63 protein-coding genes and 1 other annotated feature (1 of these 64 running past the window's edge) are annotated in these 56,819 nt (G+C 42.1%); of the genes, 13 read left to right on the plus strand and 50 right to left on the minus strand.

Annotated elements, in window-relative coordinates; genetic code table 11:
- Positions 1–12: 12 nt before the first annotated feature.
- From ccsB to CHI10_RS13290, 12 genes are all read right to left on the minus strand, one after another.
- Positions 13–1,194, minus strand: coding sequence for a c-type cytochrome biogenesis protein CcsB (ccsB, locus tag CHI10_RS13230; protein ID WP_095244728.1), 1,182 nt, complete (start codon positions 1,192–1,194; stop codon positions 13–15).
- Positions 1,195–1,206: 12 nt separating this feature from the next.
- A complete protein-coding gene (resB, locus tag CHI10_RS13235; RefSeq protein ID WP_095244729.1) occupies positions 1,207–2,838 on the minus strand; it encodes a cytochrome c biogenesis protein ResB in 1,632 nt (543 codons plus the stop codon).
- 19 nt (positions 2,839–2,857) lie between these two features.
- Positions 2,858–3,382: a thiol-disulfide oxidoreductase ResA gene (gene resA / locus CHI10_RS13240; RefSeq protein ID WP_048008125.1), complete on the minus strand. Its 525-nt coding sequence runs from the start codon at positions 3,380–3,382 to the stop codon at positions 2,858–2,860.
- A gap of 185 nt (positions 3,383–3,567) precedes the next feature.
- The gene (gene rluB, locus CHI10_RS13245; protein WP_095244730.1) at positions 3,568–4,293 is read right to left on the minus strand and encodes a 23S rRNA pseudouridine(2605) synthase RluB; all 726 of its coding nucleotides are present in this window, start codon (positions 4,291–4,293) and stop codon (positions 3,568–3,570) included.
- 211 nt (positions 4,294–4,504) lie between these two features.
- A complete protein-coding gene (locus tag CHI10_RS13250) occupies positions 4,505–5,041 on the minus strand; it encodes a spore maturation protein (protein ID WP_048008123.1) in 537 nt (178 codons plus the stop codon).
- 7 nt (positions 5,042–5,048) lie between these two features.
- Positions 5,049–5,636, minus strand: a complete 588-nt coding sequence (locus CHI10_RS13255; RefSeq protein ID WP_035330092.1) for a nucleoside recognition domain-containing protein — start codon at positions 5,634–5,636, stop codon at positions 5,049–5,051.
- Positions 5,629–6,780 (minus strand): D-alanyl-D-alanine carboxypeptidase family protein, encoded by a 1,152-nt coding sequence (locus tag CHI10_RS13260; RefSeq protein WP_095244731.1) that lies wholly within the window; start codon positions 6,778–6,780, stop codon positions 5,629–5,631. Before CHI10_RS13260 ends, CHI10_RS13255 begins: the two co-directional genes overlap by 8 nt.
- A gap of 222 nt (positions 6,781–7,002) precedes the next feature.
- Complete coding sequence (locus CHI10_RS13270) at positions 7,003–7,893, minus strand: superoxide dismutase (protein WP_095244733.1); 891 nt, start codon at positions 7,891–7,893, stop codon at positions 7,003–7,005.
- A gap of 131 nt (positions 7,894–8,024) precedes the next feature.
- Positions 8,025–8,513: a YpuI family protein gene (locus CHI10_RS13275; protein WP_095244734.1), complete on the minus strand. Its 489-nt coding sequence runs from the start codon at positions 8,511–8,513 to the stop codon at positions 8,025–8,027.
- A 28-nt stretch (positions 8,514–8,541) separates the two neighbouring features.
- Entirely contained in the window at positions 8,542–8,964 is a 423-nt protein-coding gene (locus tag CHI10_RS13280; RefSeq protein WP_095244735.1) for a hypothetical protein, read from the minus strand.
- 107 nt (positions 8,965–9,071) lie between these two features.
- Complete coding sequence (scpB, locus tag CHI10_RS13285; RefSeq protein WP_095244736.1) at positions 9,072–9,659, minus strand: SMC-Scp complex subunit ScpB; 588 nt, start codon at positions 9,657–9,659, stop codon at positions 9,072–9,074.
- A gap of 1 nt (position 9,660) precedes the next feature.
- Complete coding sequence (locus CHI10_RS13290; protein WP_095244737.1) at positions 9,661–10,422, minus strand: segregation/condensation protein A; 762 nt, start codon at positions 10,420–10,422, stop codon at positions 9,661–9,663.
- A gap of 211 nt (positions 10,423–10,633) precedes the next feature.
- Here CHI10_RS13290 and CHI10_RS13295 point away from each other — a divergent pair, with 211 nt between their 5' ends.
- Together CHI10_RS13295 and CHI10_RS13300 are read left to right on the plus strand one after the other, a co-directional pair.
- Positions 10,634–10,732, plus strand: a complete 99-nt coding sequence (locus tag CHI10_RS13295; protein WP_076258148.1) for a YjcZ family sporulation protein — start codon at positions 10,634–10,636, stop codon at positions 10,730–10,732.
- Positions 10,733–10,909: 177 nt separating this feature from the next.
- Positions 10,910–11,431, plus strand: a complete 522-nt coding sequence (locus CHI10_RS13300; RefSeq protein ID WP_095244738.1) for a DUF309 domain-containing protein — start codon at positions 10,910–10,912, stop codon at positions 11,429–11,431.
- 98 nt (positions 11,432–11,529) lie between these two features.
- Here CHI10_RS13300 and CHI10_RS13305 read toward each other — a convergent pair whose 3' ends face one another.
- The gene (locus CHI10_RS13305) at positions 11,530–11,877 is read right to left on the minus strand and encodes a GNAT family N-acetyltransferase (protein ID WP_035330083.1); all 348 of its coding nucleotides are present in this window, start codon (positions 11,875–11,877) and stop codon (positions 11,530–11,532) included.
- 482 nt (positions 11,878–12,359) lie between these two features.
- On the opposite strand from CHI10_RS13305, the gene CHI10_RS13310 reads away from it, so the two are divergent.
- A complete protein-coding gene (locus CHI10_RS13310; RefSeq protein ID WP_095244739.1) occupies positions 12,360–13,229 on the plus strand; it encodes a DUF1002 domain-containing protein in 870 nt (289 codons plus the stop codon).
- Between the two features lie 28 nt (positions 13,230–13,257).
- On the opposite strand, the gene lysA is transcribed toward CHI10_RS13310, so the two are convergent.
- The 16 genes from lysA to spoIIM form a co-directional block, all read right to left on the minus strand.
- A complete protein-coding gene (gene lysA, locus CHI10_RS13315) occupies positions 13,258–14,577 on the minus strand; it encodes a diaminopimelate decarboxylase (protein WP_095244740.1) in 1,320 nt (439 codons plus the stop codon).
- 172 nt (positions 14,578–14,749) lie between these two features.
- On the minus strand, positions 14,750–16,234 hold the full coding sequence (locus CHI10_RS13320; protein WP_095244741.1) for a spore germination protein: 1,485 nt from the start codon (positions 16,232–16,234) through the stop codon (positions 14,750–14,752).
- Positions 16,209–16,796: a stage V sporulation protein SpoVABEA gene (gene spoVAEA, locus CHI10_RS13325; protein WP_095244742.1), complete on the minus strand. Its 588-nt coding sequence runs from the start codon at positions 16,794–16,796 to the stop codon at positions 16,209–16,211. Before spoVAEA ends, CHI10_RS13320 begins: the two co-directional genes overlap by 26 nt.
- A gap of 54 nt (positions 16,797–16,850) precedes the next feature.
- Positions 16,851–17,273, minus strand: a complete 423-nt coding sequence (locus CHI10_RS13330) for a stage V sporulation protein AB (RefSeq protein WP_095244809.1) — start codon at positions 17,271–17,273, stop codon at positions 16,851–16,853.
- Positions 17,263–17,883 (minus strand): stage V sporulation protein AA, encoded by a 621-nt coding sequence (locus CHI10_RS13335; RefSeq protein WP_095244810.1) that lies wholly within the window; start codon positions 17,881–17,883, stop codon positions 17,263–17,265. Before CHI10_RS13335 ends, CHI10_RS13330 begins: the two co-directional genes overlap by 11 nt.
- Before the next feature lie 155 nt (positions 17,884–18,038).
- Positions 18,039–18,797: an RNA polymerase sporulation sigma factor SigF gene (sigF, locus tag CHI10_RS13340; RefSeq protein WP_076258142.1), complete on the minus strand. Its 759-nt coding sequence runs from the start codon at positions 18,795–18,797 to the stop codon at positions 18,039–18,041.
- 12 nt (positions 18,798–18,809) lie between these two features.
- Complete coding sequence (spoIIAB, locus tag CHI10_RS13345; RefSeq protein ID WP_095244743.1) at positions 18,810–19,250, minus strand: anti-sigma F factor; 441 nt, start codon at positions 19,248–19,250, stop codon at positions 18,810–18,812.
- A 3-nt stretch (positions 19,251–19,253) separates the two neighbouring features.
- Positions 19,254–19,604 (minus strand): anti-sigma F factor antagonist, encoded by a 351-nt coding sequence (gene spoIIAA, locus CHI10_RS13350; RefSeq protein WP_095244744.1) that lies wholly within the window; start codon positions 19,602–19,604, stop codon positions 19,254–19,256.
- A gap of 217 nt (positions 19,605–19,821) precedes the next feature.
- Positions 19,822–20,985, minus strand: coding sequence for a D-alanyl-D-alanine carboxypeptidase family protein (locus tag CHI10_RS13355; protein WP_095244745.1), 1,164 nt, complete (start codon positions 20,983–20,985; stop codon positions 19,822–19,824).
- A gap of 148 nt (positions 20,986–21,133) precedes the next feature.
- Positions 21,134–22,438 carry a pyrimidine-nucleoside phosphorylase gene (locus CHI10_RS13360; protein ID WP_095244746.1) on the minus strand — a complete coding sequence of 435 codons (1,305 nt, stop codon included), beginning with the start codon at positions 22,436–22,438 and terminating at the stop codon, positions 21,134–21,136.
- A gap of 68 nt (positions 22,439–22,506) precedes the next feature.
- The gene (locus CHI10_RS13365) at positions 22,507–23,328 is read right to left on the minus strand and encodes a purine-nucleoside phosphorylase (RefSeq protein WP_095244747.1); all 822 of its coding nucleotides are present in this window, start codon (positions 23,326–23,328) and stop codon (positions 22,507–22,509) included.
- A 33-nt stretch (positions 23,329–23,361) separates the two neighbouring features.
- The gene (gene deoB / locus CHI10_RS13370) at positions 23,362–24,546 is read right to left on the minus strand and encodes a phosphopentomutase (RefSeq protein WP_095244748.1); all 1,185 of its coding nucleotides are present in this window, start codon (positions 24,544–24,546) and stop codon (positions 23,362–23,364) included.
- Positions 24,547–24,802: 256 nt separating this feature from the next.
- Positions 24,803–25,696, minus strand: coding sequence for a site-specific tyrosine recombinase XerD (gene xerD, locus CHI10_RS13375; RefSeq protein ID WP_095244749.1), 894 nt, complete (start codon positions 25,694–25,696; stop codon positions 24,803–24,805).
- A gap of 9 nt (positions 25,697–25,705) precedes the next feature.
- A complete protein-coding gene (locus CHI10_RS13380; protein ID WP_035330067.1) occupies positions 25,706–25,933 on the minus strand; it encodes a YqzK family protein in 228 nt (75 codons plus the stop codon).
- Between the two features lie 189 nt (positions 25,934–26,122).
- The gene (gene fur / locus CHI10_RS13385; RefSeq protein WP_095244750.1) at positions 26,123–26,596 is read right to left on the minus strand and encodes a ferric iron uptake transcriptional regulator; all 474 of its coding nucleotides are present in this window, start codon (positions 26,594–26,596) and stop codon (positions 26,123–26,125) included.
- 231 nt (positions 26,597–26,827) lie between these two features.
- Positions 26,828–27,472, minus strand: coding sequence for a stage II sporulation protein M (gene spoIIM, locus CHI10_RS13390; RefSeq protein ID WP_095244751.1), 645 nt, complete (start codon positions 27,470–27,472; stop codon positions 26,828–26,830).
- Positions 27,473–27,644: 172 nt separating this feature from the next.
- Here spoIIM and CHI10_RS13395 point away from each other — a divergent pair, with 172 nt between their 5' ends.
- Complete coding sequence (locus CHI10_RS13395) at positions 27,645–28,208, plus strand: GNAT family N-acetyltransferase (RefSeq protein WP_095244752.1); 564 nt, start codon at positions 27,645–27,647, stop codon at positions 28,206–28,208.
- A gap of 28 nt (positions 28,209–28,236) precedes the next feature.
- Here the strand turns inward: CHI10_RS13395 and CHI10_RS13400 are convergent, their stop codons facing one another.
- The gene (locus tag CHI10_RS13400) at positions 28,237–29,403 is read right to left on the minus strand and encodes an endonuclease Q family protein (RefSeq protein WP_095244753.1); all 1,167 of its coding nucleotides are present in this window, start codon (positions 29,401–29,403) and stop codon (positions 28,237–28,239) included.
- 1 nt (position 29,404) lies between these two features.
- Positions 29,405–29,956 (minus strand): NUDIX hydrolase, encoded by a 552-nt coding sequence (locus CHI10_RS13405; RefSeq protein WP_095244754.1) that lies wholly within the window; start codon positions 29,954–29,956, stop codon positions 29,405–29,407.
- Between the two features lie 77 nt (positions 29,957–30,033).
- Between CHI10_RS13405 and mciZ the strand changes: the two genes are divergently transcribed.
- Both mciZ and CHI10_RS13415 read left to right on the plus strand, forming a co-directional pair.
- Entirely contained in the window at positions 30,034–30,168 is a 135-nt protein-coding gene (gene mciZ / locus CHI10_RS13410; protein WP_095244755.1) for a Z-ring formation inhibitor MciZ, read from the plus strand.
- Between the two features lie 72 nt (positions 30,169–30,240).
- A complete protein-coding gene (locus CHI10_RS13415; protein WP_095244756.1) occupies positions 30,241–31,164 on the plus strand; it encodes an aldo/keto reductase in 924 nt (307 codons plus the stop codon).
- Between the two features lie 63 nt (positions 31,165–31,227).
- Here the strand turns inward: CHI10_RS13415 and CHI10_RS13420 are convergent, their stop codons facing one another.
- The 5 genes from CHI10_RS13420 to CHI10_RS13440 all read right to left on the minus strand — a co-directional run bounded on the left by CHI10_RS13420 (position 31,228) and on the right by CHI10_RS13440 (position 34,622).
- Positions 31,228–31,473 carry a YqkE family protein gene (locus CHI10_RS13420; protein ID WP_095244757.1) on the minus strand — a complete coding sequence of 82 codons (246 nt, stop codon included), beginning with the start codon at positions 31,471–31,473 and terminating at the stop codon, positions 31,228–31,230.
- Between the two features lie 71 nt (positions 31,474–31,544).
- Positions 31,545–31,922, minus strand: coding sequence for a VOC family protein (locus CHI10_RS13425; protein ID WP_095244758.1), 378 nt, complete (start codon positions 31,920–31,922; stop codon positions 31,545–31,547).
- Between the two features lie 69 nt (positions 31,923–31,991).
- Positions 31,992–32,660 carry a CoA transferase subunit B gene (locus CHI10_RS13430; protein WP_095244759.1) on the minus strand — a complete coding sequence of 223 codons (669 nt, stop codon included), beginning with the start codon at positions 32,658–32,660 and terminating at the stop codon, positions 31,992–31,994.
- Positions 32,661–32,687: 27 nt separating this feature from the next.
- Positions 32,688–33,377, minus strand: a complete 690-nt coding sequence (locus CHI10_RS13435) for a CoA transferase subunit A (protein WP_095244760.1) — start codon at positions 33,375–33,377, stop codon at positions 32,688–32,690.
- A gap of 57 nt (positions 33,378–33,434) precedes the next feature.
- Complete coding sequence (locus CHI10_RS13440) at positions 33,435–34,622, minus strand: acetyl-CoA C-acetyltransferase (RefSeq protein WP_095244761.1); 1,188 nt, start codon at positions 34,620–34,622, stop codon at positions 33,435–33,437.
- Positions 34,623–34,801: 179 nt separating this feature from the next.
- Here CHI10_RS13440 and CHI10_RS13445 point away from each other — a divergent pair, with 179 nt between their 5' ends.
- Entirely contained in the window at positions 34,802–35,719 is a 918-nt protein-coding gene (locus CHI10_RS13445; protein WP_095244762.1) for a hydroxymethylglutaryl-CoA lyase, read from the plus strand.
- 147 nt (positions 35,720–35,866) lie between these two features.
- Positions 35,867–36,793, plus strand: a complete 927-nt coding sequence (locus tag CHI10_RS13450; RefSeq protein WP_095244763.1) for an alpha/beta hydrolase — start codon at positions 35,867–35,869, stop codon at positions 36,791–36,793.
- A gap of 48 nt (positions 36,794–36,841) precedes the next feature.
- Here CHI10_RS13450 and CHI10_RS13455 read toward each other — a convergent pair whose 3' ends face one another.
- Both CHI10_RS13455 and CHI10_RS13460 read right to left on the minus strand, forming a co-directional pair.
- Positions 36,842–37,378, minus strand: coding sequence for a hypothetical protein (locus CHI10_RS13455; protein WP_095244764.1), 537 nt, complete (start codon positions 37,376–37,378; stop codon positions 36,842–36,844).
- 167 nt (positions 37,379–37,545) lie between these two features.
- Positions 37,546–37,872: an iron-sulfur cluster biosynthesis family protein gene (locus tag CHI10_RS13460; RefSeq protein WP_095244765.1), complete on the minus strand. Its 327-nt coding sequence runs from the start codon at positions 37,870–37,872 to the stop codon at positions 37,546–37,548.
- Between the two features lie 122 nt (positions 37,873–37,994).
- On the opposite strand from CHI10_RS13460, the gene CHI10_RS13465 reads away from it, so the two are divergent.
- Positions 37,995–38,213 carry a CDGSH iron-sulfur domain-containing protein gene (locus tag CHI10_RS13465; RefSeq protein ID WP_095244766.1) on the plus strand — a complete coding sequence of 73 codons (219 nt, stop codon included), beginning with the start codon at positions 37,995–37,997 and terminating at the stop codon, positions 38,211–38,213.
- 74 nt (positions 38,214–38,287) lie between these two features.
- Here the strand turns inward: CHI10_RS13465 and CHI10_RS13470 are convergent, their stop codons facing one another.
- From CHI10_RS13470 to CHI10_RS13485, 4 genes are all read right to left on the minus strand, one after another.
- A complete protein-coding gene (locus CHI10_RS13470) occupies positions 38,288–38,623 on the minus strand; it encodes a YolD-like family protein (protein ID WP_095244767.1) in 336 nt (111 codons plus the stop codon).
- A 15-nt stretch (positions 38,624–38,638) separates the two neighbouring features.
- Positions 38,639–39,898, minus strand: coding sequence for a Y-family DNA polymerase (locus CHI10_RS13475; protein WP_095244768.1), 1,260 nt, complete (start codon positions 39,896–39,898; stop codon positions 38,639–38,641).
- A gap of 257 nt (positions 39,899–40,155) precedes the next feature.
- On the minus strand, positions 40,156–40,950 hold the full coding sequence (locus CHI10_RS13480; RefSeq protein WP_095244769.1) for an SDR family NAD(P)-dependent oxidoreductase: 795 nt from the start codon (positions 40,948–40,950) through the stop codon (positions 40,156–40,158).
- A complete protein-coding gene (locus CHI10_RS13485; RefSeq protein ID WP_095244770.1) occupies positions 40,951–41,925 on the minus strand; it encodes an MBL fold metallo-hydrolase in 975 nt (324 codons plus the stop codon).
- A 663-nt stretch (positions 41,926–42,588) separates the two neighbouring features.
- Between CHI10_RS13485 and proC the strand changes: the two genes are divergently transcribed.
- The 3 genes from proC to namA all read left to right on the plus strand — a co-directional run bounded on the left by proC (position 42,589) and on the right by namA (position 45,739).
- The gene (gene proC, locus CHI10_RS13490) at positions 42,589–43,419 is read left to right on the plus strand and encodes a pyrroline-5-carboxylate reductase (protein ID WP_095244771.1); all 831 of its coding nucleotides are present in this window, start codon (positions 42,589–42,591) and stop codon (positions 43,417–43,419) included.
- Positions 43,420–43,470: 51 nt separating this feature from the next.
- Positions 43,471–44,625 (plus strand): glycosyltransferase family 2 protein, encoded by a 1,155-nt coding sequence (locus CHI10_RS13495; RefSeq protein ID WP_286137358.1) that lies wholly within the window; start codon positions 43,471–43,473, stop codon positions 44,623–44,625.
- A gap of 94 nt (positions 44,626–44,719) precedes the next feature.
- Positions 44,720–45,739 (plus strand): NADPH dehydrogenase NamA, encoded by a 1,020-nt coding sequence (gene namA / locus CHI10_RS13500; protein ID WP_095244772.1) that lies wholly within the window; start codon positions 44,720–44,722, stop codon positions 45,737–45,739.
- A 46-nt stretch (positions 45,740–45,785) separates the two neighbouring features.
- Here the strand turns inward: namA and CHI10_RS13505 are convergent, their stop codons facing one another.
- The 3 genes from CHI10_RS13505 to rnz all read right to left on the minus strand — a co-directional run bounded on the left by CHI10_RS13505 (position 45,786) and on the right by rnz (position 48,959).
- Complete coding sequence (locus CHI10_RS13505) at positions 45,786–47,123, minus strand: sodium-dependent transporter (protein WP_095244812.1); 1,338 nt, start codon at positions 47,121–47,123, stop codon at positions 45,786–45,788.
- 46 nt (positions 47,124–47,169) lie between these two features.
- Positions 47,170–47,386, minus strand: a binding site (T-box leader).
- 88 nt (positions 47,387–47,474) lie between these two features.
- A complete protein-coding gene (locus tag CHI10_RS13510) occupies positions 47,475–48,020 on the minus strand; it encodes a histidine phosphatase family protein (protein ID WP_095244773.1) in 546 nt (181 codons plus the stop codon).
- Positions 48,021–48,959 (minus strand): ribonuclease Z, encoded by a 939-nt coding sequence (gene rnz, locus CHI10_RS13515; RefSeq protein WP_095244774.1) that lies wholly within the window; start codon positions 48,957–48,959, stop codon positions 48,021–48,023.
- Positions 48,960–49,292: 333 nt separating this feature from the next.
- Here rnz and zwf point away from each other — a divergent pair, with 333 nt between their 5' ends.
- Positions 49,293–50,795: a glucose-6-phosphate dehydrogenase gene (gene zwf / locus CHI10_RS13520; protein WP_142301776.1), complete on the plus strand. Its 1,503-nt coding sequence runs from the start codon at positions 49,293–49,295 to the stop codon at positions 50,793–50,795.
- Between the two features lie 82 nt (positions 50,796–50,877).
- Here the strand turns inward: zwf and gndA are convergent, their stop codons facing one another.
- The 5 genes from gndA to CHI10_RS13545 all read right to left on the minus strand — a co-directional run.
- A complete protein-coding gene (gene gndA, locus CHI10_RS13525) occupies positions 50,878–52,287 on the minus strand; it encodes an NADP-dependent phosphogluconate dehydrogenase (protein ID WP_095244775.1) in 1,410 nt (469 codons plus the stop codon).
- Between the two features lie 134 nt (positions 52,288–52,421).
- Positions 52,422–53,720 (minus strand): DNA polymerase IV, encoded by a 1,299-nt coding sequence (locus tag CHI10_RS13530; RefSeq protein WP_095244776.1) that lies wholly within the window; start codon positions 53,718–53,720, stop codon positions 52,422–52,424.
- A 126-nt stretch (positions 53,721–53,846) separates the two neighbouring features.
- Positions 53,847–54,323 (minus strand): chemotaxis protein CheW, encoded by a 477-nt coding sequence (locus CHI10_RS13535; protein ID WP_095244777.1) that lies wholly within the window; start codon positions 54,321–54,323, stop codon positions 53,847–53,849.
- 128 nt (positions 54,324–54,451) lie between these two features.
- A complete protein-coding gene (locus tag CHI10_RS13540; protein ID WP_095244778.1) occupies positions 54,452–55,570 on the minus strand; it encodes a tripeptidase T in 1,119 nt (372 codons plus the stop codon).
- A gap of 77 nt (positions 55,571–55,647) precedes the next feature.
- Positions 55,648–56,819, minus strand: partial view of an acyl-CoA carboxylase subunit beta gene (locus tag CHI10_RS13545; RefSeq protein ID WP_095244779.1) — the 3' portion only. Its footprint extends 379 nt past the window's final position; only the last 1,172 of its 1,551 coding nucleotides appear in the window; its start codon lies beyond the right edge, outside the window; it ends in the stop codon at positions 55,648–55,650.

The following is a 56,819-nucleotide window of genomic DNA, read 5'->3' on the forward strand; positions in this document are numbered from 1 at the left end:
CCGCTTTTCTTGTTATGATCCAGCGTAGGAGTGCAATCCGGCAATGACCAGGTTTACCGCAACCAGATTAAACATAATAATGATAAATCCGATTACTGCTAGCCATGCAGATTTTTCACCATGCCAGCCCTTTGAAAGTCGAAGGTGCAGGTATGCAGCATAAAATAGGAAGGTGATGAGAGCCCATACTTCCTTTGGATCCCATCCCCAGAAACGGGTCCAGGCAATTTGTGCCCATATCATGGCAAAAATCAAAGCTCCTAGTGTAAAGACCGGAAATCCTATTAATACTGAACGGTAAGCGATCTCGTCAACCAAATCAAGATTAATATTTTTGGCAAGCGGCTGAAGTGCAGCTCCAACCCTTTTGCGGAGAACCAATCTTAAAGCAAGATATAGAAGAACACCTGAAGCCAAAGACCATAAAACGGTATTTAATTTTTTTGCATTAATAATTGCAGGCATTTCCGCCAGCGGTTCAAATTTACCTTTAGTAATCAGCTGTCCCTCGTGAGGACCTGTTAAAGCAGGCATATGATATTCGAGGACATCTTCCTGACCGTTCTTATCAATCCAGTTAAATTCAGCCTTGTAGCCTGAGGCTGAGAAGCTTGAGCTAATAATAATAAACCCAAGTGTGCAAACCAGGCCAAACATAACGGCTTCCAGCCAGAATCTCTGTTTGCTTTGTTTAGTTTGATCCACTGATTTTACCAGATAAATTAATCCGGCAGCGAAGCTTACAGCCAAAATAGCCTGCCCAACTGCAGCTGTTGTAACGTGAATATGAAGCCAATCACTCTGCAGGGCGGGGATCAGCGGTGAAACCTCCCGTGGAAACATGCTTGCATAAGCAATCATCAGTACCGCAACCGGGAGCGTAAAGACTCCTAAAATAGGTGTTTTATAAATTAAGTAAATCACTATAAAAGCACCAACAAGTGACATTCCAAAGAATGTTGTAAATTCGAAAAGGTTGCTGACAGGCGCATGCCCGGCGGCAATCCACCTTGTAATAAAGTAGCCAAGCTGTGCAGCAAACCCGATAATCGAGATCCATAATCCAATTGCTGCCCATCTGTTTGTCCCTTGTTTCGTTCTATTCTTATCCTTTATAGAGCCGGCAAAAAAGACAGTAGCAATTAAATAGAGGATAAAAGCTGCGTAAAGTAAATTGCTGCTTATTGTAACCACTCAGATTCCTCCTTAGCCTTTCTTTTCACTTTGATTTTGCAGCTGATCTTCCGGCATCATAATTCCGGTTCCATCCAATGCTGCTTCAATTTCCCTTTTAAGTCCATGCCAGTTTTTGTTAGTGTGTCCAGCTACCCACACTTCTCCATTAACACGGCGCAGCCAGACCCTCCGATGGTTCCAATAAGCCCCCTGTGCAACACCTATCATGAAAATAACGCCACCCAATGCGATAATCCATAACGTCAAATCTTTACGGACTGTCAGAGCCGATACATTTTTAGTATCTATACCTTTAAAGGCCAGCTTGTATTCATTATCGCCAAAAGGTTCAATAGTCTGTCTGATCGCAACAAAACTTATTTCGCCATCAGGCTTATCCGGGGTAAACATTTTAAAAACAAAGGCAGGATTATTAGGAATTCTGGACTTTGTAACAGGTTCTCCATTTTCATCAAATTCAAAATCGGGAAAATAGCTGACAACTTCTGCTTTATAGCCATTTCCAAGATCATATTCATCCTGTGGATGATTCAGGTCGACTGTTAAGTCCCCGTATTCCTCACCCGTTTTTTTATTTGTAAGAGCAAATGACATTTTGTTAAGTTCATTCAGTTTATAATCTACTTGATATAATGCAAAGTTCTCAAACTTAAGAGGTTTATTAACCTTGACTTCATAGTCCTTAACTTTCTTGAGGTCAGCCTCTTCACCTGCAACAGTATCGCCCTGTTTTTTATAAAGAGTGACATTGGACTGATAATTTTTAGCTACCATTCCTGCTTTATCAATCGCTTCTCCAAACACTTCGTTATCTTTTTCTTTATCATACATTTCAAGGATGAAGCCATCATTTTTAAGGTAATATTCACCATTGGTTTCCGGAATGACCTTTGTTTCGCCTTCCCGGATCCAAAGAATTTTGTCAACATACATGCCCGGTACAAAACGGAGCATTCCGCCAATTAAAAATATGATAAGCCCCACATGGTTAACGTATGGGCCCCATCTTGAAAAACGCCCTTTTTCAGCAAGGATATTTCCATTCTCTTCCCTGATGCTGTATTTCTTGGATTTTAATTTTTCTTTTGCCATTGTGAAGGCCTTATCAGTATCTTCTGGCTGTGACGCACCAAATACCCTCTGGCGCTGCAGATAGCTTTCATGACGGCTTACCTTCTGCTTTTTTAAAGCTCTATACAAAGGGACAACCCTATCCAGGCTGCAGATGACAAGAGATATACCGATTGAGGCAACCAAAATCAAATACCACCATGAGCTGTAGAGATTATGAAATCCAAGATCGTAGTATAATTTACCAATCCATCCATATTGGTCTTCATAATATTCTTCAGCAGGCATGATTGGCGGAATATACATTTCCTGAGGCAGTATTGTTCCAACAGCTGATGCTATCAGCGTTATTACGATCAGCCAGACCCCCACCTTAACAGATGAGAAGAAATTCCATATCTTATCAATTATCGTTTTATTATAGGTTTGTGAGCGGCGTGCACTGCCTTCATACCGCATATCGAGAAGTTTATTGTCTTTTTCTTTTTCTTCCAATACCTTCCCGCATGACTCACATAGTATCGTACCTATGGGATTAACATGGCCGCAGTCGCATTTTACTTCTTTCATATATAAAACTCCCCGTAACTTATGGTTTAATCTGTTCCATATAGTTCTTGATCGTTTCTTCCGTCATCTCGCCTGTAATATACTTGACAACCTTTCCATCTTTATCAATGAGAAAAGTGGCAGGAAGAGGATTAATTCCGTAAGCTGATTGGACTTGGCCATCCTTATCAATTACAATCGGGAATGCCAGATCGTAACGCTCAGAAAATTTATTTACTGCTAAATCTGTCTCGCCGACATTAACAGCCAAAACCTGAACACCCTCATCTTTAAATTGCTCATATTGATTGTTCATATATGGCATTTCTTTCTCACAGGGTTTGCACCATGTACCCCAGAAATTCAGGAAAACACCCTGTCCTTCATAATCGGATAACCTGTGTTTATTGCCATCCATATCTGTCAGTACAAAATCAGGTGCCTTTTCCCCAACAGCAACCTTTTGAATTTTATCTTTCGTAAAATTTGCGTATAGCGTATATGCCACGGCAGCACCAAGGACAAGCAATATGACTGTTCTCATTACCAGACGCTGCTTCTTCATAAAAAACTTCCCCTCCTAAGGCATCCTAATCAGGCCCAAAGACCGTACCTTAACAAATTTATATGTAACATATGGAAAAGATTTTTGCCTCATAGCTGTATACTATTATAGCATTTTTCATCATACCTATATTGTTTACAAATTAGCGTATCTGTGACACTTCTATGAATTTTTCTAAAAGCTGATTATTTCTTCTTCATCGCAAGTGTCCGGAGCTGCTTAACTTCATGGGCAGTAAGTTCTCTTGCATCCCCCGCTGATAATCCCTGCAGAGTGAGGAACCCATATCTCTCCCTCTTCAGTTTCAGAACAGGATGTCCAATGGCTTCAAACATCCTCCTAACCTGGCGGTTGCGTCCTTCATGAATGCTGATTTCCACAATAGCTGTCTGTTTTTTCTTATCCATTGATAACAGCTTGGTTCTGGCAGGTGCTGTTTTTCCATCTTCAAGCACGATGCCTCTTTGAAGGCTCTTCATTTTTTCTTTTGAAGGGATGCCTTTCAACTTGGCAACATAGACTTTTTCAATTTCATTGCTTGGGTGCATTAAAAGATTTGCAAACTCCCCGTCATTGGTAAGAATAAGGATTCCGGATGTATCGTAATCCAGTCTTCCAACAGGGTATATTCTTTGTTTGATTCCCTCAAAGAAATCCGTGACGACTTTTCTGCCCTTGTCATCTGAAACGGCTGAAATGACGCCTCTTGGTTTATAGAGAAGAAAATAAACAGGCTCCTCTCTCTCCAGCGGTATTCCATCCACTTCAATGCGGTCAGAAGGAGAGACCTTAACACCCAGTTCCTTTACTGTTTTTCCGTTAACCCTTACACGGCCTTCAGCCATTAGCTCTTCAGCTTTTCTTCGCGAAGCAACCCCCGCATGGGCAATAACTTTCTGCAATCTTTCCATTTATGTCACCTCAAAGTTTTATTAACAATACTTCATACTTTTTCACTCCTAATGAATTATGACATAATTCGTCAAGTTTTCAAAGCAAACCATTGCCAAAACAGCTTAGGTAAGTAATAAACTGTAATTAATGAAGATTGTGATTTGAAAGTGAAATAAAAAAGATACCCACACTCAGGCATCTTTTGTACTGGATATTTTCTTTTTATGGCTACATACTGCCAAAAACAAGTGTTACGATCACAATGGATGCTATGATGCCTGCCAAATCGGCCAGCAGCCCGACTTTAAGGGCATCACCCATTTTTTTGATTCCCACTGCTCCAAAGTAGACCGTCAGGACATAAAAAGTTGTATCTGTGCTGCCCTGCAAAACTGAGGCAAGCCTGCCTATGAAGGAGTCGGGACCATGGACAGCAATTAAGTCACTGGTCATTCCCAGTGCTGCAGTTCCTGAGATCGGACGAATGATTGCCAAGGGTACAATATCAGGAGGCACTCCAATTGCCTCCAGTCCTGGCCTGATCAGATTCATAAAATACTCCAGGGCACCGGAAGCCCTGAAAACCGATATGGCTACAAGCATCCCGACAAGAAAAGGAATAATGGATACAGCAATTTTTATACCTTCTTTTCCGCCTTCAGTAAAGCTTTCATAGGTAGGAACTTTCTTAAATGTTCCATATATTAATATAAAGCCTATTAAAATAGGAATTAACCAAAGGGAAACAGCTGAAACAATCTCCATCCTAACCTCATCCTTTTCGCGTTCTTCGGTAATAGAAATAACGGTCAATCATTATTGCGGCCAATGTAGAGCAGAATGTAGCCACTAAGGTAGGACCTACGATATCGGTGGGTGAGGCAGAATTATAATTCATCCGTATGGCAATCACGGTTGTAGGAATTAAGGTCAGACTTGAAGTGTTGATGGCCAAAAAGGTTATCATAGAACGGCTCGCTTCATTCTTTCCCCCATTCAATCTTTTCAGCTCTTCCATTGCTTTTATGCCGAGAGGGGTAGCTGCGTTTCCCAAACCGAACATATTGGCCATCATGTTCGATAGCATATATCCCATTGCCGGATGATCACCGGGCACTTCTGGAAAAAGCTTCTTCACAATTGGCCTGAATAAGGAAGCCAGCTTATTCAGCAGGCCGGCGTCCTCAGCAATTTTCATCATTCCTAGCCAAAAAACTAGAATACTAATAAGACCAATGCATAACGTGACCGCTTCTTTTGCACCATTGAAAATGGCTTCGTTCACTTCATTTATGGTGCCGTTTATCATAGCAAAAACTAAGCCTATAGCTGTAAGCATCACCCAAATGATATTAACCATTTGTCTTCACTCCTGCAATTGAGGTGAAAAGACCCTTAAAGTAGTCTAATAGCGACTTATCCTCTTTTATCTCATCATGCTTATAAAAGATTGGGAGCTTTTTAATTTTCTGGTCTTCAAAATACACAGTTGCCTGACCGACCACATCAGGTGTTGTCCTGCCGTCATCCCATTCTGATTCAGGCTTTAGCAGCTTTATTTCAATTTTAAAGTTGTTTTTCTCTTCTTTCGTAACAGGATAATTGTATGAGTTCTTTATATAAACCCTGCCTTTATAAAATTCATCATCAATATCCGATAAAATTCCCTCAGGCAGGACTTCTACAGAATCATAGGTTCTAAAAGCTGTCTCATACATATTAATATGGTCATTCCAGTCATCCGGCCCATTTAGAGTGACTGCAATCAAATTAAGACTGCCCTTCGATGCTGTTGTTACAAGAGTTCTCTTCGCCCTTTTTGTATAACCTGTTTTCCCTCCTGTGCAATACTCATATAATTCAGTCAGGAGTCTATTTTTATTTTTCCACACCCTGTCCCAGCTTTCATTCGGGTTTGGTGCACGGTGCACCTTTGTTCCTGCAATCTTTTGGTAAGTCTCATTATTCATTGCATACCTGGTCAGCAGAGCCATATCATACGCAGTTGAATAATGGTCTTCATGATCATCCAGACCATGGGGGTTTGCAAAATGGGTATTCTTCATGCCGATTTCTTCAGCTTTCTTATTCATTAAAAAGCCAAATCCTTCAAGGCTTCCGCCAACATGTTCTGCGATTGCGACTGCAGAGTCATTGCCTGAACGAAGCATTAGCCCGAAAACCAGATCCTCAAGCTTTATTTTTTCTCCTGCCTTTAGATATATCGATGATCCTTCCGCTCTGACAGCACGATCACTTATTTTAACCATATCGTCCATTTTTCCAGATTCTATGGCCAGAATTGCTGTCATGATTTTTGTAATGCTTGCTATTCTCCTCATTTCATTTGCTTCTTTCTGGTAAAGGATACGGCCGGAATCCTGTTCCATTAATATTGCGCTCCGGGCACTTACTGAAACTGAAGCCTCTGTCTTCTGAGGAAAATTCATCATCATCAACGCGGTGACCAAAGCTATGGCCATCAGCCTGCTAAACATTTTCATTGCACAAAACCCCGTCTCCTTTGTGGATGTCAGATTGAGCGAAATACACGGTCTCCCATAAAAGAAGGAGCCGCATGTTTTCATTTATTTGTACAAGTTTATGCAGGACAAGTAGTGATATGACTATTATGTTTGACTTGTATTGTGGATTTAAAAATGGCTTGTACATCAAAAAACAGGGGAATACGCTTTGTACTCCCCTGTTGCTTATTTCTGCTCTATTTAGAAAGGCCTCCATTTTAATTCAGATGCTTTTAAATACCTGTTTTCTACATCCTTCCAGTTGACAACATTCCACCAGCTTTTAATATAATCACCACGGTTATTTTTATATTGCAGATAATAAGCATGTTCCCATACATCCAAAGCCAGCAGAGGGATTGTATCCCACTGGGTTAAAAGCATATGCCTTTCCGATTGAAGTATTTCGAGCCTGCGGGCTCTTGGAGACCATACTAGTATTGCCCAGCCCACTCCTTCTACCTGCTTGGCTGCTTCAGTGAAGTGGCTTTTGAAATTCTCAAAGCTCCCGAAGTATTTGTTCATTTCCTTCAGGAGTGCACCTGAAGGTTTCCCACCGCCTTCCGGACTCATATTATTCCAGAAAATCGTATGCAAATAATGACCGGAACCATGAAAGGCAAGCTCCCGGGACCAGTGTTTTACTAGGCTGTAATCATTATTATTTCTCGCATTTTGAAGCATTACCTCTGCTTTGTTCAAGCCATCTACATATGATTGATGATGCTTATCATGATGCAGCCTCATAATTTCCCCTGAGATATGCGGTTCAAGTGCGCTGTAATCGTAAGGGAGCGGGGGTAAAATATGCTTTCCCGCAGAAATATACGTTTCATTCATATAGATATTTCCAAGCTGCTGTCTATTGGAAAAGTAATTCTCCATATCCGAATGAATAGAGTCCACTTGTTTCTGCAGCTTTTCCAAAGCTTCTATATCCAGTGGGCCGTTTATTCCATCCATTATTTCGGTAAAATGATCCAGCCTCTGCCACAATTCATTGTTCTGCTCAACATCCTCGGAGTCTAAAAAATCTCTTAGCTCTTTGTTCCATTTCGTAACGTCCTTAATGTAATCTTCCATTTTACTCATACAACCCCTCACTCGCTTCCATAAATAGCTCACTTTCTATTTGTATGAGTGAAAGTTTGTACGTTTTCCAATGAAAAAGGAAATCTCCCTGTAAAAAAAGAACAGCTGCCTGCTGTTCTCCACTTCCCATGCTATTTTGATTGAATCATTTTTGTCCGGTAATCGGTTTCGTAATATTCAAGTTCCTCACGAACCCTTTGGAACTCTCCTTCCAGCTGCCTGAACATTGTTTTGAGGCTGTCTGGAACTTCATCATGAAACTGGATTGAGTTTTTTCCTGTATATGCTGAACGGCTATTCTCAAACCATGCATCATTTTTCGGAGAAAAAAACTCTTCAATGCATTGATGGTAAATCCGGTATAACGTCTTTTCGGCAGCCCCTTTTTGGAAAGGGTCACTTTTTAATATGATCGTGCTGGTATCAAGTCCTTCTTCACAATATACAAGGAGTTTTCTAACATGTGAGAGGATACTTTTATAATAATTCGCATTCCCTTGTTGTTCTGCTTCAAGATCTTTTATTGTTGTATTATTTAAGAAATCTTCAAATGCGGCAACGCTATTACCGAGGAAATTTTTCACATCTTCCATCTGTGATTTAACAATTGAATTCCCCATCCATTACACCCCCATAATTATACACTGGCTATTGTTGCGGTTGAACAATGAAGTCTAAAGGTGATCGCAGGTCATAGGATTTTTTACTCTCCAGCGCTTCAAAAATGGAGGGAAGCCTGGAAAAGTCCAGATCCTGAAAATAGGATGCAAAATCAGCCTTTGAATTAAGATAAATTCGTTTGCGATGTCTAAAACCCGGGTTCTTTAATAAACATGAAAGAGCCACAATATCCCTGAACTGAACTTCTCTGGAACCAGCCTTAAAGACTGGATCCTGGTCATATGGTGTGAACTCATTCATGGCTTCATCAAAGAAACGGACATATAAAACATGAAAAGTCTTCTCCTGTCCATCTTCTTCGAACACAATCTCACTTCTGTTAAAAAAATCTTCCGAGGTGTTTGGCTTTTCTTTTTCAAGCTCATATCCCCTGCAATGTTTAATCAGCAAGCAAAACCCTCCTATTTCCCGATGGTTTACAAGATTAATATGTATTAAAGGAAAGGGAAAAATTTAAATCTATTTTACCACACTTCCTATGTAATGTGTCAGAAAACTCAAGAATCGAGCTCCTGGAACTTTTCAAAGAATAAATCAGCCTCTTCCTGTAATGAATCCTCTTCTTCACTTATCTTATCCGGGAGTGGCGGAAGCTCTTCTATGCTTTTAAGGCCAAAATAATCAAGGAATTCTTTAGTTGTTCCGTACAGATAGGCACGCCCTGTTCCGTCTGCCCGTCCAACTTCTTTAATCAGGGCTTTTGCGGATAATGTATGAAGAGGCCTCTCTGTCTTGACTCCCCTAATCTCCTCAATCTCTGTCCTTGTAATGGGCTGTCTGTAAGCAATAATTGCGAGTGTCTCGAGTGCCGCCTGAGAAAGGGAAGCGGCAGAAGGAGACTCTACCAGCTTCTTCAGGTATGGGGAAAACTCTTTTTTCGTAACCAGCTGAAAAGTCCCTGCCAATTCAACAGCCATTATTCCGCGGCTGCCAGTATTGTAGTCTTCCATAAGACTGTCCATTATTTCACGGGCCTGATTCTCTTCCACCTCCAGCACATGGGCAATCTGCTTAAGAGACAAACCTTCATCACCAGCTGCAAACAGGAGGCTTTCGGCTATCCCCTTCCAATTAACGATCTCCACACTAATTTCCTCCTTCCATGGAAGCTACAAAAATATCAGAGAAATTTTTGTTCTGCTCAATCTGAATTTCATTTCGCTTGATTAACTCCAGTACCGCCAGGAAAGTTACTACTATATGCTCTCTGTCCGATACCGGAAAAAGATCGGTGAATTTTTTCCTGCCCTTTACATTTCTTAACTGTTCTACAATTTCAGACATCCGCTTCTCAATGGGAATCTCCTGGCGGGCAACTTTTGCAGAAAGCGGCCTTTGCAGTTTCTTCCTTCTTAATAACTTTTGCAAAGCGCCAAGCATATCATAAAGACTTACATTCAAATCAGCTTTTTCCTGCTGTGTTTCATTCACATATTCCGAAAGGTCTGCAGGCGGCTTTGTATACATTAAACTTCTATCCTGTTCCCGCTCCTTGAGCTCCTCTGCAGCTTCCTTATATTTACGGTATTCAATCAGCCGTTCCACAAGTTCATCTCTGGGGTCTTCTTCCATTTCCAATCCAAATTCATCCTCGAGCTCTTCCTCATCATGCTTTGGCAGCAGCATTTTGCTTTTAATTGCCAGAAGTGTTGCAGCCATTACGAGATATTCGCTAGCTACGTCAAGCTGAAGCTCCTTCATTGTATGTATATAAATGAGGTACTGCTCGGTAATTTCTGATACAGGAATGTCATAGATATCAATTTCCAGCCTGTTAATAAGATGAAGAAGAAGATCCAGAGGCCCCTCAAAAGCATCTATTTTGACGTTATAATGATCATATTGCATAAAATACCCACCAAATTTTCCTAATATAAATTCCCTTAAATGCCAAAAGGCTATATCTAGTATAGATTATTCATGGATGTTATCCAATAGAAAAATAACCCTGATGTCAGCAATGCCCCTGCATCATTCGTAAAATTTTTTGATCCGCCCAATCAATAAGGCAATTGCCTACATACGATGTAGGGAAATAAAGATACAGGAGGTATTTTATATGTCTAATACTGGATTTGGAGATTGCGGAACCGGGTTTGCTTTAATTGTCGTTTTGTTCATCCTATTAATTATTGTCGGAGCTTCCTGGTTCTTCTAAAAAGCTGATTCTGCAAATTTGCCGATAGACATGGCAGTCCTGTCAGAAACCCAAAATTACCAATATATATACTGATTTATCAGCTGTTAAAGCCCGGTTAAAGAGCCGGGTTTTTATTTTTCTGATAATCGATTGTGCTGTGGTAAAATGAAGTATGAATTGTCAAGGAGTGAAAGTATGTATCCTGATAAATATATTGAGTTCCTGGTCCACTTTCATGGTGACCGAGATTATTTTGAATGTCACGAAATACTGGAGGAATATTGGAAGAGTACGGATCCAAACAATAAAAAGTCTGTATGGGTCGGGTTAATTCTTATGGCAGTTTCTTTTTATCATCATCGAAGAGAGAATTTAAATGGGGCTGAACGAACCCTCCGCAAAGGAATCGTCATTTTGGAGAGCAGAGCTGAAGAAATACAGGCACTGGGTCTGGATACACATCAATTAATAAAGGATCTTAAGAACAGGCTCGTACTGATTCAAAACCGCGGACATTACTCCAGCGTTAACTTGCCAATTATAGATCCATTACTTAAGGAAGAATGTATGAAGTCCTCCGCATCCGAGGGATTTTCCTGGTGCTTTGACAGCAACTTATCAGATAAAGATATTGTGCACCGCCATAAAAGAAGGGATAGAACCATGGTTATTAAAGAAAGACTTGATGCCCTGAACCGGAAAAAAAGGCAGGAATAATTTATTCACTGCCTTTTCCATGTAGCAAAGCATATTGCTGAACCCCGATAGCGGTTAAGCTGACCGGATGCGGGTTTGTGCAGACACTTCCACTTTTGTTAATTAACATCACATTTGCTTAGAAAAGATTCGGTTTCATCGGTTGCAGTTAAAGTTTTTCCAGGATATAGTTCATCCAATGCTTTGATCATTGTTTTGCCAATGCCTTGATGCCGGTGTGACGGGTTAACAGAGATATGCTGAATCTCCATTGTCTGATCACTTGAAGTAACGCCGACCAGCCCAATGATATCTTCGCCTTCCTTCCACAAAAACAGCTGCCGATTTTCTTCTGATTCATATTGCTTCATCGTCTGCTGCAGCCTTTTCAAGTCTTTTTCATTAGGCATGAAAGATAAAAGACCCATTGCAATTTTTTCAAATGACTTTTTATATCGAATTAGCATATTAATCCCTCATTATTTGAATAAAAACATCATAAACTATTTTTCCCATATTTTAAAGTTTGTAAACTTTTCATAACAGTATATGTATTCATGCTGAATGTTGCTATTTTCGAATAAAACCGGCTAATTCATTGCCTTGACGCCTTCGGCAAAGCCTATACTATAAAGAACCAGTAAACAAGTCCCCATCCGATGCTTAACACAAGCAATATTATAAAAAGAAGCCAATTGCTTTTTTTCATATTTCTTTACTGCCCCCATTTATATATAAATCCTATGACTTACAAACTATCATTCATTTTACACTATTCTTTCTCATAATTCCATTCTGCTTGCTGAAATAGGCATTTTGAGCTAAGGTTTCTGTTAGGGGAGAGTTGAAACTTTTTCGCTGAAAGAATCGTCTATTTACAGGAAGCCATTAAGCGAGCCGCAGAACTGGCATAAATGGCTTCCCTATTTTTGCTCCGGGAGGTAACCGCATGAAATGGAATAAAATGCTACTACTATTCATAATGTCGCTATTATTTATTTTGCCGATACAGGCATTTGCTGATATGGCGGAAGGTGATGTAATTGTCACATTAGGTGAGAATCTATCAGAAGAACAAAAAAACATGCTTCTGGCTGAAATGAAAGCTCCGAAAGATGCGACCATCATTACTGTTTCAAATGAGGAAGAACATCAATATCTTGGAAATTATATCTCTAAAGCTCTTATAGGAACAAGAGCGATATCTTCTTCGGCAGTCACAGTAGCAAAACAAGGCTCCGGTCTTGAAGTCGAGACTAAAAATATTAATTGGGTCACTGATGAAATGTACATTAATGCTTTGATTACTGCTGGTGTAAAAGATGCAAAAATTTATATTACAGCACCTGCAAATGTTTCTGGAACAGCTGCTTTAACAGGCATTATTAAGGCATATGAGATTTCAGCCGAAAAAACGATCCCTGAAGATGTAAAACAGGCGGCAAATGAGGAAATGGTGGAAACAGCCAAGCTTGGCGATTCGGTTGGAAACGAGAATGCAGCTGCTTTAATTGCCAAAATCAAAGAGGAAATGGCCAAAAATTCACCTGAAACCGATGCAGAACTCAGAACAATTATCGAAAATGCAGCAAAGGACCTTGGCATCACTCTGACCGAACAGGAGATTCAAAGCTTAATAGATTTATTTAACAAGCTAAAAGAGCTTGATATCGATTGGAACCAGGTAGGTGAACAGCTTAACCAGGCAAAAGACAAAATTTCCAAATACCTTGAAAGTGAAGAAGGCCAGGGATTTTTAGAAAGCCTAAAACGTTTTTTCACTAGTGTAATAGATGCGATTAAAGCCTTCTTTTCTTAAAAAAAATTAAGCTGCCTTAGCGGGCAGCTTAATTCTTTATTTTTTCATTAATCGGCAGATCCAATCGTAATATATCCTCGTATGTTTCCCTTTTAACAACCAGCTTTGCCTCACCATTTTCAATAAAAACTACAGGAGGTCTTGGGATTCGATTATAATTATTTGCCATGGAATAACCGTATGCTCCTGTACAGAAAACAGCCAGGAGGTCTTGATCCACTGCTTTTGGAAGAGGCAAATCCCAAATAAGCATATCGCCTGATTCACAGCACTTTCCGGCAATTGATACTGTTTCTTCCGGCTTATCCAGCACACGGTTTGCCAATACCGCTTCATACTTAGCCTGATAAAGGGCCGGCCTGATATTGTCACTCATGCCGCCATCCACAGCGAGATAATTTCTTACATTTGGAACCTCTTTGCGTGACCCAGTCTGGTATAAAGTTGTTCCGGCATCTCCCACTAGGGAACGCCCCGGCTCAATCCAAATTTCCGGCATCTTCATGGAAAAATGTTCAGCCTGTTTTTTAACTTCCCCGATAATTTCTTCAACATATTGAGATGCATGAATCGGATCATCATCTTCTGTATAGCGGATTCCAAAACCTCCGCCTAAGTTAAGCACTTTAGGTTCATATGCATGCTTTTCTTTCCACTCTGCCATCTTCTCAAAGATTTTCTTAGCAGCCAGTATGAAGCCTGTTGTATCGAAAATCTGAGACCCGATATGACAGTGCAGTCCGAGCATTTCAATCCAGCTTGAATTCAGTGCTATTTGCAGAGCCTTTTCAGCCTGGCCATTCTGCAGGTCAAATCCAAATTTTGAATCCTCCTGGCCCGTTAAGATATAGTCATGGGTATGAGCTTCGATTCCAGGCGTGACCCTCAGTAAAATTTTTGTTTTAACTGCAAGTGATTCACAAATCTGCTCTAATAATTCCAGTTCATAAAAATTATCGACAACAATGCAGCCGACATGATTCTTTAGAGCCATCTCAAGTTCTTCTCTGCTTTTATTGTTCCCGTGAAAGTGGATTCTTTCAGATGGAAAATCTGCAGCAAGAGCAGTGTATAACTCTCCTCCTGATACTACATCCAATGAAAGACCTTCTTCATCTACAAGCTGAACCATTGCCACTGTCGAAAAAGCTTTGCTCGCATATGCAACTTGTGCTTCTATTCCAAGCTTCTCGAAAGTTTGCTTAAAGCCCCTGGCTCTTTCTCTTATTAATGCCACATCATATACATATAAAGGTGTTCCAAATTGACTGGCGAGTTCGACGGTATCCATACCGCCAATTTCAAGATGCCCTTTGTCATTTGCCTTCATGGTGCCGTGAAAAAACATGGTTCCCCCTCTTCCTTTTCCTCAGGTGTCCTGCCCCCGAGACTGAACAATTTATGAAAGAAATAGACAGCTTCCCAAGAGACTGTCTATTCTGTTTCCTTTAATCCTTTATTTAATTAAAAAAACTTTACCATATTTCGTGTATCTTAGCAATCGGCAATACGCATATTTCTTATTTTACAGGCTGCTTGTAACGATTTTTGGTTTGGACAATGCTTGGCCTGATCTTTGAACCGGGCATAGAACGGCGAATCAGGATTTGGGTTAAAGCCACCGGGCTGAATGGAATAAACGGCCAAAGATATGGTGTGTTCAATGATTTGATGCTTGCAAGCAGAAGAATCGTCAAAGTAAGCCCTACCACCAAGCCTGGTGTATGGAAAATTGCAACAGCTATAAGGAGGCCAAGCCTTACAATTTTATTGGCAATACTCAATTCATAGCTTGGCGTTGCAAATGTTCCAATTGCTGCGAGTGCTACATACAAGATGACCTCCGGTACAAACAAACCGACATCAATGGCAATTTGCCCAATAAGTACTGCTGCTATCAAACCCATTGCGGTTGAAAGCGGAGTTGGCGTATGAATGGCGGCGATCCTTAGGAATTCAACCCCGACATCTGCGAGGAACAGCTGGACAATGACAGGAACATTCGTTTCTTCATTAGGACCGACAAACGCAATTCTTTCAGGCAGGAGTGAAGGCTCCAAAACGAACAAAAACCAAAGCGGCAGCAATACAATTGATGACAATAAGCCTAAGAAACGAATCCAGCGGACAAATGTGCCGACTGCCGGCGATTGCCTGTATTCTTCTGCATGCTGCAAATGGTGAAAATATGTTGTAGGTGTAATAATAACACTTGGTGAAGTATCAACAAATATAATGACATGCCCTTCAAGCAAATGTGCTGCTGCCACATCTGCTCTTTCCGTATACCGAACCAGCGGGAAGGGATTGTATCCCTGCTTTAAAAGAAATTCCTCGACAGTTTTATCAGCCATTGTAATGCCATCAATTTCAATCGCTTTTAACTCTTTTCTAATTAAATCAACTAAATCCTTATTAGCTACATCTTTAATGAACCCAATGGCGACATCTGTTTTAGATCGTTCACCAACACGCATGATTTCAAAGCGCAGCCGTTCATCTCTAATCCTTCTGCGGGTCAAAGCTGTGTTTACTATAATATTTTCTACATAGCCATCTCTTGAGCCACGGACAACTTTTTCAGTATCCGGCTCCTGCGGGGTTCTTCCGGGATAGCTTCTGACATCGATGACAAGCCCCTCACCCTCACCCTCGCCCACAACGACAATCAGGCCTGATAGCACCTGATCAACCAGTTCATCCATTGTTTTAATGTGTTCAATGGATTGGTGCCTCAGCCTGTTTTCGATGATTTTAAATAGGTTAGAGGAAAGTTTTTCACTGTCATTGATCCCAACCAGACTCTCAATGATGGCAATGATATAACTCGTATCCGTCAGTCCATTAATATAATAGAAATGAACATCCTTCCTTAAGATCGTTAGCTTTCTGACACCCAGATCGAAGCTTTCGCCCAGGCCAACTCTATTTTTCATATATTTTTCAATTTCATGCACGGACTCAAATATAGGTGTCTTATCATCCTTCGTCTTGTTTCGTGTCATAATAGCCGCTCCTTTCCAATATAAGCTCTACTGCCTTTTTAGTAATTGGCGAACCTAATTCATAATGATCTTTTTTAGACATCTTTCCGATATCGCCAATTCCCACGATTATCGGCACATCAAGGTGATCAAGACAATAAACGGTATCACCATTAATTCTGCCAATTTCCATCTCGGGTACTCCGAACTTATCAACTCCGTATGGAGTCAACTCCCCGTTGTTATCAATACATACATCTACTTTTGTCCACTCGGCCTGTCTTGTTTTTGAGGCAACTGCTATGACTCCCAGAACATCGATATCTTTATGGCACGCAACATATTTCAGCGCATTCTCTCCGGCTCCCTCCCCGATAAACCCGCTGTCATCAAACATGACCAATACGGGATCATGGGAGACTTTTTTTATCAGCTTGACGATTTGCTGACCGTTCAAGACAGAAGGGTTTCCATGCGACAAAGATAGGCATCTTCCTCCGATTTCCTTCGCAACATGCTCCACTGTCTTTCTTGCAAAATCATCGCCATCAGTTATAAGAATGACGTGCCTCCGTTCATCCATAGCAGTTTTTCCTTTCCGAATCCTCATTTTTCTTAAATATGCCCAGCCGATTGCTTATTTATTTACAAAATAAATCCATTGAAACAGTGATCCGAACACCTTTCCAAATACAAATGCCATCAATAAAATGACAATCTTCCCATCTACACCGATTCTTTTCGCAAGGATTGGAAAAACATTCAGCACTTCAGTTAAAGCCGCTGCCAGCATGCCAATAAATATGCCTGAAGCAAGCCCAATGGGTATTAGTAAAATGGCTGTCAGGTGAAAAACCGGATTCCATAAAGTTGCCAGTGCACCAGCCAAAGCCCCCATCACAACTGCAGCTTCATAATAATGAATCATCTTCATTGTTTTGCTCAGTTGGGTAAGCCTTGGGATAATGCCCAAAACAGCCAGGAAAGCAACAAAACCTGAGCCAACAGCGAGCCCGCCTGCAAATCCTATGATCATTACCAGGACAACATTAATGGTCATCAAGATACTTCATACTCTCCTTGTTTTCTTTCAATGCAACATAGTTATCAAGATCAAGCTGATAATTGAACATTTCTACTTCCAGTGGGCTTGGCTCTTCGTTCAGCCGCTTCTTAAAAACATGGTTAAAGAAAATGATCATGCCAAGCCCGAGGCCAATCGAATAGGGAATTTGAAAAATGAGAGGCCTGCTGTCCACTTCCCCGGTTATGAGAGTGTAAATTCTAAGCTGTACAGCCTGCATGCTTACATCTTCATGAAAATTCATAATAGCGAGGGCAGCACCAATGAACAGAAGCAGCCAAACCAGCAGAAATAGAGGAAATGATACTTTACGCTTCTTTGTAACAACCTCGACTACCGCCTGAGCCGGCCCGATTGACTGGACTTCAATGTTTGTTAATAACTGGGTGATGATCCTAATTACCTTCATAACATCAATTACGACAATATTCCGGTCCTGCTCGCTTACTTGATAAAGCGGAAGTGCACAAAGCTTTTCGTAAATGTTATCATCGGCAATGACCTGTGCAATATCTTTCAGCAGTATTCTCTGATTGGGCCGTATTTGCAGCCGATGCCGCAAGCGGATATAAACTGTTTTTTCCAATATGCTCACTTCCCACAAAGTGATATCCTCTTCGAATTCTGTTCGCCTATTTAGAGCTTTTCGCTTTTGTGTCTATATTTAGTATGGATTACATATATTAGCTTCATGAACTCCAATAATTGGCTGTTAAATAAAAAATGAAAGACCGGATGGATTTAAATATCCATCCGGTCTTTCATTTGCTGTAGTATCTTTTTTTCCAGACGCGACACCTGCACCTGGGAAATGCCAAGCCTCGCTGCCACTTCGGATTGAGTCTGATCTTTATAGTAGCGCAAGTAAACAATCAGTCTTTCCCTCTCATCCAATTCTCGGATCGCTTCTTTTAATGCTATTTTATCAAACCATTTTCCTTCATTGCCATCATCAATCTGATCGAGCAGTGTAATGGGATCTCCGTCATTTTCATACACTGTTTCATGTATTGAAGAAGGGATCCTGCTTGCTTCCTGTGCAAGGATGATATCTTCAGGAGAAATTTCCAGGAACTCGGAAAGCTCTGTAACGGTTGGGATGCGGCCAAGCGTTTTTGATAACTCGTCCTTGGCTTTCCTGATTTTATTGCCCATTTCCTTTAAAGAACGGCTTACTTTTACCGTTCCATCATCCCGTATGAACCTTTGGATTTCTCCAATAATCATTGGAACCGCGTAGGTCGAAAACTTTACATCATAACTGAGATCAAACTTATCAACCGATTTTAATAAGCCGATACAGCCAATCTGGAAGAGGTCATCAGGTTCATATCCTCTATTCAAGAATCTCTGAACGACAGACCAGACAAGACGCATATTTTTTTGAACAATTCTGTCCCTTGCACCCTGATCTCCGCTTTGGCTTTGCTTTATTAGCTCCTTGACTTCATTGTCCTTTAAATAGGTTTGGCCCTTCTCTGCTTTAACCTCCACATCCATAGCAAGACTCCCTTAATTGCATAGCATTTTACTATTTGATAAATGCTTCCTTAATCGGATCTCTGTGCCCATTCCCGGCTGCGATTTGATTTCGATTTCGTCCATGAAATTTTCCATGATGGTAAAGCCCATACCCGATCTTTCCAATTCAGGTTTTGTTGTAAATAAAGGCTGCCGCGCCTCTTCCACATCCATAATCCCAATTCCTTTATCCTTAATGGTCAGATCAATGAATCCATCTTCAATCAGGACAGTAATATAGACAACCCCATTAGAATCATTTTCATAGCCGTGAATAATGGAGTTGGTTACAGCTTCAGAAACGACCGTTTTAATTTCTGTCAGTTCGTCCATTGTCGGATCAAGCTGGGCAATAAAAGCAGCAACAGTGACACGGGCGAATGATTCATTTTGGCTAAGCGCACTAAATTCGAGGTTCATCACATTTTTCATCGTTCAGGCAACCCCCAATCTGTGCAGTGCGTTTTCTTCTGTCGGTTCTAAACGGATTATCTTAAATAAACCCGACATATCAAATAGTCTCTGCACTGCTGGAGAAATCGCACAAACAACCATTTCACCATGCTTCTGTTTTATTTGTTTGTAGCGGCCCAAAATCACTCCCAGCCCTGAACTATCCATAAAGGAAAGCTGCTCAAGGTTTAATATAATATGATGGATGTCATGATCTTCAATCGCCTTTGTCGCCTGTTCACGAAGTTCATCTGCCGAATGATGGTCCAGTTCCCCGCTTAAACGAATACATAAGACATCATGTTTTACTTCCAAATTAATGTTAAGACTCACTATCTTAGCCTCCTTATCTGGTATCCGCAACTGAAAAAGCAGCTTATGCTTTTGCTTTTCCTCCGGATAGGATAATCCGGAATCCTATAAAATTCCGGTATCCGCCTTTATAGTGAGTCAATTTCGATGCCTGGAGCTTCATTTCCTTCCTGGAGACAAAACTAGTGTATTTTCGCTAAAAATAATTATCATAGGGATGTTTTTCGACAAAAGTATATTATTCGGTCTTAGAAAACAATCCCATGGATCGTTTAAACAATGTCCACCATGATGCTTCACTGCTGTTTTCTTTAGCAACTAAAGGACTTTCAACTAAGACTTTTCCATCCTTTTTCAAGGTTAATGTTCCGATCTGATCACCCTTTTGGACAGGAGCTTTAATTTTTTTATTTAAAGTTATCTTCTGTTCAATTTCCTTAATGCTTTCACCTTTTTTAGTTAAAAGTGAAATCGGTTCACTGGTCAGGGCTTCAACCATCTTCTTTTCGCCTTTGCTGACTTCTACTTTTCCAAGAACGTGATTTCTTTCGTACATTGGGTGTGTCTTATATTGGCTGAATGCAAAGTCGAGCATTTTAGTCACTTGGGCATTGCGTTCTTTTGAAGTCGGTGCGCCAAAAACCACGGCTATAACCCGCATACCGTCTTTCTCGGCTGTTGCCGTCAGACAGTATTTTGCTTCAGAGGTAAAACCGGTTTTGAGGCCATCAACACCAGGATAAAAACGCACAAGGCGATTTGTATTGACCAGCCAGAATTTTTTATCTGTGTCTTCACGAAGATAGGCTTCATATGTGCCTGTAAAATCAGTTATTTTCTCATATTTAAGAAGCTCTTTGGCCATTATGGCCATATCATGTGCAGTACTGTAATGTTCCTTAGCTGACAAGCCTGTAGGGTTTTGGAATTGGGTATTTTTCAGCCCTAATTCCTTTGCCTTTTTATTCATCATTTCAACAAAAGCTTCTTCTGAACCGGCAATTCTCTCAGCCATTGCAACGGATGCATCATTGCCGGAACCAATTGCAATCCCCTGAAGCATTTGTTTGGTGGTCATTTCTTCACCTGGCTCCAGGAAGATTTGCGAACCGCCCATTGATGCCGCATATTCGCTTGTCCGGATTTTCTCATCCCATGACAGCTTTCCTTCATCTAACGCTTCCATAATTAAGAGCATGGTCATGACTTTTGTCATGCTGGCAGGAGGAAGCTGCTCACCGCTGTTTTTTTCATACAATACCGAACCGGTATCACGTTCGATAAGAATTGCGGATTTCACATTATCCGCCAGATCTGCACTGCTTTCTCTTGCAAATCCGGAAGGAACAAACATTGTTGCCATTAATAATGCTATTAACATTAATGAGACGAGTCGTTTCATCACACAATACCTCCATTCTTTATAGCCTCCATTTTTTCCAGTTAAAGAAAATTTATACAGTTATCGAAGACTAAAAAGAAATTATACAGTTCAGCTCCACGCCAAAAAGCCGCCGGACATGATCCCCCGGCGGCTTTTTGCTTCCCTATTATTCAGTTATTTCTTCATGAATTAATACTGGTGCCTCTACTTTTTCTGTGGATAGCTTAATGTTTTCATAAAGCATAGTTCTTACTTCTTCTACATTTTCGAAGTTGCTGCAGATGGTGACGAGAGAATCGCCCTTCTGTACACGTTCGCCGATTTTCTTTCTTAAAATCAGGCCGACTGCCAGATCAATTTCTGATTCCTTTGTTGCTCTTCCTGCTCCCAACAGCATGGCTGCAGTTCCAATTTCATCGGCAACAATTTCAGAAACATAGCCATCCTGCTTAGCTTCTAATTCAAATGTATATTTTGCCTGAGGCAGTTTCTCCGGATCATCGACAACTGACGCATCTCCGCCTTGTGAGCTTAAGAATACTTTAAATGTTTCTAAAGCTGAACCGTCCTTCATAGCATTCTCTAATTTTTCGCGTGCTTCCTTCAATGAATCCGCTTTTTTCGCAAGGAAAACCATATGGCTTCCAAGGGTCAGGCAAAGCTCAGTCAGATCTTCAGGTCCTTCGCCTCTTAATGTATCGATAGCTTCCTTTACTTCGAGGGCATTGCCAATGGCATAACCAAGCGGCTGGCTCATATCTGAGATAACAGCCATTGTGTTTCTGCCAACATTATTCCCAATACGGACCATTGCTTTTGCTAATTCACGTGAATCGTCAAGTGTCTTCATAAATGCGCCGGCGCCTGTCTTAACATCAAGAACGATGGCGTCAGCACCTGCAGCGATTTTTTTGCTCATAATCGAGCTTGCAATCAGTGGGATACTGTCAACTGTGGCTGTTACATCGCGCAGCGCATATAACTTTTTGTCAGCAGGCGTTAAGTTCCCGCTCTGGCCAATGACTGCAATTTTATTTTGATTAACAAGCTTAATAAATTCTTCATTCTCTATTTCAACATGGAATCCTTCAACAGCCTCAAGCTTGTCGATTGTTCCGCCTGTATGTCCAAGCCCGCGCCCTGACATTTTCGCAACCGGAACACCTAATGCAGCTACAAGCGGGCCCAGTACTAGTGTAGTTGTATCACCTACACCGCCAGTTGAGTGTTTATCTACTTTGATTCCTTCAATTTTGGATAAGTCGATTTGATCACCGGATTCAACCATTGCCATAGTTAAATTGGCTCTTTCGTTCTCTGTCATTCCCTGAAAGAAGATTGCCATTGTTAATGCACTTACCTGATAATCCGGGATTGAGCCGTCTGTGTATCCTTTAATGACGAATTGAATTTCTTCTGCCGTTAGCTCCAGTCCGTCTCTTTTCTTTTCAATAAGATCTACCATTCTCATCAACAAACACCACTTTCATTATTCGTTATTAAACCAAGTTAGAAGCATACACGCCAAAGTTAATAAGCTTATGCACCAAATTCCTTAACGATTGCTTTCACATAACGAAGGAAGTCAGCTTTGACTTTTTCTGTTGTTTCGATTACTTCTTCATGGTTAAGCGGCTGGTCAAGGATGCCCGCAGCCATGTTTGAGATACAGGAAATTCCAAGGACCTTCATGCCTGAATGCTGTGCCACGATAACTTCAGGGACAGTTGACATGCCGACCGCATCTCCGCCCATTGTTCTCAGCATGCGAACTTCTGCAGGGGTTTCATATGTTGGGCCTGTATTGCCGACATATACTCCTTCCTGAATCTTCAGGTTCAGCTTTTCGGCTAGCCCTCTGGCAAGTTTTCTCAATTCTTTGGAATATGCTTCTGACATATCCGGAAAACGCGGACCCATGCGGGAATCATTAGGACCGATTAAAGGATTGCTGCCCATATTGTTGATATGATCAGAAATTAGCATTAAATCTCCTGGAGAGTAGGTTTCATTCACTCCGCCTGCCGCATTCGTAACAATGAGCTTCTCAACACCCATCTCATTCATAACTCTTACAGGAAAAGTTACCTTATCAAATGAATATCCTTCGTAATAATGGAATCGGCCTTGCATAGCAACCACTTCAATCCCGTTCAAACGCCCAAATACTAGCTGTCCTGCATGACCTTCTACTGTTGATACAGGGAAATCAGGGATTTCATTGTAAGGAATCTTAACCGGTTCTTCGATTTCGTCTGCCAATACACCAAGTCCTGAGCCTAAAATCAGCCCAATCTTTGCCTGGCCTGTATATTTATTTTTAAGAAATTCAGCTGCATTTTGAATTTTGCTGTAATCCATTTTCAATCTCCTCATCTGCTTTTTTTAATGTAATTATTTCAGTTGGTTCAAAAAGCTTTTGCCATAGGCCGGCATTTTCACATTAAAGTTATCTGCTATAGTCGCCCCAATATCTGCAAAGGTTTCACTGACCGGAAGCTCTTTCCCTTCTTTCATATCTTTTGAATAAACAAGAAGCGGAACGTATTCTCTCGTATGATCTGTGCCATGATGGACAGGGTCATTGCCGTGGTCTGCGGTAATCATTAATAAGTCGCCATCCTGCATTTTTTCAAATACTTCAGGCAGTCGTTCATCAAACTCTTCAAGAGCTTTTCCATACCCTTCCGGATCACGTCTATGGCCAAATAATGCATCAAAGTCCACCAGATTTACAAAGCTCAGGCCTGTAAATTCTTTATCAAACGTTTCGATCAGCTTATCCATTCCATCCATATTTGATGTTGTGCGAATGGCCTCAGTTACTCCCTCTCCATCATAAATATCGGAGATTTTCCCAATTGCCACTACATCAAGTCCGCCATCAGCCATTTCATTCATTACTGTGCGGTCAAATGGCTTTAACGCATAATCATGTCTGTTTGATGTTCTTTGGAAATTTCCGGGTTCGCCAACGAATGGTCTGGCAATCACACGGCCTACCATATATTTTTCATCAAGAGTCAGCTCGCGTGCGATTTTACAGATTTTATACTGTTCTTCAATTGGGATGATATCTTCATGTGCCGCAATCTGCAGAACTGAATCGGCGGATGTATAAACAATCAGAGCTCCGGTTCTCATATGTTCTTCTCCAAGTTCGACCAGGATTTCTGTTCCGCTTGCAGGCTTATTCCCAATAATCTTCCTGCCGGTGCGTGATTCAAGTTCTGAAATTAATTCCTCCGGAAATCCATCAGGAAAGACTCTGAATGGAGTTTGAATATTCAACCCCATAATTTCCCAATGGCCAGTCATTGTGTCTTTTCCGTTTGATGCTTCCTGCATCTTCGTGTAAAACGCCATAGGGTTATCCGCTTTCTCGATTCCTTTGATTTCGCGGATCTTACTAAGCCCAAGCTTGCCCATGTTCGGCATCTTCAGGCCATTCATTTTTTCTGCGATGTGACCGATCGTATCGGCACCTTTATCACCGAATTTATCGGCATCAGGCGCTTCTCCGATTCCCACTGAATCCATGACAATTAAAAAAACGCGCTTATATGTATATGCAGACATTTGAAAACCTCCTAATTATTTGAATACGGTTACAAAAATCATATTCGTATAGTACCCTTTTTAGGTTTATTTAACACTGATTCTCTTGCTGGAGCCGGGGTGTATACCGCCACTCCCGCGCTTGAAACATAATTAAGGATAGCCCTTTCATTCGTCAGAAGTCTGACATCTATATTTTACCTAATAAACAGGTAAAATGACAAGAAAAAGCTGCCTATTTTTATGGCAGCTTTATGACATTTGATTTTTTTCTATATTAAGCACGCGGATGGTATTGACTATACACATCTTTAAGCCGTGTTTTGGTTACATGCGTATAGATTTGCGTAGTGGAAATATCGGCATGTCCAAGCATTTCCTGGACAGCCCGCAAATCTGCCCCATTTTCCAGCAGATGAGTGGCGAATGAGTGCCTCAGCGTATGTGGAGTCAGCTCCTTCTCGATCCCTGCCTCCTGGGCCAGCCGCTTCAGTATTTTCCAGAATCCCTGTCTCGAAAGACGTCTGCCGTGATGATTTAAAAATAATGCTTCATCCCTATGCTTTTTAGAAACGAACTTGCCTCTTCCTTCAGTTAAATACCTTTCAAGCGCTTCAGAAGCTGTTTTGCCAATAGGCACAATCCGTTCCTTGTTCCCTTTGCCAATACATCTTACAAAGCCCATCGTTAAATGAACATCACCTGAGTTCAGGCCTATCAGTTCACTTACGCGAATGCCTGTAGCATATAACAGTTCAAGCATGGCTTTATCCCGCAGACCAAAGTGATCCTTAATTTCCGGAAGATCCAATAAAGTTTCCACTTCCTGCATGTTTAATACTTTTGGAAGCGAACGTTCCATTTGCGGTGTTTCTATATGGACAGAAGGATCATGGCCAACTGCTTTTTCGCGGAGCAGAAATTGGTGAAAGGCCCTTATGGAGGCTATATGCCGGGCTAGAGTTTTTGAGGATTTGCCCTGTTTTTTTAATAAGCCGAGAAATTGGACAATTTGCATGCGCTGCACATTCTCCAGGCTTGCAAGCTTCTCTTCCGACTTTAGATATTTCAGATAACTTTTCAAATCTCTTTCATAAGAGATAATTGTATTTTTGGCGAGGCCTTTTTCTACAAGTAAATAATGAATAAAGTCTTTTAACTGATCATCCATATGATAGCATTACTCCCCGTTTAAGTAGAAAAGAATTAACCGGTCCAGCAAGCTCCTATCTTCATCAGTTCCGCTCGCTGACACCTTAACAGCCGCTCCCCTTGGTTCGTCATAGCGGTGATAATCCTGGTATTCTTCATTTAACCACATAATACCATAATAAAAAAGGATTGTGCATCCGGTAAAAATCACAAATACTTTTATGGTCTGAAAAGCCATGCCCAGCCAGGATTTCATGTGTGGTCCTCCATAACTTTTAATTAAAAGAAAGATATTCAGCTTTCTATTATTAAAAGGTATGCCATTTTGGACAAGAATTATACCTGAATTTGCATAAATGGTGTTTCTTCAGGGCACTTGCCCTTTAGAAAACAGCTCAAAATAAAAAGCCTATCCTAATGTAGAATAAGCTTTGTCAAGAAACTATTAATTTTCATCTGCTTCGGTTTCGGTTTCTGTTTGTTTATCCTGGCAGCGGTAACAAATGCCATGGAACGTTAGGCGGTGATCTTTTATTTTAAAGTTCCAGCGGCGTTCAACCACTTCCTCTACGTCTTCAAGCAAATCTTCCTGTATTTCATCAACAGCTCCGCACTCAATACAGACTAAATGGTGGTGAAAATGGGCTGCCCCTTCCTGACGCAGGTCATAGCGGGAAACTCCATCACCGAAGTTGATTTTATCGACAATTTTTAATTCAGTCAGCAATTCAAGTGTTCTATATACAGTTGCCAAGCCTATCTCAGGCGATTTCTCTTTTACTAGGAGGTAGACATCTTCCGCACTTAAATGATCCTCTTCGTGTTCTAACAGGACGCGAACTGTTGCCTCTCGCTGTGGTGTTAGTTTATAGCTGGATGAATGCAACTGTTTTTTGATTCTTTCAATTCTGCTTTCCATACCGAAAGTCCCTCCCTCGCCACTAACATTCTCATTATAACAGAAATAAGTTCACATTCAAAATAAAATAATTATAAATAACAAACGATAATTAATTTAATATAATAATAATTATAATAATCTTTAAAACTGTTTTAAACCTCTTTATATGTACCCTATATTATAATTTTTATCCTTTTCCCGTATAGCAAAAAGGCAGAGCCAGCCGCTCTGCCTTTAGCATGATTTTTATCAGGATTGGATTGAACTAACAACAGACTTCATTAAAACAGGCGAGATAAATGCCTCTACCCCAGCTGCAGCGATTAGAAAGAGAATGGCCACCGCAAAAGCAATCATATATCTTCCGAAAAGGGGCATCATGGGCTGTCCGGCTTTCTTCATAAATTGTCTTCTAATCATTTTTAAAGAGAAAGACACAGCCAGTGTTGCAGCGATGATAAAGATAGGTATGATGATCAGGTTCTGGGGGAGGACCGATACGAAGGAAAGCAAAAATCCTTCCCATCCCATTCGGTTAACGAGAAAGCCAACTGTAAAGCCAACCACCATGCCTTTCATAAATAACAGAATCAGAATGACTGGCAGTCCAATTATGGAAATTCCCAAAATCCACATTAATCCTATAAATTTTGTATTATGGAAAAAGCTTTGTTTGAATAATTCATCCGCTGCTGCAATATGTCCATCTGATACTTGTCCAAAAAACTGAGAAAGATAATAAAATAAATCTTCTTTTTGTGTAAAACTCAAGCTATTTACAACTATAGCTCCAAAAATGACACCCATCAGAAATAAGACAATAACAAATAAATAAATTGAGGAATGTTCGCGAAAGTGGGCTGCGGCGGCGTTCTGGTACATTTTTTTCTTCATTGCTCTTCCTCCTAAGACAAAACAAATTGGATATTAAATTGTATGCCTGTCCCGGAATTGTATGACAAAGAATTGCGCTGCTCACAAGAGTGAAAAAAGTTCTTGAATACTCCCTATGTTTTTGCTATAATTTTCAAAATTATTTAAATTATCATTGGGGGCACTGGAGAAAATGGATCCGATTTTAATAGGTTTTCCAGAAAGAATTGAAACAGAAAGACTTTATATGAGGCCCGCCTTGCCCGGAGACGGAAAAACTGTTCATGAAGCTGTGTCAGCTTCAGCTGCCGAGCTTAAAAAATGGCTTCCTTTTGCACAGAATGAACAATCAGCTGATGAAGTTGAGTCAGGTATCCGCAATTCCTATGCCAAGTTTATTCAAAGAGAAGATTTTCGTATCCATATTTATAGGAAAGAAGACGATGTATTTGTCGGCTCTACTGGCCTGCATCGCATAGATTGGAATGTCCGCAAATTTGAGATTGGCTATTGGGGAGATGTGAGGTTTCGGAGGAACGGCTATATTTCTGAAGCAGCCGCAGGCTTGACAAAGTTTGCCTTTGAGCATTTTCAAGCAAACAGAGTGGAAATCAGATGTGATCCGAAAAACATTAACAGCCGGAGAATTCCCGAAAAGCTGGGGTACACCCTTGAAGGAGTCCTGATTAATGACAGTCTAAGCGCAGACGGAAAAGAGCTTAGAGATACTTGTGTTTATGCTAAAGTAAGCAGCTAAAAAAATAGAGCCTCAATGGCTCTATTTTTTATGAATCAACAATTCTGCCGTACTTGCCTCCGCCCCCTGCCTGGAGGTTTAGCTTTCCTTCACGGGCTTTTCCAATAAGCATGGCTGTTTTCTCAGGAATTACTTTACTGATTTCTGAGAAAGGTACATCATGAAGAATGGCCATTTCAGTTCCGAAATGATTCAGGAGCTTCTCGAGCATTTTCGGGCCTAACCCTGGTATGAACTCAAGAGGGACCTGATGAATATAAGGCGGCCGTGCAACGGGCAATCCTCCGGAAGATTTTAGTTCAGAGATCCGGTCAGCCACGCCTCTGATAAATTTGTGGTGACTGCAATTCCGGCATTTACCCTTCTCTTCATCAAAGGGGCCGAAACATTCAGAACAAACAGTCTGATGGTATTTTCCGAGCAGAGGATCCAGGCCGTAATTGGCTTTAACCCTGCATTTTTCTTTTTCGGCCAAAGCCTTGTGCAGTTCAGCAAATGTAGGTGCTTCCATTTCCAGAACCTGATATTCTCTGGCGATCTTTTTTAGTGAATGGGCATCTGAATTTGTTAAGAATGTATATCTGTGGAGTTCAGCTATTTGATCAGCCATCATCGTATCTGCACTAAGCCCCAGCTCAATTGCATCAATTAAATCAGGATCAAAAACCTCTGACAGCGACCGCTCTACGCCTTTTCCGAATAGGCTTTTAAATGGGGTAAAAACATGGGCAGGAATAAAAAGCCCATCCAGTTCCTTTACTTTTTCCTGCAGCATTCTGCCTGAGGCATAAATTCTTTGAGAGCTTAATGTTATGTTCTTCAAATACCCTGTCAGCCAGGCAGAGAAATCCTTAATGGCAGATAGGGTTGGAAAGTAGCAAAGGACATGAATAGGGCCTTTACAGGAATCATCATAAATTTCAAGCTCCGACCCGGGAATAATCGTCAAATCTCCGTATTGAAGTCCCCCGTCCTTATGCTCGGTTATAAGGCCTTTTTGGGCCAAGTCCTCGATTTCAAGTATGACTTCAGGAGAATGACAGTCAATAATGCCAATGATATCAAGCCCCTTTTCATTGCGGGCATGCCTGATGATATTAGTGAAGGTAAGGGATTTAGCGCCTGTTATTTTAACTGGCTTTCCCGTAAACGTGCGTCCAATATGGATATGAAGATCAGCAAAAAAGCGCTTCATGCTATTTTTTCAGCGCCTCTTGAAGCTGCAGATATTGGATTGCATAAGCTGTTTTCGCATCATAAACCTTTTGCTCCCCAAGCAGGGATATTGCTTCCTCCAGGGTTACCTCCAAAAGGTTCACAAATTCATCTTCATCAGGCGATGCGGCATTTTCTTTTTTCTTAAGGCCCTTTGCTATATATAAATGTACGAGCTCATCGGCAAATCCGGGAGAAGTGTAGAATGAGATCAGCCATTCCATTTCCGTGCAGCCATACCCCGTTTCTTCTTCCAGTTCCCTTTCTGCACACACGCTGGGTTCTTCTCCTGCTTCAAGCTTTCCGGCAGGAATTTCAGCAATAATCTTATCCAGCGCTTTTCGATATTGTTCAACCATCACTATTTTATTATCTTCTGTTACTGCCAATACAGCTACTGCTCCGGGATGTTTGATAATTTCCCGCTTCGATGTTTTGCCATTCGGCAGTTCAACATCTTCCACCTGCAGACTAATGACTTTACCTGTGAAAATTTCTTCCGTCTTAATTGTTTTTTCTTCTAGGCGGCTCATTGTTTTCAGTCACTCCTGTTCTATTCCGGTAATGATTGCTCATACATTTTATCATACTTGATGAGGGGGAGTATGGCATGAAGGTGTATGTCCATGATAGGGGAGTTATTCTGGCCGGTAAAGCCTGGGAAGTCCGTGAGAAACTAAAACAATACAGCAGGCAGTATGTTCTTGTAAAAGACTGGGTTGAATCTCATAACATCAAAAAATGATAAGCCTCTAAATTTGAGTATGCCTCATTTGTTTATGTACAATTAAAGAAAATATTCAAATGAGGTGAGTACTTGAAGAAGAGAAGACTTGGAAACTCAGACTTGTACGTAAGTGAGCTTGGCCTGGGCTGCATGTCAATTGGCACCAGTCCGTCCCAGGCTCAGGAAATTATAGAAGCGGCCCTTGAAGAAGGAATCAATTTTTTTGATACAGCTGATTTATACGACTTTGGCGAAAATGAAAAGCTTGTCGGGCAATCCTTAAAGAATGTCCGCGAACAGGTGATCATTGCAACCAAAGCCGGTAACCGCTGGAATAAAAATAAAGACGGCTGGAGCTGGGATCCCTCTAAACGCCATATCAAAGAAGCTGTAAAAGACAGCTTAAAAAGACTGGCTACGGACTATATCGATTTATATCAGCTTCACGGCGGCACGATCGAAGATCCGATTGATGAAACCATTGAAGCATTTGAGGAACTAAAGGAAGAAGGATACATCCGCCAATATGGCATTTCCTCCATTCGTCCAAATGTAATCCGAGAATTTACATCAAAATCATCCATTGTTTCTGTCATGATGCAATATAGCATTTTAGATCGGCGTCCTGAAGAGGAAGCGCTGCCTCTTCTAAATCAAAAAGGCATCAGTGCTGTTACTAGAGGACCGCTGGCCAAAGGGCTGCTCAGCGACAAAATGCTGGACAAAGCATCAGAATCGATAAAAGAGAAAGGCTATTTGGATTACAGCTATGCTGAATTGGAAAAAACGCTCACCAGTATACGGGAAAAAATTTCAGATGAGCGTACTATGAATGAGATAGCATTTCAGTATAATCTCGCGGACCCGGCAGTCGCTTCTATTACAGCAGGTGCCAGCCGGGCTGATCAAGTAAGAGCCAATGCAGAAGCAGCAAGAGCCATTCCTCTCAACGAAGATGAATTGGCTATCATTAAATCTATTGCAAAGCTAAATAAATATGAGCAGCATAGATGATAGAAAGTCTATAATTTAAGACAAGGAAGGGGCTGACGGAAAAGTCGGCCCCTTCTTTTAATGTTATTTGTATTCTTTCCAGTTAAGATCGCTTTCTCCAAGCAGTTCTTCAAAACTTTTATTTTTTTCGCGCAGTCTACTTTCCTCTCTTTTTCTGCGCTCTTCTTCTTCCTTCTGTTTATCTTCAGCAGCCTTTAATTCCTGCTTTTTCCCTTTCAGCTGCTCCACCAGGTCCTGGTTCAGCATGTCGCCTAGCGTGACTGGTTTGTCGTCTTTCTTAGGCTGGGAATGGTGTTTTTTCTTTTTCATATAATCCCCTCATCAACTGATTTTGCCATTTATTATAGCATATTTTATTATTCATGAAGGAAAAGGCTTAATCACTCTTTATGGTAAAACTCCAGAAACTCAATTCTGTTTCCGAATGGATCATCTACAAAGAATCTCTCTCTTCCTTCTATCGGAGGTTCTTCCTTTATTGTTATTTTCTGCTCTTGAAGACTGCTTCTCAAGACTTCCAGGTTTTCCACAATAAGTCCAGGGTGGGCTTTTTTGGCAGGAAGGAAGCCCTCCTGCACCCCGATATGAATTTCCTGATTTCCGCAAATAAACCAGCAGCCTCCCCGCTTTTGAAGATTTCCAGGCTTGGGAATTTCCTTCAGGCCAAGCTGTTCACCGTAAAATTTTCTGGCTTCCTCCTCGCAGCCTTTCGGAGCTGCCAGCTGGATATGGTCAATTCCTTTAAAGGAAAAACTCATTTTTTCTCCTCTTTTCTTTAGGATGAAAATAATGAAAAGCACAGCATGCAGCTGTACTTTTCAGATGTATTAGTATGCTTCTGTTACAACGTTTTCATCAACCTGCAATTGGGGTTCTGTCGAATTGATAATGTCCTCGATTGTAAAGCCTTTAGCTACTTCAACAAGCTTTAAACCGGACTCGGTGACATCGATGACTGCCCGCTCAGTTATAATGCGGTCAACGACGCTTTTACCTGTTAAAGGCAGACTGCATTCTTTAAGAATTTTTGATTCGCCATTTTTATTAGTGTGATCCATAATGACAATGATTTTATTTGCGCCATGAACCAGATCCATTGCACCGCCCATTCCCTTGATCATTTTTCCGGGAATCATCCAGTTGGCAAGATCTCCATTTTCAGAGACTTCCATACCGCCGAGAATGGCAATATTCACATGGCCGCCTCTGATCATTGCAAAAGATTCAGCACTATCAAAATAAGATGATCCCGGGATGGCTGTAACTGTTTCTTTACCTGCATTAATCAAATCCGGATCAACTTCACTTTCTGCAGGATACGGGCCGATGCCCAGTAATCCATTTTCAGATTGCAGGACCACTTCCTTATTATCAGAAATATAATTGGCAACCAATGTTGGCATACCGATTCCCAAGTTCACGTAAAAGCCATTTTCAATTTCTTTTTCGGCCCGTCTGGCAATTTTTTCGCGTACTGCCGCTTTATCGTTACTCATGACACCCTCTCCTTCCGTCACTGGTATTTATTTCTTCACCGTCAGTCTTTCAATGCGCTTCTCCTGTTTCCCTTCAATCAGTGATTGAACATAGATGCTTGGGGTATGAATATAATTCGGATCCAGTTCACCAATCTCATAAAGCGTTTCCACTTCTGCAATTGTCACTTTGCCGGCTGCTGCAATCATCGGATTGAAGTTTCGGGCTGTTTTGTGATAAACAAGATTGCCCATCTTATCGCCTTTCCATGCCCTCACAAGGCTGAAGTCTGCTTTCAGCGCTTCTTCAAGGAGATATTCCTTCCCGTCAAACACCTTCGTCTCTTTCCCCTCTGCAATAGGGGTCCCTACTCCAGCCGGTGTGTAGAAAGCGGGAATGCCGGCACCGCCTGCACGGATTTTTTCTGCCAGTGTTCCTTGAGGAAGCAGCTCTACTTCAATTTCCCCTGAGAGAACCTGTCTTTCAAACTCTTTATTTTCCCCAACATATGAGCCAACCATTTTCTTAATTTGTTTATTTTTTAAAAGCAGTCCAAGTCCCCAATCGTCAACACCGCAGTTATTCGAAATGACTGTCAGATCCTTAACCCCTTTTTCAACTAAAGCCAGAATAAGGTTTTCCGGAATTCCGCACAGACCGAAACCGCCAACCATAAGGACAGCACCATCGTGAATTTCCTGAACCGCTTCACTGAAGGAAGTACAAATTTTCTTCACTTCAATCGCTCCTTTCATAAAAAAAATACTTATTTACTAACTTTTATCAGAAGCAACTTATGCAAGCTCCACCACTGTAGCTACCCCTTGGCCTCCGCCAATGCATAGAGTTGCAAGGCCTTTCTTTGCCTGTCTTTTTTGCATCTCATGAATAAGAGTTACGAGGATTCGTGCTCCGCTTGCGCCGATCGGATGTCCGAGTGCAATGGCCCCGCCATTAACATTCAGAATCTCCTTGTTAAAACGAAGCTCCCTGTCAACTGCCAGCGACTGGGCTGCAAATGCCTCGTTTGCTTCAATAAGCTCCAATTCATCCATAGAGACAGATGCCTTTTCAAGCGCTTTTTTTACGGCAGCAACAGGACCAATGCCCATAATGCTTGGATCAACACCCGCACTTGCATTTCCTTTAATCGTCACTAATGGTTTAAGCCCCAGTTCATCTGCTCTCTTTCTGCTCATAACCAGCAATACAGCCGCACCGTCATTAATCCCTGACGCATTTCCGGCTGTTACGCTTCCATCTTTCTTAAACGCCGGACGCAGGCCTGCGAGCTTTTCAGCAGTTGTCCCTTTTTTCGGATACTCGTCTGTATCAAAAACGACCGGATCCCCTTTTCGCTGAGGAATTTCCACCGGAACGATTTCATCTTTGAATTTTCCTTCTTCAATTGCCTTTGCCGCCTTTTCCTGGCTGTCTGCGGCAAATTTGTCCTGTTCTTCCCTGCTCAGCTCATATTTCGAACAAAGATTTTCAGCCGTAACTCCCATATGGTAATCATTAAAAGCACACCAGAGACCGTCTGAAATCATCGAATCTATAAGTTTTTGGTCTCCCATTTTAAAGCCATTTCTTGCATTTTTCAGTATGTAAGGCGCCTGGCTCATATTTTCCATGCCGCCTGCAATCACAGCTTCGGCATCACCGGCTAAAATGGCCTGTGCTGCTAAATGGACCGCCTTCAGCCCTGAACCGCAAACTTTATTAATTGTCATCGCGGAAACGCTTTCAGGAAGACCCGCTTTAAGAGCTGCCTGCCTTGCTGTGTTTTGGCCCAGGCCTGCCTGCAGGACATTCCCCAGGATTACTTCATCTATTTGGTCCGGTGTTACACCTGCTTTTTCAAGAGCGCCTTTTATCGCTATCGCCCCAAGCTCTGGTGCTGAAACATCTTTAAGACTTCCATTGAAACTGCCGATTGCTGTCCGGACAGCGCTGACTATTACGACTTCTGTTTGTGACATCTCTCTCATCCTTTCAAAACATCTCTTTGCTTATATTCGTTGAGGAATATCAAAATTCCTTTTATTTTGTCAAAATTTCTATTATTCTTGCAATCGAAAATACTTTCCTAATACAATAAATTTAAGAACTTTGAGAAAACGCTTACCAAAAATTAAATTATGAAACGGGAGAGGAAAATATGACGCTTGCATTTCCAGATAAAGTAACAATTATTGAAGTGGGGCCACGGGATGGACTGCAAAATGAAAAGTCGTTTGTACCGACTGAGGTTAAGAAAGATTTTATTAAAAGCTTAAAAAATGCAGGATTAACAGAATTGGAGCTTACTTCTTTTGTGTCGCCTAAATGGGTTCCGCAAATGGGGGATGCAGCTGAAATTACGGCAGATTGCCTTGGTGCGGATACAAGGGATATCGTGCTTGCCCCGAACCGCAAAGGCATTGATAGAGTATATATGACTGATTGCCGGGCTGTAGCCGTTTTCGTCGGTGTCAGCAATACATTCAATAAGAAGAACATCAATAAAACCACTCAGGAAAGCATGGATGAAGTAAAACCGATTATCGGAGAATTGAAGGAGAAAGGCTACTTTGTCCGCGCATGCATCTCTACAGCATTTTATTGCCCGTATGAAGGAGCCATCAATCCTGAAGATACAGTTAGGCTATGCCGTCAATTTACAGAGGCAGGAGCTGATGAATTAAGCGTGGCAGATACGATTGGGATGGCTGCTCCCCATGAATCATATGGGCTATTTTCCCGTTTGAAAGCAGAGTTTCCTAATACCCTTATCACTGCACACTTCCACGACACAAGAAAAATGGCCCTTACAAATATTTTTGCAGCCCTGCAGGCAGGTGTTGACCGGTTTGACACATCCGCCGGCGGACTTGGCGGATGCCCATTCGCCCCTGGAGCTGCAGGCAACGCTGCAACAGAAGATGTTGTTTATATGCTTGAGCGCATGGGAATTGAAACCAATGTTAATCTGGATCAATTAATGGAAGCTGTAAAAATTGTTCAGCCTCATCTTTCCAGGCCGATTGAAAGCACGTATTTCAGGCTAAATGCTCAAACTGCCGATTCCTCCAGCTAAAAGCCAAAACGCACAGCAATAAGCCGCCGCAGTGCGGCTTTTTTTGTGTCGCAAGTCCTTCATAATATTTCATTTTGTCCCGGCTCACATCTCTGTTTTAATTTTAGCCATAATGGTAAAATAAAGAAAAAAGATGGAGGGATGGGTTTGAGAAGGTTTTTGCGCTATATATTTTCCATCGTTCTCTTTCTTGCATCACTCGGCGTCTATTTTACAAATAGGCTTATGTTTATGAAAAAGAAGGAAGATGACTTTATTTTAGAAAGGGAGAAGGAGTCCGGCAGGCTTGATCTGATCAAGTATGAAAACCTCCCGAAAAGAGAAGTGCTTATTCCTTCTCCATTTGGCTATAACTTAAAAGCCGTGGCTGCCGAACCCCATAAAAACAGCCGCTATATCATTATTTCTCACGGGGTTACGGAAAACAAAATGAATTCGATTAAATATATGAACCTCTTCCTGGAACGGGGGTTTAACGCTGTAATCTATGATCATCGCCGCCACGGAGAATCCGGGGGGAAGACGACAAGCTACGGGCATTATGAAAAGTTTGATCTAAAAGCGATTGTTGATTGGCTTAAAGCGGAAAAAGGGCCTGATATTGAGATCGGCATTCATGGTGAAAGCATGGGGGCTGCCACCATGCTCCTTTATGCGGGAATGCTTGAAGACGGTGCCGACTTTTACATTGCCGATTGCCCTTTTTCTGATTTTAAGGAGCAGCTGACTTACCGTTTAAAAACTGAGATGAAGCTGCCCGCGAAACTCTTTTTGCCTGTTGCCGATCTATTCCTGCGAATGCGGGAGAAATATTCCATTGCGGACGTTTCTCCTATTTCTGTTATTGAAAATATAAAGAAGCCCATCCTGTTTATCCACAGCGAAAAAGATGATTTTATTTTACCGACCATGTCCGAAGCTTTGTATGAAAAGAAACAAGGCCCTAAAAAACTTTACCTTGCTGCCAATGGGATCCATGCCCAATCCTTTAACGAAAACAGAGAGGATTATGAAAAAGTAATTGATGAGTTTTTGGAGCAGTATGTCAGCAGCAAAGATACTTTATCACAATAATAGAAGCAGCTGGCTTCAATGCAAGCCAGCTGCTTCATATAAGATTCTCTAATTTTTCTTTTTCTTTATGATTTCCTTGCCGTCTGCCGACAGCCCTTTGGCAGTATGAAAGTCTCCCATTTTAAAATAATAGCGTTTTTTTTCTTTTTTAATAATAGCTGCTTCTTCAAATTTCTCTTCCGTGCCGGCTACCTCTACTTTTTTAATATCCCCGCTCTGAATCTCACCAAAAATAATCGGTAATCTGTTTTCTAATCTACCTTCGTTATCGTAATCATAAAAAGTATCTGTATAAACGGTCATATGTTCATTCTCATAATGCTCCCAATGGTTATGTCCTTCATTTTTCCAGCCTTTTTTGTCACTGCCCTTCAAATAGGCAGCCGCCATGGCTTCGACCTCATTTTGCCCATCATTCTGCTGCGTTAAATACAGCAGTATGACTCCATCTTTTACTTTTTCTTTATGTAAGACTTCTTTTACATTGAATGGAATTCCATCATCAATCGCCTGGCCCATTGTTGCTGTACTGCACCCCGACAAAATCAGGAAAGCTGCCGCCAGAAAAAATAACTTCCACTTCATTCGAATCTCCCCCAATCAGCACTCTCTTCACCCATAATGACAAACATCTTGTTATCTAACCTTTTACTAATATATTAAAACCTTATTTTCCAAAATTTTGGAAGGGTATTTTTACCTATGCAGCCTATTAAAAAGACCGCTTTCCTTCAGCGGCCGTCTGCTTCATTTTATTTTGTTTTATCAATAAAGCTCATTCTTGGGTTTAAATACTGATTCGGGCTTTTTAACTGAAAGCAATTTGCCTTCTCTGAAAAGTCTATCGTTAAATTTTCATCCAAAAATACTTCCTTGGATTTTTCCACATATATGCTGCCGGTGTTTGTTTGGATTTCCCTGTCATCTTCATCAAGCTCTTCAACAAGCCAGAGTGCCGCCACTCCGCTTACCACACAGCCGCATCCGTCTATATCATACTTTAGTTTTATAAATCCATCTTTGCCGGCAATCCGTCCCGATAATTTTTCTGCCGCCAATTCAGTTAATGTTATTTCCATGTTGTAAAACTACCTCCCCTTTGCATATGCTGATTTTAACACAGATAGGCATAACATGCTTCTGAAAGAGACAGCTGCCATTGAGCCGCCAAATAAAGTTTTTTTAGAAAGGATGATTGGATATGTCCAAGGCGCAGATTAAAGTAATGGATAATGGATCGCTGCGTGTAACAGGTGATGTAGAGTTAATTGATATGGATGGCAATAAATTCGAAACAAAAAAAACCTTTTCCCTTTGCCGCTGCGGGAGATCCTTGAAAATCCCATTTTGTGATGGCACTCATAAAGGAACTTTCCAATCCTGTGTCCGCGCGGAGAAAACCTCCGATGACAAGCAATAAGGGTTGAAAACGGGGACAGTCATCCCCGTTTTTTTTTTTCATTTTTTTCTTGAATTCATCCAGTTCAGACAGCACTATTCTTCCGTAAACCGGGCATCCGCTATATCATTAATGGAGATACGGTGAATATCCCCAAACCGATCAACAATATGAAGCTTTTGGCCAAGGTCATCCCAATAATGGATGCTCCCGATGACCAGTTCATAATTTCTGCCCCTGTAATGTGTAAGTGTGACGTTCTTTTGAAATTCCATTGCCTCTGAAAGAATTTCATTCATATATTCAAGCTTCTGCTCATCCAATTCCCGCTTTTGCTCGTATGTGTCTTCCTTTGCCCAGTCTCTTAAGAGCTTTACATGTTCCGGCAGCATCATGGAAGTCCATTTAATTCTGCCCCGATCGCGAATCATAAGCTGACCCCCCTTTTACATTTTATGGCCGCCAACCAATGTCGCACGGTGTTTGGCGGTTCCTGCACCTGTATAAGAAACGGCTCTCAGCAGAGCTCCTCCTCCAAACTTGGAGCGGATCCGGTCGACAGTATAGCCGAGCTCCCTTTTTTTCCAGCCATCCAAGTCGAACAGACTCAGCTGCATTTCGCTATCATCCGTAATATTGCCGAGGGAAATGGAAATCTGCCGTACTGTTTTCCCCTCATAATTCTCGTCAAAAAGCTCGAGGCAGACCCGATAAAGATCCATCGTAATATTGGTTGGCTGATCAACGGTCCTGGAGCGGTAAAAACCCCCTCCGAATTCATCCTGGCTGTAGCCAAGGCCAAAGCTGATGGTTCTGCCGGCTTTGCGGTGGCTGCGGGCCCTTCTTGCCACTTCTTCACACATCTCAAGGACCACATGCTTAATTTCCTTTTCCTCTTTGTAATCCCTCAGTAATATCTGGCTTTTACCGAAGCTGATCTGTCCTGCCATGATCGGCGCGCCTATTTCCGACAAATCAATCCCCCATGCGTGGTGATAGAGCTGATTGCCCATAATCCCAAACTTCTTCTCGAGCTTAGCCAGATCATAGCGGGCAAGCTGGCCGACTGTAAAAACCCCCATTCCATTCAATGTCTTTTCAACACGGCGGCCGATGCCCCACATTTCCCGTAACGGGGATATATTCCACAGCTTTGTTTTTACATCTCCATACGTCCATTGTGCAACTCCCCTTTTTTTCGCCTCAAGATCCAGGCAGAGCTTTGACATTAGTAAATTAGGCCCTATTCCTATGGCACAGGGAAGCTGAAATTCCCGTTCAATATCATCTTTTATTTTCCAGGCAATCGTCTGGGCATTACCCCAGAGATGCACTGCGCCGTCTACTTTTATAAAGCTTTCATCGACACTGTACGTATGGATGGCCTCCTTGGGGACATAACGGTTAAACACCCTGGTGATTTCAGTGGAGATTCTTAAATAAGTCGCCATTTTCGGCTCCTCAATTCTAATGCGCGGATCTTGGGGGACCTCAAAAAGACGGGACCCTGTCTTTATTCCAAACTCTTTTTTCATTCGCGGAGAGGCCGCCAGAACAACGCTCCCCTTCCGTTCCACATTCCCTGCAATTACAAGATAGCAGTCAAGAGGATCCAGACCAAGCATGACAGCAGAACAGCTTGCATAAAAGCTCTTCATATCAACACACAAAATTTGATCGTTCGGCATTGAGCTGTAATCAATCATGACTTCGACATCCTCCTTCAAAAAAACATAAGGCTCTGCTTATCAGCTTCTATGCTGCATAGCCCCTCTGAACCCAAAAATATTACAGGAACATCCGTTCTGTATATGTATACCCATTATATTAAGCGAATATGCGTTCGGTTTCAATGGAAATTTTACGCGGTTTTTCTTAAAAGTGGTTCTTTCTCCCCGGGATAGACGCCTCACCAGCCAAAAACAAAAGAAGCTGCAGGCATTGGGCTGCAGCTTCTAGCTTCTTATTTTTGATTGAATGCGCGCTTTCCAATTTTTTCGAACAAGCCCGGAAAAAGGGCATAGATGATGCTCCCCGCATTCATCCACCGCGGAAGGTTGATTTCCCTGACCGGTCGGAGCATGGCATTGACTACCTTGCGGGCCACGTATTCAGGCTTAAGCATAAATTTGCTGACATTTTTCACGTATGTGCCCCTTTCATCTGCAATCGTAAAGAAATTGGTTTCAATCGGTCCGGGGTTAACTGCAGTCACAAATACATTGCTGTCAGCAAGCTCCATCCGAAGGCTGTTTGTATAGCCAAGAACCGCATGCTTGGTTGCGGAATAGACACTCGATTTCGGTGTGGCCATTTTGCCGGCCTGTGAAGCGATATTAATAATATGGCCGCTCCTCTGTTTCCTCATCACTGGGAGCACCATGCTCGTGCAGGCCATTAAGCCAACAACGTTTACATCAAACATTCCCTTTATTTCTTCAACTTTTGCTTCATGCGCCTCGCGGAAAACACCGAAGCCGGCGTTATTCACAAGCACATCTATGTGACCAGACCGGGCAATGATCTCTGAAAAAACAGCCGAAACTTTGTCAGTGTCTGAAACATCAAGCTTATACACATGTACATCGACTGAAAAGCGCTTCCGCAAGTCTGCCTGCAGCTCCTGCAATTTGTCAAGGCTGCGGGCAAGAAGGACAAGATTTGCTCCCCTTTCGGCACAAAGGACGGCCATTTGGGCCCCAATTCCGCCTGATGCACCGGTGATAATCACATTTTTATTTTTTAATCGGTCTGACAATCAAACCACCTCTTTTGATGCGGAATACAAGAATGCTTCATCCTCTTTATTTATATAAATCTCTCCTATTGAATGCAAATAGTCAAGCTGTGCGATTGTTTCAGAAATGGTCAGGGAAAGCTCCTTCTCATAAACCTTCGGAAAAAGGCGGCGGCACACCTCAAAAACAGTGAGCGATTCGGACTCGAGCCATGCCTTTACTTTCATTGCCCGCTCATGCTGGCGGCCAAGCCTTTCGCTTATTAACCCATTCACATTTGTAATATCCTCCCCATGTCCGGAATAAAAAAGGGATATCGGCAGCTGCCGCAGTTTTTTCAGAGACTCGTTATACTGAAGCTGCGGCTTCGGCCTTTCCGCATTGCCGGGAAGCGGCGGCTCCAGGATAGGGTTAGGTGAAATGTGTGCAAGCAAATGGTCTCCTCCAAGGAATACACCATCTTTCTCCCTGAATAAACCTATATGGCTCTGTGCATGCCCGGGGGTCTCCGTTACCGTCCAACCGTTAAGCCCTTCAGGCTGGCTGCCTTCCTTCAGCTCTCCTGTCAGGGTACGATTGCAGGAATAGCGCAAAGTCTTTTTCATTTTGTTAATAAAGGAAGCATACCTTTCAGGAATTCCAAATTCGTTAAACAGTTTTATGTAAAACTCATCATGAAATTTTAGAAATTCGTCAGTACGGGACAGCCACCTTTGGTTAAACGGGTGCCCGAACACATCAAGATTGTCCGGGAAAAAGTCAAGCAGTCCGGCATGATCGGGATGATGATGCGTGAGAACAACCTGTTCAAAATCACCGGGAGTTAAATTCAGCTCTTTAAGCTGGGATTTTAAAGCTTCCCATGCTTCATCCGTTTTAGGCCCGGCATCGACAAGAGTCAGCTTTTCCCCTTTTACTGCATATACATTAACGTCGCCGACAGGAAAAGGAGTCGGGATAACAATCTTTGCAATACCATCCTTCCATTTTGCCATTTTACAATCCCCCTAAAATCACTATATTTAAATAAAATAAAGCTGTTTTTCTATATACTTCCGCAGGCATGCTCCCTTTAAGTAAATTGTTCTGTTATCCCCTTAAAATATCAGCATTTGCCATACGCACATATTAACGGAATTCAATAACATAATTTAGAAATTTACATATATAAAAATAAGTGTACCGTTCTTTTTAGTAATTGTCATTATTTTCACATAATTTTTATGTAATATTGATAATTTTTCAAAAAATACTTCTTGACAACTAAGTGTGTCTTCTTGCATAATCACAATTAAAATTTGATTTTCACAAATCAAAGCTGTACTTCTGTACAGCAGAAAAATAGCGATGAATAAGATTAGTAAATGGAAAACGGCGAAAGAGAGTGAAGCTCGAACGGCTGAAAGGCTTCACCGTCCACTTGACCATTGAACCTGCCTTATGAGCTGTTAGGAAAACCTAAACGCACCCCCGGCGTTATCGGGATCGAGATGCCTTTTCAAAAACACAGCGGCTGCGGCAGGCGGCTGCACGAAGAAAGAAAAGGCAATGAAGGTGGTACCGCGGAAGCAAAGTCTTTTCGTCCTTTACTGGATGGAAAGGCTTTTTTATTTTTAACAGCCGGTAAATAGAGCAACAATAAGGAGGAATAACAGCAAATGAAAAAATTAGCTATTGCAGGAGCAGGATCAATGGCAGAAGCGTTAATATCAGGAATCGTCGAAAGCCGGCTCATTGCCGGCAGCAATATTTGGGTGACAAACAGATGCAGCAGGGAAAAGCTGCAATCCCTGCAAAAAGCCTATGGCGTTCAGGCCACTTATAATCTTAGTGAACTGTTAAACGGGGCTGACGCTGTTATTTTAGCGATGAAGCCAAAAGATGCTCAGGAAGCCATCAATCTCTTAAAGCCTTATTTACAGGAAGACATGCTGATCATTTCCGTACTCGCCGGAGTTTCGATCGAAAGCATTGAACTTTTGGCAGAAAAAAAGCTGCCAGTCGTAAGAGCAATGCCAAATACATCAGCAGCAGTCGGAAAATCAGCAAGCGCCTTATCGGCTAATGAAAGAGTGACCAAAGAACAGATGAAAGCAGTAAGAGGCATTTTTGATACAGTGGGAAAATCAGCATTTGTTGAGGAAAAACAGCTGGATGCTGTAACAGGCCTGTCAGGCAGCGGACCGGCATATATTTACTATCTTGCGGAAGCTATGGAAAAAAGCGCGGAAGAAATCGGGCTCGAAAAGGGTATGGCGAAAGAATTCATCATCCAGACACTCATCGGGGCAGCCGAAATGCTGGCCCGATCAGCCAAGGACCCCGAGCAGCTTAGGAAGGAAGTAACAAGCCCTGGCGGCACCACTGAAGCAGGTGTAAAAGTGCTTGAAGCGAACGGAGTGCAGGAAGCTTTCATTGAATGCATCAAGGAAGCGACAGCCCAATCGAGGCGGCTTGGCCAAAGCTTCAGCAGCACCGTCAAAATTTAGCTGGCAGCATCCCCTATAAAACGCCGTCTTATTGCAAACTATGAGAAAAGGATGAGAAACCTGCAAATGCTCATTATTCTATTAAGCGCAAGCCTCCTGGTATGGATTGCAGTACTAATTGATTCACTTCTGGGACTAAAAAGCCTGGATCGCCTTGAAGATACCGATACGATGACTGAAGGCCCCCTTCTTTCTGTTATTACCGCTGCAAGGAATGAAGAAGCCAAGCTTGCGGAGAGCTTAGAAACCCAGCTGCGGCAAAGCTATAAACGCATTGAATGGATATTGGTCAATGACCGTTCAGCCGACAGCACAGGAAGCATCATGGACCATATTCAGAAAAATGATTCTAGGGTTAAGTGTATTCATATTGATTCCCTCCCAAGCGGATGGCTGGGAAAAAACCACGCTCTTTATAAAGGATATAGGGAATCATCAGGAGAATTAATTCTGTTTACAGATGCCGATGTGTTATTTAAAAAGGATGCCTTCAGTAAGGCGGTTCATTATTTCAGCCAGAATGAACTTGATCATTTAACGGCGGCACCAAGTTTGACAGGCAGGAGTTTCTGGCTCAACACGTTCATTGCTTTTTTTCTTTTTGGCTTCTCCTATTATAAACGCCCCTGGCTGGCAAACAATCCGCGTTCTAAGAGCGGGGTTGGCATTGGGGCATTTAACATGGTGTCCAGGCATTCCTATGAAGCAATCGGAACACACAAGGCAATAAAAATGCGGCCTGATGATGATTTAATGCTTGGAATGAAAATCAAACAAAACGGTCTCAGACAGAAATTTGCAACGGCGATGGACCTGATTGAAGTTGAATGGTATGAAAGTTTAATAGAAGCCTTCAAAGGATTGGAAAAGAATACTTTTGCTGGCCTTCATTACCGTATTAGCATGGTGCTATTTGCAATTGCCGGCACATTCCTTTCTCAGGTGCTTCCCTTTTTCTCCGTTTTTTCAACAGACAAAATGATTTTCAGTCTGAGCCTTGCAAACATTCTTTTTTTAGCAGCTGTTTATACAATCATTACAAAAAGAATGTCCAAATTTTCTCCGCTCCTGTTTACTGTATTTCCAATTACAGCTCTCCTGTTTATTTATTCCATAATCCGCGCCAGCATCCTAACCTTTGTACGGGGCGGCATAGTCTGGAGAGGTACATTATATAAGTTAAGCGAACTGAGGAATAAACGCTGAAAGAACACACCTTCCTGAATGCATGTTCTTTTTCATTTATTGAACTGCCTGATATACTTAATATTTAGGATAGCGAAATAAGGAGGCAGAAACTATGGAAACAAAGCTTTTTTCACCTTTTACAATTAAAGGAGTCACCTTTAAAAACAGAATTGTTATGGCACCGATGTGCATGTACTCAAGCCATAATGAAGACGGAATGGTTGAAAACTGGCACCGGACTCATTATACGAGCCGGGCTGTCGGGCAGGTCGGATTAATTATACTGGAGGCAACCGCTGTGACTCCACAGGGCCGGATTTCTCCTCAGGATCTGGGAATATGGAGTGATGATCACATCGCAGGCCTGAAGGAATTAACCGGGCTAATGAAAGAACACGGTGCTTCACCCGGGATACAGCTGGCGCATGCCGGCAGAAAAGCGACTGTTGAAGGTGAAATTCTCGCTCCATCAGCTATTGCTTTTAATGAAAAAATGAAAACACCAAAAGAAATGACAAAAGAAGAAGTATCAGAAACTGTCCAGGCATTCAAAAAAGGCGCTGAAAGAGCGAAAAAAGCCGGCTTTGAAGTAATTGAAATTCATGCGGCACACGGCTATCTGATCAATGAGTTTCTTTCCCCCCTAAGCAACAAACGGAATGATGAGTATGGGGGATCGGCTGAAAACCGATACCGCTTACTACGTGAAGTCATTGAAGCCGTTAAAGCCGTTTGGGATGGACCTTTATTTGTCAGAGTATCAGCCCATGATTATCATGATGAAGGGTTGACCGCAAGGGATTATGCAGAAATGGGAAAATGGATGAAGGAGCAGGGAGTGGATCTAATTGACGTAAGCTCCGGAGCAGTAGTGCCGGCCAGAATACATACTTACCCGGGCTACCAGGTCAAATTCTCTGAAACCATTAAAGAAGGTGCGAATATCCGGACTGGTGCAGTCGGACTTATTACATCCGGCCTGCAGGCTGAAGAAATCCTCCAAAACGAGCGGGCTGATTTAATCTTTATTGCCAGAGAATTGCTGAGAGACCCCTATTGGCCGCGGACAGCAGCAAAAGAACTTGGCGCATCAATCGAACCTCCTAAGCAATATGACCGGGGATGGCTGTAACATAAAACGAGGGATGGCATATATTAGCTGCCATCCCTCGTTTTTATTATATAATCTGCAGTGAATCAAGGAATACAATGATAATAACCAGAGGAACCACATAGCGCAGAAGGAAATACCACGCGGAAAAGATTCCATTCAGCGACTTTGAACCCTGAAGTAATTCACTTCTCAGCAGGTCTTTCTTCATTTTGTATGACACAAATATGGAGATCAGCAAAGCTCCAACCGGCATCAAGATGTTGCTGACAAGGAAATCAGCAGCATCAAAAATAATTTTGCCGTAAATTGAAATATCGGATAAGATACTGAAAGATAATGCAGACGGAACCCCGACGATAAAGATTGCCAGTCCTGTCAGCCAGGCTGCACGGGTTCTGCCACTGCCCTTCTTATTCGTCAGAGCAGCCACCACAATTTCAAGCATTGAAAATGCGGAAGTTAAGGTTGCAAATAGAAACAGTGCAAGGAAGAAGAGCAGGAACACCCGCCCAAACAGAATCTGATCGAAAACAGATGGCAGGACAATGAACAATAAGCCAGGACCTGCGGCAGGCTCAAAGCCCAATGAGAACACAGCAGGGAAAATAGCCAATCCAGCCAGAACTGATATAAATAAGTTCATTCCGACAACAGAAAATGCAGGCTGCATCAGATTTTCTTTTTTAGATAGATAAGAGCTGTACGTTACCATAACCGATACCCCGACACTTAGAGAGAAAAACGATTGGCCCATCGCATATAGTACGGTTTCAGAGGTTAGGTTTGAAAAATCAGGCTTTAAAAAGAACGAAACGCCTTCCATCGCATTATCCAGTGTCAGGGATCGTGCAATCAAAATAATAAATAAAAGAAACAAAGCCGGCATCATAATTTTGCTGACCTGCTCGATCCCCTTCTGGATGCCTTTTGCAACCACTAAAACAGTTATGAATAAAAAGATCCCCTGTGCCGCTACAACAGATACAGAGTCTGACACGGCTGCGCCAAATAGCTCCTCATAATTGCCTGCACCATTCATAGACCCGGTAACTCCGTATACAATGTACTTCAGAATCCACCCGCCTATTACACTATAGAAGGATAAAAGCAGAAAACACGTGAATACGCCAAGGTAGCCAATCCAGTGCCATTTAGTTCCCGGAGCAATATCCTTGTATGCCGAGATTGCCTCCTTACCTGTACTGCGGCCAACCACAAACTCGGCCAGTAATAGCGGAAAACCAATCAAAAGGGAAAATAACAGAAATAATAAAATAAATGCCCCGCCTCCGCTTGTTCCTGTCACATAAGGAAGCTTCCAGATAGCTCCAAGTCCGATTGCCGAACCGGCCGATGCTAAAATAAATCCTATCTTCGATGACCATTGCTCATTTTGCTGCATGCCTGTACCTCCAAATTTTTTTAAAAACAAAAAAGCCACATTCTTCAAAAGGGACGTGATTTTAGGTTCACGCGGTACCACCCTTTTTGAAAGCATGTGACTTTCCACTCAAAAATATAACGGATTTACCGTCTTTTCTGCTATATGCAGGAAAGATAAGCTCCAAGATGAAATTCATTTTATCTTTGTGCCAGTTTCCACCATCCACTGGCTCTCTATAAACAGGGAGATAAAACTTACTAGAGTCTCTTCATAGCTTTTTACTATATTGTTTTAAAGTATAAGTGTGATTATAGTATGCAAGCATAAAACCGTCAATGCCAAATTTGAAAAATTCAATTTTTCCAGGCATTACTTTTCATTCCAAATCCGCTCCCAAACGGTATCTTCACCATTTACTTTAATTTCGAAAACATCCGGATTGCTCATCTTCATCAGATGCTCAAAGCCTGCATTTTCATCAAAATAGCGAAGCAGCAGCGTTGATAAATTCCCATGGCTGACCAGAACGATATGATTCTCATTGGATGCGATTAATTCATCCATCAGGGAAGAGGCCCGTTTCATTCCTGCTGAATGAGATTCTCCCCCTTCAAAAACGAGTTCAAAATCGGAAAAGCTTTGCTTAAGCTTATCCTGCCAATCATCAAAAAGAATAGAGCTCAGCACCCTTTCACCCAATCGGCTTTCCTCAATGATCTCCAGATTTCGGAACTGTGCAAGGGGCCGGATTGTTTCAATCGCCCGCACAAAAGGGCTTGAGTATATGCGATTAATTTCTTTGCCTTTAAAGAAATCAATTAATTTTAATGCCTGTTGCCTTCCGCTTTCTGTCAATTTGGCAGAGAAAGGCTGGCCCTCCGCCTTTGCATGGCGCACGATATAGAAAGTCTTCAATTAATTCGCCTCTCCTTTATCAAGCGGGATATGAATTTCTTTAAAGTCCTCAGCAATGATCGTATTGGGAAATATGGTCTGTGATTCTTTCATAAGCAGTTCCCAATCCTGGCGTTCATATCGTGAACTGATATGATTCAGGCAAAGTTTCCTTGCATTCGCCTCGAGCGCAACTTGAGCAGCCTGCAGGGTTGTCGAATGAAAATAATCGTATGCAAGCTTCTCTTCCCCTCCGGAGAAGGTTGCTTCATGTATTAAAAGGTCAGCACCGGATGCTAAATCTATTGCCGCCTCGCAGAATCTGGTATCACCCAGCACCGTGACAATTCTTCCCTTTTGAGCCGGCCCCAGGAAATTTTCTGCTTCGATAATTCTTCCATCCTCAAGCTCTATGTCTTCACCATTCTTTATTTTCTTATATATCGGGCCCGGTTTGATTCCCGCTTCAGCAAGTTTGTCCGCAAGCAAAGTTCCGGGACGGTCCTTTTCTGTAATCCGGTAGCCGTATGAGGATATTCCATGCTCGAGCATGCGGGCTTCCACCTTAAAATCTTCTTCATCAAACACAATACCCTCAGTGATTTCAGCTACCTTTAAAGGATACTTAAGGTATGTGCCGCTGACAGATAGCGAGACTTCAATGAATTCTTTCAAACCTCTTGGCCCATATAGGGTCACCTCTGTATCACCGCCCTGGAAAGAGCGGCTTGAAAGCAGGCCGGGCAGACCATAAATGTGGTCACCATGAAGATGTGTGATAAAAATTTTCTCAATTCTTCTCGGTTTAATGCTTGTATGTAAAATTTGATGCTGGGTCGCTTCGCCACAGTCAAAAAGCCATATGCTCCCTCTTTCATCCAAGAGCTTTAAAGCCATCGAGGATACATTTCTCAGCTTAGCGGGAATTCCTGCTCCCGTTCCCAGAAAAAATATGTCCATATGTAAAATACCTCCTTCCGGCAATTTAGTGATTAAGCCTGTCTTGTCTCGCCAGTATGAATATAAACAATATACCATAGCAGCTTGGGAATTCATTCATTTAACAATTGTTTTTTGTGTTATTTGAAAGGATAGTTCCTGGCCGTTAGATAGAAACTATGGTAAAAAGGACAAACTTAATATTTGCGAAAACAGCTGTAAACAGATACAATTTTATACTTGTACAGACGTTTTTTTGCAATGCAATATAACAGCTTCTTCTCAAGCTGAGGACGGACAAAAGTCAGTCCCGCCTTACATACAGAAATTTTGTCGAAAAGAGGTTCTAGAATCGTGAAAACAAACGAAAAACCGGCCGGATTAATAATGATATTTGGAGCAACAGGAGATTTGGCAAAAAGAAAATTGTTTCCCTCACTTTATCGCTTATACAAAAAGGGCAGGCTGTCCGATCGCTTTGCCGTAGTAGGGGTTGCCAGAAGGCCGCTATCAAATGATGAGTTTCAGGCAAGTGTTAAAGCCTCTGTTGAGTCTGCTATAAAAGATAACGGAGAACTTGAAGATTTTATTTCTCACTTTTACTATCATTCGCATGACGTTACGGATTCCAGTTCCTATTTGGCATTAAAGAGCATGGCCGAAGAATTGGATGCTCACTATTCCCTTGAAGGCAACCGCATTTTTTACCTTGCCATGGCACCTGAGTTTTTCGGAACCATTGCAGAGCATTTAAAAGCAGATGGCCTGACAGATGTAGATGGGTTTAAGCGTCTTGTCATTGAAAAGCCATTTGGGCATGATCTTGAATCAGCGAAGCAGCTTAATAAGCAAATCCGAAAAGCCTTTTCAGAAAATGAAATTTACCGGATTGACCACTACCTGGGGAAAGAGATGGTGCAGAACATTGAAGTTATCCGTTTTGCCAATGCCATTTTTGAACCATTATGGAACAATCGCTACATTTCAAATATCCAGGTTACATCAAGCGAAGTACTGGGTGTTGAAGAACGCGGCCGTTACTATGAAAAAAGCGGCGCACTTCGCGATATGGTTCAAAACCATATGCTGCAAATGGTTGCCTTATTGGCAATGGAACCGCCAATCCGCTTGACCACAGATGAAATCAGATCTGAAAAAGTAAAAGTTTTAAGAGCCATGCGTCCAATTGAAGGCGATCAGGTAAGAGATTACTTTGTCCGCGGCCAGTATGGAAAAGGACATTTAAATGGACAGGAAGTACCTGCTTACAATCAAGAGCCGATGGTGGATGAACAATCAAACACCGAAACGTATGTAGCAGGTAAGCTGATGATTGATAATTTCCGCTGGGCAGGTGTGCCTATCTATATTCGCACAGGAAAAAGGATGGCTGCTAAATCAACGAAAATTGTTATCCAGTTCAAGGACATTCCGATGAACTTATATTATCAGACTGAGCAAACGCTAAATCCTAACCTGCTGGTGATCCATATTCAGCCTGAGGAAGGCATTACCCTTTATTTAAATGCCCAAAAATCAGGTCAAAACATTGAAGCCACACCTGTAAAATTAAACTTTGCCAACAAAGGCATCGATGACATGAATACACCTGAAGCTTATGAAAGGCTTTTATATGATTGCATGCGCGGTGACGCAACAAACTTTACACACTGGGATGAAGTGGCCCTTTCCTGGAGCTTTGTCGACAAAATTTCCGACGTTTGGGAAAACACAAGAGAAATAGGATTCCCTAACTACGAATCCGGTTCAATGGGTCCAAAAGAAGCAGAACGGCTGCTGGAAAAAGACGGTTTCTTCTGGTGGCCTGTAACTGACCTTGATGTTGAACAGTGTTAATAATTCTGAGCCCCCCTGCTCTCTAAGGGGGCTTATTTTTTTGAAAAACAAAAAACAGCGCCGCTCGGACGCTGTTTTTTTATTATTCCATCCAGTTTGTATGAAAAATGCCTTCTTTGTCTGTACGCTGATAGGTGTGTGCACCGAAGTAGTCACGCTGTGCCTGAAGAAGGTTTGCAGGCAATGTTTCTGTTCGGTAGCTGTCATAATAGGACAAAGCAGCAGCAAAGCATGGTACAGGAATGCCGTTCTTTACAGCTACGCTGATAATTTCACGTGCAGCATCCTGATAGCTTTCCACGATTTCCTTGAAATACGGATCAAGAAGGAGATTCTTCAAGCCCGGCTCACGGTCATATGCTTCCTTGATTTTCTGCAGGAATTGGGCACGGATAATGCAGCCGCCGCGGAAAATCATTGCAATATCACCATATTTCAAATCCCATCCATATTCTTCGGAAGCTGCTCTCATTTGAGCAAAGCCTTGTGCATATGAGCAGATTTTACTCATGTAAAGGGCTTTGCGGACACTCTCAATAAAGGCATTTTTATCACCCGTGAAGTCCTGTCCAGCCGGCCCGCGAAGAACTTTGCTTGCATTCACACGTTCCTCTTTCATGGCTGAGATGAATCGGGCAAAAACAGATTCAGTAATGATTGGCAGCGGTACACCGAGGTCAAGGGCACTTTGGCTTGTCCATTTGCCGGTTCCCTTTTGGCCTGCTGTGTCAAGGATGACATCTACCAGCGGCTTTCCGGTTTCCTCATCTTTTTTAGTGAAGATATCAGCCGTGATTTCAATCAGATAGCTGTCAAGCTCTCCTTTATTCCAATCGGCAAATACTTCATGAAGCTCTTCAGCAGTCAACCCAAGAATATTTTTCAACAGAAAATAAGATTCGGAAATCAGCTGCATATCACCGTATTCAATGCCGTTGTGGACCATTTTCACATAATGGCCTGCTCCATCCGGACCGATGTATGTTGTGCATGCTTCGCCATTAACCTTTGCCGCGATATCTTGAAAAATAGGGGCAACCAGCTCGTAGGCTTCTTTTTGGCCGCCAGGCATAATGGAAGGACCCTTTAGAGCGCCTTCTTCACCGCCGGAAACACCGGTACCGATGAAATGGATGCCCAGCTCGCTTAATTCCTTATTGCGGCGCTGCGTATCCACAAAGAAGGTATTTCCTCCATCAATAAGAATATCACCTTTATCCAGCAGAGGCTTTAGCTGCTCAATTGTCGCATCTGTCGGACCGCCTGCTTTCACCATAAGCATGATTTTGCGGGGTTTTTCCAGAGAGTCAACAAACTCTTCAATTGTATATGTACCTTTAAAGTTTCGTCCTTCCACTTCCTTAAGCATCTCATCCGTTTTTTCACGTGACCGGTTAAAAACTGATACTGAGTACCCTCTGCTTTCAATATTCATGGCAAGATTTTTGCCCATGACGGCTAAGCCGATAACACCAAACTGTGAATTCGTCATCTTTTATTACTTCCCTTCCAGCCTTTATGTGTTAAGCATACAAAATCCTATAAAATAATCCACTCTACTTTAGCAAGATTCCTATTCTGATTCAACTTTCCTGTCTTAGTTTTGCTTATAGCCGCCTTAAAAACTCATGAATGATCATCTTTTTCTTTTTTATCGCCGCTTCCTGGCCTGCCATGCAAAAAGTCTTTATTAAAGCTGGTGTCAGTGCCGATTTTGGGGCTGGTCAATTTCATGTCCGAAAGTGCACCCGCATTGTCGATTATTTTAGTGCCGTATTTCTTGCGCAAAAGATCCATTGTCTGAAATAACGGCTCCTTTTTGGCATCTTTTTCAAAACTGAACAGATCCAGCTGTTTAACCGCCTGTTCGGGTTCGACAAGGTCTGTTCCTGTAATGCCCAGAAGCCGTACTGCATTTCCGTTCCAATGTTTTATAAAAAGCTCTTTTGCTATTTGGTAAATTTCATCATTATGCTGAATCGGATTCTTCAATTTTCGGCTTCTTGTAATGGTTTTTCGGTCCTTATACCGGATAGTAATCCCGAGAGACACCGCCATAACCTTTTTCCTTTTCAATCTGGAAGAAACCTGTGCAGCCAGCTTTTCAAATACCTGGAGAAGCTCTCTTTGATTGGAAACATCCCTTGGCAGTGTGGTCGAATTCCCCACACTTTTAAATTCAGATGCCGAGTCGGGATCGACTTTTCTAAAATCCTGCCCGTTGGCCTTTTGTTTTAGCCTCGGTCCATTAATACCCAATGCTGCTTTTAAAATAATTTCATCGGCTTTTGCCAACTCGCCAATTGTGGTGATATTGAGATTTCTCAGTTTTTCTCCGGTTTTTGTGCCGACTCCGTGCATTTCTTCCACTTCCATCGGCCACAGGATATGCGGTACATCTCTTTTTCTGAGTACTGTAATCCCCATTGGCTTTTTCATATCGGAAGCCATCTTGGCTAAAAATTTATTAGGGGCAACACCTATGCTGCAGGGCAAATCGAGCTGCTGAAAAACCTGCTTTTGTATCGTCCCGGCAATCTCTATCGGGCTCCCAAACTCATAGCTGTCTGTTATATCCACATATCCTTCATCAATGGATACGGGTTCAACAAGGGAGGAGTACTCGCGCAATATATCAAACATTCCCATAGAAGCTGCACGATACCTCTCAAAATTAGGCTTCCTGATAATCAGCTGGGGACAGAGCTTTTTAGCCTCCCATAGAGGCATGGTGGTTTTTACCCCGAATTTCCTTGCCTCATAGCTGCAAGTTACAATAATTCCGCGTCTCTCCTCCGGATTGCCTGCGATTGCTAAAGGCTTACCCTTTAATGAAGGATCATAAGCCATCTCAACCGAAGCATAAAAACTATTCATATCAACATGGAGGATAACTCTCCCATTTTTCGGATACATTTGTTTCATGCCGGCACTTCCCTATAAATATAATTCAGTTCTATTTTAGCAGATATTTTTCTTTTCTATTAAATAGAGACTTTTTGAAAACGCGAAAACAGGGAATCTTAGATCCCCTGTTTTATAATTCGTCCGTTATGCAGTTGTATGCTGTGTTTTCATATACTCTTTTATTTCTCTTATTCCCTCCAGTGATTCCACCAGCTTCAAAGGATCGATTATAGTAATCAGCCTATTATCGATATTAGCCACACCTGTGAAATAATTGGTTTTTTGATAGGCAATCAGACCTGGCTGTTTCAGGCAGTCTTCTGGAATATCGAGAATTTCCTTGGCTTCATTTACAAGAACGGCGAATGATAGCTCGTCTGTCTTCAGAACGATCATTCTTGCAGACTCACTATCGGCCAGTGTCCGGCTGTATAGAATTTCTTCAAAATCAACAACTGGAATAAGCTCTCCCCTGACTTTAACAATTCCTCTTACATAGCTGGGCAAATGAGGTATCGGTGTAATGCCGTCCATTTTCTCAATGGATATAACAAAAGGAACCGGTGTAGCATATTCCTCATTTCCTGCCCTGAAAACAACAGCTTTATTATTTTCAATCATCCTATTTCCTCCTCGGAAACTCTTATGTATAGAACTAATATACCATAGCCATTATTTTCTAACTAGTGAGGAAATAATAGATTGCTGCAGTAAAAAAAGAGAACCGCATTGGTTCTCTCTCTTGCTGTTTAAGCTGATACTTCTTCAATAATGGCAATGACCATTTCAGCCAGTTTATTTAATTCTTCAATAGGCATGCGCTCATTGGTTGTATGAATTTCTTCATAGCCGACAGCAAGATTGACTGTTGGAATGCCGAAGCCGGCGATCACGTTTGCATCGCTTCCGCCGCCACTGTGAAGAAGCTCAGAGCTGCGGCCGATTTTTGCAGCCGCTCTGCGTGCTACTTCAACGACATGATCACCTTCGCCAAATTTAAAGCCAGGATACATAACCTGAACATCCACTTCAGCTTTGCCGCCCATTTCTTCGGCAGCACTTTCAAATGCTTCCTTCATTTTAGCTACCTGCTGTTCCATTTTTTCAGGAATTAATGAACGTGCTTCTGCTAATACATCAACATGGTCACATACGATATTCGTCTGCTGACCGCCTTCAAAACGCCCGATATTAGCCGTTGTCTCTTCATCAATGCGGCCCAGCGGCATTCTTGAGATCGCTTTTGATGCCATCGTGATGGCAGAAATGCCCTTCTCAGGAGCAACACCTGCATGAGCTGTTTTTCCCAGAATAGCAGCTTTCACTTTAGCCTGGGTTGGAGCGGCAACGATTATATTTCCGACTTTGCCGTCACTGTCCAATGCATAGCCGAACTTTGCTTTAACAAGTGAAGGATCAAGAACCTTAGCTCCAACCAGTCCGGATTCTTCACCAACTGTGATAATGAACTGAATAGTTCCATGAGCAATATTCTGCTCTTTCAGGACTTTAACAATTTCGAGCATAACAGCAAGTCCTGCCTTGTCGTCTGCACCCAGGATCGTTGTTCCATCTGTTACAACATAGCCGTCCTTGATGGAAGGTTTAATTCCTTTTCCAGGAACAACCGTATCCATGTGTGAAGTGAAATAAATGGTATCAATTCCTTCTTTCGTTCCCTGAAGAGTGCAGATGAGGTTGCCTGCACCGTGTCCGGTCTGTGCAGTTGTATCGTCTTCGTACACCTCAACCCCAAGATCCCTGAATTTTTTCTTCAAAACTTTAGCAATTTGAGCTTCAAACTTTGTTTCAGAATCAATTTGCACCAGTTCCAGAAATTCGTTTAATAAGCGTTCCTCATTAATCATTTATGTACAAACCTCCAAATTTAAGCTTACTAAGCAAGTATAACTCCAAAATTTTGGCACAGCAAATCAGGAATCCATTATAGCGGGATATTTCCATGCTTTTTATGAGGCCTGCTTTCTTTTTTATTGCGAAGCATTTCAAGCGCTTGAATGAGCTTGATTCTGGTTTCGCGCGGATCGATGACATCATCCACCATGCCCCGGCTTGCCGCCACATATGGATTGGCGAACTTTTCTCTGTACTCTTCGATTTTTTGTGCCCTTGTGGCCTCGGGATCATCACTGTTCTGGATTTCCCTTGCAAAAATAATGTTGGCTGCACCTTGAGGACCCATTACGGCTACTTCCGCATTCGGCCATGCAAAAACAAGATCTGCACCAATAGATTTACTGTTTAGGGCAACGTAAGCTCCTCCGAATGCTTTTCTTAGAATAACAGTAAGCTTCGGCACCGTTGCTTCTGAGTATGCATAGAGAATCTTTGCTCCGTGCCGTATAATTCCGCCATGCTCCTGTTTAACACCAGGGAAAAAGCCTGTAACGTCCTCAAATGTTATAAGAGGAATATTAAAGGAATCACAGAACCGGATAAATCTTGAAGCCTTATCAGAAGAATCTATATCAAGGCCTCCTGCCATGACCTTAGGCTGATTGCAGACAAGTCCCACCGTTTCACCCTTGATCCGGGCAAGGCCGACTACAATATTTTTAGCGAAGTCGCGCTGTACCTCCATAAAAGTATCGTTATCCACTACCTGTTCAATGACTTTTCGGACGTCATATGGACGAAGGGCATCAAAGGGAATAACGTCTGTCAAATCCGGACGGTAATCATCTTCTTCATCCCATTCGGACATAGGCGGTTTTTCTTCGTTATTCTGCGGAAGGTAGCTTAACAGACTCCGCACCTGCCCAATCACTTCCTCTTCGGACTCTCCTCTAAAGTGCGCGTTTCCGCTGATCGTATTGTGCACACGCGCACCGCCCAGATCCTCAGGAGAAATTTTCTCCCCAGTCACCGTTTCAATTACTTTTGGTCCGGTTATGAACATCTGGCTCGTCTTTTCCACCATAAAGACAAAATCCGTAATCGCCGGAGAATATACTGCACCACCGGCACAAGGCCCCATGATGACTGAAATCTGCGGAATCACTCCTGAATAAATGGAATTCCGGTAGAAAATATGGCCGTATCCATCAAGGGAAACAACACCTTCCTGAATTCTGGCGCCGCCGGAATCATTCAAGC

Source organism: Bacillus sp. 7894-2 (assembly GCF_002272225.1).
Lineage (GTDB): Bacteria > Bacillota > Bacilli > Bacillales > Cytobacillaceae > Cytobacillus.

Excerpts from the sequence above, each read along its gene's own strand:
- CHI10_RS13365 (WP_095244747.1), bottom strand. The coding sequence starts at position 23,328 with ATGGATTACAGCAAAATTCAAAATGCAGCTGAATTTCTTAAAAATAAA.
- rluB (WP_095244730.1), bottom strand. The coding sequence starts at position 4,293 with ATGGAAAGATTGCAGAAAGTTATTGCCCATGCGGGGGTTGCTTCGCGA.
- CHI10_RS13540 (WP_095244778.1), bottom strand. The coding sequence starts at position 55,570 with ATGATTAATGAGGAACGCTTATTAAACGAATTTCTGGAACTGGTGCAA.
- CHI10_RS13320 (WP_095244741.1), bottom strand. The coding sequence starts at position 16,234 with ATGACACGAAACAAGACGAAGGATGATAAGACACCTATATTTGAGTCC.
- CHI10_RS13460 (WP_095244765.1), bottom strand. The coding sequence starts at position 37,872 with ATGGAAATAACATTAACTGAATTGGCGGCAGAAAAATTATCGGGACGG.
- deoB (WP_095244748.1), bottom strand. The coding sequence starts at position 24,546 with ATGTCTGCATATACATATAAGCGCGTTTTTTTAATTGTCATGGATTCA.
- proC (WP_095244771.1), top strand. The coding sequence starts at position 42,589 with ATGAAAAAATTAGCTATTGCAGGAGCAGGATCAATGGCAGAAGCGTTA.
- CHI10_RS13250 (WP_048008123.1), bottom strand. The coding sequence starts at position 5,041 with ATGGAGATTGTTTCAGCTGTTTCCCTTTGGTTAATTCCTATTTTAATA.
- CHI10_RS13360 (WP_095244746.1), bottom strand. The coding sequence starts at position 22,438 with ATGAGAATGGTAGATCTTATTGAAAAGAAAAGAGACGGACTGGAGCTA.
- CHI10_RS13380 (WP_035330067.1), bottom strand. The coding sequence starts at position 25,933 with ATGAAATCCTGGCTGGGCATGGCTTTTCAGACCATAAAAGTATTTGTG.
- CHI10_RS13475 (WP_095244768.1), bottom strand. The coding sequence starts at position 39,898 with ATGATTGATTACAGCTCAATGCCGAACGATCAAATTTTGTGTGTTGAT.
- CHI10_RS13530 (WP_095244776.1), bottom strand. The coding sequence starts at position 53,720 with ATGAAACAAATGTATCCGAAAAATGGGAGAGTTATCCTCCATGTTGAT.
- CHI10_RS13260 (WP_095244731.1), bottom strand. The coding sequence starts at position 6,780 with ATGAAAATGTTTAGCAGGCTGATGGCCATAGCTTTGGTCACCGCGTTG.
- xerD (WP_095244749.1), bottom strand. The coding sequence starts at position 25,696 with ATGGATGATCAGTTAAAAGACTTTATTCATTATTTACTTGTAGAAAAA.
- resB (WP_095244729.1), bottom strand. The coding sequence starts at position 2,838 with ATGAAAGAAGTAAAATGCGACTGCGGCCATGTTAATCCCATAGGTACG.
- CHI10_RS13395 (WP_095244752.1), top strand. The coding sequence starts at position 27,645 with ATGGATCCGATTTTAATAGGTTTTCCAGAAAGAATTGAAACAGAAAGA.
- CHI10_RS13455 (WP_095244764.1), bottom strand. The coding sequence starts at position 37,378 with ATGAAGTGGAAGTTATTTTTTCTGGCGGCAGCTTTCCTGATTTTGTCG.
- CHI10_RS13465 (WP_095244766.1), top strand. The coding sequence starts at position 37,995 with ATGTCCAAGGCGCAGATTAAAGTAATGGATAATGGATCGCTGCGTGTA.
- CHI10_RS13425 (WP_095244758.1), bottom strand. The coding sequence starts at position 31,922 with ATGAGTTTTTCCTTTAAAGGAATTGACCATATCCAGCTGGCAGCTCCG.
- CHI10_RS13405 (WP_095244754.1), bottom strand. The coding sequence starts at position 29,956 with ATGAGCCGCCTAGAAGAAAAAACAATTAAGACGGAAGAAATTTTCACA.
- spoIIAB (WP_095244743.1), bottom strand. The coding sequence starts at position 19,250 with ATGAAAAATGTGATGAACCTCGAATTTAGTGCGCTTAGCCAAAATGAA.
- CHI10_RS13330 (WP_095244809.1), bottom strand. The coding sequence starts at position 17,273 with ATGACCATTAATGTTGTCCTGGTAATGATCATAGGATTTGCAGGCGGG.
- fur (WP_095244750.1), bottom strand. The coding sequence starts at position 26,596 with ATGGAAAGCAGAATTGAAAGAATCAAAAAACAGTTGCATTCATCCAGC.
- rnz (WP_095244774.1), bottom strand. The coding sequence starts at position 48,959 with ATGGACATATTTTTTCTGGGAACGGGAGCAGGAATTCCCGCTAAGCTG.
- namA (WP_095244772.1), top strand. The coding sequence starts at position 44,720 with ATGGAAACAAAGCTTTTTTCACCTTTTACAATTAAAGGAGTCACCTTT.
- CHI10_RS13270 (WP_095244733.1), bottom strand. The coding sequence starts at position 7,893 with ATGAGTAAAATGGAAGATTACATTAAGGACGTTACGAAATGGAACAAA.
- CHI10_RS13535 (WP_095244777.1), bottom strand. The coding sequence starts at position 54,323 with ATGATTGAAAATAATAAAGCTGTTGTTTTCAGGGCAGGAAATGAGGAA.
- CHI10_RS13485 (WP_095244770.1), bottom strand. The coding sequence starts at position 41,925 with ATGGCAAAATGGAAGGATGGTATTGCAAAGATTGTTATCCCGACTCCT.
- resA (WP_048008125.1), bottom strand. The coding sequence starts at position 3,382 with ATGAAGAAGCAGCGTCTGGTAATGAGAACAGTCATATTGCTTGTCCTT.
- CHI10_RS13445 (WP_095244762.1), top strand. The coding sequence starts at position 34,802 with ATGACGCTTGCATTTCCAGATAAAGTAACAATTATTGAAGTGGGGCCA.
- CHI10_RS13420 (WP_095244757.1), bottom strand. The coding sequence starts at position 31,473 with ATGAAAAAGAAAAAACACCATTCCCAGCCTAAGAAAGACGACAAACCA.
- sigF (WP_076258142.1), bottom strand. The coding sequence starts at position 18,797 with ATGGATGTGGAGGTTAAAGCAGAGAAGGGCCAAACCTATTTAAAGGAC.
- CHI10_RS13355 (WP_095244745.1), bottom strand. The coding sequence starts at position 20,985 with ATGAAACGACTCGTCTCATTAATGTTAATAGCATTATTAATGGCAACA.
- CHI10_RS13400 (WP_095244753.1), bottom strand. The coding sequence starts at position 29,403 with ATGAAGCGCTTTTTTGCTGATCTTCATATCCATATTGGACGCACGTTT.
- CHI10_RS13255 (WP_035330092.1), bottom strand. The coding sequence starts at position 5,636 with ATGGTTAATATCATTTGGGTGATGCTTACAGCTATAGGCTTAGTTTTT.
- CHI10_RS13275 (WP_095244734.1), bottom strand. The coding sequence starts at position 8,513 with ATGGGGAATTCAATTGTTAAATCACAGATGGAAGATGTGAAAAATTTC.
- gndA (WP_095244775.1), bottom strand. The coding sequence starts at position 52,287 with ATGACGAATTCACAGTTTGGTGTTATCGGCTTAGCCGTCATGGGCAAA.
- CHI10_RS13305 (WP_035330083.1), bottom strand. The coding sequence starts at position 11,877 with ATGCTAATTCGATATAAAAAGTCATTTGAAAAAATTGCAATGGGTCTT.
- lysA (WP_095244740.1), bottom strand. The coding sequence starts at position 14,577 with ATGTTTTTTCACGGCACCATGAAGGCAAATGACAAAGGGCATCTTGAA.
- CHI10_RS13295 (WP_076258148.1), top strand. The coding sequence starts at position 10,634 with ATGTCTAATACTGGATTTGGAGATTGCGGAACCGGGTTTGCTTTAATT.
- CHI10_RS13505 (WP_095244812.1), bottom strand. The coding sequence starts at position 47,123 with ATGCAGCAAAATGAGCAATGGTCATCGAAGATAGGATTTATTTTAGCA.
- CHI10_RS13290 (WP_095244737.1), bottom strand. The coding sequence starts at position 10,422 with ATGCAATATGATCATTATAACGTCAAAATAGATGCTTTTGAGGGGCCT.
- mciZ (WP_095244755.1), top strand. The coding sequence starts at position 30,034 with ATGAAGGTGTATGTCCATGATAGGGGAGTTATTCTGGCCGGTAAAGCC.
- CHI10_RS13430 (WP_095244759.1), bottom strand. The coding sequence starts at position 32,660 with ATGAGTAACGATAAAGCGGCAGTACGCGAAAAAATTGCCAGACGGGCC.
- CHI10_RS13470 (WP_095244767.1), bottom strand. The coding sequence starts at position 38,623 with ATGATTCGCGATCGGGGCAGAATTAAATGGACTTCCATGATGCTGCCG.
- CHI10_RS13300 (WP_095244738.1), top strand. The coding sequence starts at position 10,910 with ATGTATCCTGATAAATATATTGAGTTCCTGGTCCACTTTCATGGTGAC.
- CHI10_RS13310 (WP_095244739.1), top strand. The coding sequence starts at position 12,360 with ATGAAATGGAATAAAATGCTACTACTATTCATAATGTCGCTATTATTT.
- spoIIM (WP_095244751.1), bottom strand. The coding sequence starts at position 27,472 with ATGAAGAAAAAAATGTACCAGAACGCCGCCGCAGCCCACTTTCGCGAA.
- CHI10_RS13495 (WP_286137358.1), top strand. The coding sequence starts at position 43,471 with ATGAGAAACCTGCAAATGCTCATTATTCTATTAAGCGCAAGCCTCCTG.
- spoVAEA (WP_095244742.1), bottom strand. The coding sequence starts at position 16,796 with ATGGATGAACGGAGGCACGTCATTCTTATAACTGATGGCGATGATTTT.
- CHI10_RS13440 (WP_095244761.1), bottom strand. The coding sequence starts at position 34,622 with ATGTCACAAACAGAAGTCGTAATAGTCAGCGCTGTCCGGACAGCAATC.